This window comes from Kutzneria buriramensis (assembly GCF_003387475.1).
GTDB classification, from domain to species: Bacteria; Actinomycetota; Actinomycetes; order Mycobacteriales; family Pseudonocardiaceae; genus Kutzneria; species Kutzneria buriramensis.
This window is the reverse complement of sequence record NZ_QUNO01000003.1, coordinates 110,628-166,250: the sequence shown is the minus strand read 5'-3', so window position 1 is coordinate 166,250 and position 55,623 is coordinate 110,628. Positions and strand designations below refer to the sequence as shown.

The window sequence follows — 55,623 nt, the reverse complement described above, 5'->3', positions numbered from 1 at the left end:
CCTCGAACTGGTTCACCCGCTCGCGGAACTGCGCCACCCGGGCCTCGGCCTCGGGGTCGGTGCGGCGCCACTGCGCGTCCACCGCGCCGCGGACCCGCTCCTCGACGGCCCGCAGCCGGCCCTCCAGCTCACGCACCCGCTCGCGCGGCACCTTGCCGACCTGGTCCCAGCGCTCCTGGAGCTTGTAGAGCGCGGACCGGGCCGCCTCCAGGCCCGCGGTCGGGTCGATGTGCTCGGCCTCGGCCAGCAGCTCCTCCTTGAGCTTGGCGTTGTGGCCGAACTCGGCGTCCCGCTCGTCGAACGCCGCCGAGCGGCGCGCGAAGAACTTGTCCTGCGCGGCCCGGAACGCCTGCCACAGCGCGTCGTCGGACTCCTTGGGCGCGCGGCCGGCGGCCTTCCACTCGACCATGAGCTCCTTGTACCGGCCGGCGGTGACGCCCCAGTCGTCCGAGGCGGCCAGCTGCTCGGCCTCCTCGACCAGCTCCTGCTTGCGCGTCTTGGCCGTGGCCCGCTGCCGGTCCAGGTCGGCGAAGTGCGCGCCGCGCCGCCGGTTGAAGGCGTCGCGGGCCTTGGAGAACCGGCGCCACAGCTGCTCGTCGGTCTTGCGGTCGACGCCGCGGATCGTCTTCCACTCGTCGAGGATCGCCCGCAGCCGGTCGCCCGCCGACTTCCACTGGGTCGACTCGTTGGCCAGCTGCTCGGCCTCCTCGACCAGCGCCTGCTTGCGGTGCGCCGACTCGGCGCGGGCCGCGTCGCGGGCCACCTTCGCCTTGTCCACGGCCTTCTCGGCGCTGGCGATCACGAAGTCGACCCGCAGCCGGAGCGCCTCCAGGTCGCCGACCACCGCGGCGTCGGCCAGGCCGTCGCGCACGTGCTTGGCGCTGGTGAGCGCCTGCTTCGGATCGCCGGCGCCGGACTTGAGCCGGGCCTCCAGCAGTTCGACCTCGGTGCGCATGTCGTCGAAGCGGCGGGCGAAGTGGGCCAGGCCCTCGGCCGGCTCACCGGCCTGCCAGGAACCGACCTCGCGCTCACCGCTCTCGGCCTTGACGTACACCTTGCCGGCCTCGTCCACCCGGCCCCACCGGGTCGGATCATCCGAGGCGACGGGCACCGTGGGCGGCGTGGTCCCCGCCGCGTCCGACTTCCCTGCCTCGGCCTGCGGCGTCGCCACCACGTCGGTGGCCGCCTCGTCCGCAGTCGCCTGCTCGACCCCGTCCACCGGGGCCGTCTCCTGGTCCGTCATCGCCGGCTTCCTCCTCGCCTGCCACCATGAGCCCGCGCGCGGGGCGCGAGCGCCCCGCACACAGGCGAGGCCCAAACGACCGGGTACTCCGAACGCGTGGTCCGAATACCTTCGCCGGGCATTCAAACAGGTCAGGCGTCGGCTGTGTACTCCGAGTCGGCAGGTAGCGTGCCGTATCGTGATCGTAGGCGTTGCCGTGGTGCCTCATCCGCCCCTGCTGGTGCCCGAGCTGGTGGCCGGCGCGGTGACCGAGACGGAGGCCGTCAGACGCGCCTGCGTGGCCGCCGGCAAGCGGTTGGCGGCGCTGTCCCGGGAGTGGCTGGCGATCGCCAGCGACGCCCATTTCCACGGCCTGACCAGCGCGGATGTCGCCGGCACCTTTCGTGGCTACGGCGTGGACAAGATCGTTTCACTGGCCGAGGACGGCGGCCGCGGGGACGTCGATCCGGCGCTGCCGCTGCCCGCGCTGGTCGCCGGTTGGCTGCGTGCGGAGGCGGGCGCGGCTCAGGTTGTCGTCCAGACGATCGATCCTGGCGGTTCGGTGAACGACTGCAAACGAGTGGGTGAACGGCTCGCCCGGCAGGACCGTCCGGTCGGTCTGCTCGTGCTCGGCGACGGGTCGAGCCGGCATCCCGGGCCCTCCGGTCACCCCGACGAGCGGTCGGTGGGGTTCGACGCCGGCGTCCGCGACGCCCTGGCGACCGCCGACCTGGACGCCCTGCTCGGCCTCGACGTCGACCTGGCCCGTGAACTCGACGTGTCCGGGCGGGCCGCCTGGCAGGCGCTCGCCGGGGCGGCTTCGGGCCGCCAGTGGCGGCCCGAGCTGCTGTACTCCGAGGCGCCCTTCGGCGTGGGCTACCACGTGGCGTGCTGGGAGCCGGCGTGAGCGAGCTCGCGAGCGAACCAAATCGACACAGCAGCGTGCGGGCCATCGCGGTGGTCGGGCCGACCGCCGCCGGCAAGTCCGATCTCGGCGTGGAGCTGGCCCGGCGGTGCGGCGGCGAGGTGATCAACGCCGACGCCATGCAGCTTTACAAGGGCATGGACATCGGCACCGCCAAGCTCTCGCTCGCCGAGCGTCGCGGCGTGCCGCACCACATGTTGGACGTGCTCGACGTGACGGAGACGGCGTCGGTGGCGGCGTACCAGCGGCAGACGCGAGAGCTGATGGAGCGGCTCATCGCCGACGGCGTCACGCCCGTGCTCGTCGGCGGTTCCGGGCTCTACGTGCAGGCCGTGCTCGACGAGCTGGAGTTCCCCGGCACCGATCCGGCGGTGCGGACCCGGTTGGAGGCCGAGCTGGCGGAGGTGGGTTCCGAAGCGCTGCACGCGCGGCTAGCAGTGCTGGATCCGCCAGCGGCGACAGCGATCCTGTCGTCGAACGGGCGGCGCGTGGTGCGGGCCCTGGAGGTCATCGAGGTGACCGGCCGGCCGTTCTCCGCGACCATGCCCAAGCGCGGCGAGGCCCGGTACGGGACCGTGCAGATCGGCGTCGACCGTGACGTCGCCGAGCTGGACGCCCGGGTGGACCTGCGCGTGCGGCTGATGTTCGAGGCCGGTCTGGTCGACGAGGTCCGCGCGCTGGAGGCCGTCGGCCTGCGGGACGGCAAGACCGCCGCGCGGGCACTCGGCTACCAGCAGGTGCTCTCCTACCTCGACGGCTCCTACGATCTCGACGCCGCCGCCGAGGAGACCGCCCGCGCCACCCGCCGGTTCGTGCGGCGGCAGCGGTCCTGGTTCCGGCGCGACCAGCGCATCACCTGGTTCGACGGCGCCCGGCCCGACCTGGCCGAGGCCGCCGGCGCGCTACTCTGACCGGGTGGGTATCGAGTTCGTCAAGGGGCATGGCACCGAGAACGACTTCGTGGTGCTGCCCGATCCCGATGGCACCCTGGAGCTGACCGACAGCCGCGTGCGGGCGCTGTGCGACCGCAGCCGCGGGCTCGGGGCCGACGGGGTGCTGCGGGTCGTGCCCAACAAGGTCTTCGCCGGGTCCGGCGACGGCTGGTTCATGGACTACCGCAACGCCGACGGCTCCATCGCCGAGATGTGCGGCAACGGCGTGCGGGTCTTCGCCGCCTACCTCGTCGACGCCGGCCTGGCGTCGCCCGGCGAGTTCGTCGTCGGCACCCGCGCCGGGGACCGTCCCGTCGTCGTGCATGAGGACGGCTCCGTCACTGTGCAGATGGGCCCCGCCCGCGTCACCGGCGCCTCCGCCGCCACCCTCGGCGGCGTCTCGTTCCCCGGCGTCGCCGTCGACGTCGGCAATCCGCACCTCGTCTGCGTCACCGACGTCCCCATCGCCTCCCTCGACCTCGCCGTCGCCCCCGGCCGGGATCAGTCGATGTTCCCCAACGGCGTCAACGTCGAGTTCGTCAACGTGGTCGGCCCCGGTGCGCTGGCGATGCGTGTCCACGAGCGTGGCGTCGGCGAGACCCGCTCCTGCGGCACCGGCACCGTCGCCGTGGTCGCCGCCCGTCTGCACCAGACCGGCGCTGTCACCGGTCAGTCCACTGTGGACATCCCCGGCGGTCGCGTCGCCGTCACCATCGGCGAGGGGGAGAGCACCCTCACCGGGCCGGCCGTCCTGGTGGCCCGCGGCGAGCTCAGCGACGCCTGGTGGTCCTCTCTTGGTGAGTGACCGCCTCTTGCGGCGGATCCAGCGGGACTTCCCGGCACCCGCCGAGGCGCTGCGTCTGATCGACGAACTCCCTGCCGACCACGGCCAGGACGTCGAACGCGTCCAGGCCGCAGTTGTCCTTTACGCCCGCGGTGACATCTCTCGCCTGCGCGACCGGCTCGACCTGGCCCGCATCGACTGGCGCGATGTCCTCGTCTCCGGGGACCTCGCCGACGGCGACTGGCCCCAGCGCCTCGACCGCGAACTCGGGCCGGCCTGATCAGCTCGCCGTGAGGTGATGCCAGGCGTGCGAACAGCCGTCCGTGCAGAACCGGGCTCGCCGCCGTTCGTCCGCCACGCCGAGCAGCGCCACCAGCAAGCGGAACGCCTTCGGCCACTCGTCCACGGGCAAGCCGGTGATCTTCGACATCTTGCCCTTGGCGAGCAGGACCGCCGGTGTGTGCGTCGGCTTGATTCCCGCGCGTCGAGCGCTTTCGGGGGCGTCGTCGGCGGTCGCGCGCGCCTGCACACAGAAGTCCGTGAGCAGGCGGAGGGTCTCGGCCTGCTCATCGGCGGTCAGCCTGTGGAACCACGTGACGCCCTCGTCAAGCGGGCGGATCCCTTGTGCCAGCTCGTTGAGCAGGACGTCCTGCTCACGCACGGGATCGCCGCCGGCGTTGCTCGACGATCAGGTTGACGACCACGATCACCGCGAACACGACAGCCGGCACCAGGTGTCCGAGGGCCGCCAGCGCGACGGCGGCGGCGCCGAAGACCAGGACCTTGACGGCGAGAACTGCCGGGCGGGGCAACGAGAAGCGGGCCTTGGGCGCGGCGAACAGGCCCCAGATGACGGCGGCGACGAGCGGTGCGCCGATGCCCAGAGCGATGGCCGTGACGCCGGTGCCGGTGGCGAAGCCCCACCAGCACAGGATCGCCAGGGCGGCGAGTTCCAACACGAGCGCCAGCACTTCGTTCAGGCCGATGTCCACGGCGATCAGTATCGGCCAACGGGCCACGCGCGGGCGGCGCCGGGTGCTAGTCCAGCGCCGCCCGCACGGGCGTTCCGCACAGGTCAGACGACCTGCGAGGTCGGGAGGTCGCGCATGGTGCGCAACGGGGACGCCAGCACCCACAGCACGGCGAGGACCTCGCCGACGGAGCCGACCCACAGCGCCCCGCGAGGGGTGAGCCACGCGGCCAGCGCGCCGCCGATGAGGCCGCCGATGGGCATGGTGCCCCAGACGAGGAACCGCACGGAGGCGTTCATCCGCCCGAGCAACTGGTCGGGGCAGATGGCCTGCCGATAGCTGACCTGCGCGACGTTGTAGACGACGGCGCCGAGGCCGAAGGCGAAGATGGCCACGGCGAACAGGATGAGCCGCCAGCCGCGCTCGGTCAGCGGCATGAGCAGCGAGAGCGGGCTGGTGACGAGCGGGGCGAGCCAGATGGTGCGGGCCTGCCCGAACGCCCGGGACCACCGGGTGGCGGTGAGCCCGCCGAGCAGGCCGCCGACGCCGCCGGCGGTCATGAGCAGACCGGCGATGCCGGTGTCGACGTGCAGCTGCCGGATGAGGAACAGCAGCATGGCGGCGCCGGCGATGCTGTTGAACAGGTTCGACGTGCCGGTGCAGAAGGTGATGGCCCGCAGCGTCGGCTGATGGAGCACGAACCGCAGGCCCTCGGCGATCTCGGCGCGCATGCCCCGCCGCTCGGTGCGTTCCGGCTGCGGCTCGGACGTCCGAATACGCAACAGGAACAGCGCGGAGGACAGGAAGCCGAGGGCGGTCGCCAGCACCGACGTGGCGGCGCCGATGAGCTGGACGAGCAGGCCGCCGAGGGCGGGCCCGGAGACCTGCGCGGCGGACTGGCTGATCTGGAGCTTGGCGTTGCCCTCGACGATGTGCTCCCGGCCGACGAGCGACGGCAGGTAGGACTGGTACGCCACGTCGAAGAACACCGTGAGCAGACCGACCAGCAGCGCCACCACGATCAGCTGCCACACCGTCAGCACGTGCAGCCACCAGGCGACGGGAATGGTCATCAGCAGCGCGAACCGGCATAAGTCGGCGCGCAGCATCAGCGGCCGTCGCCGCAGCCGGTCGACCCAGACGCCGGCGGGCAGGCCGACGAGCAGGAACGCGGCGGTCTCGGCGGCGGACAGGGCGCCGACCTCGAACGGGGTGGCGGCCAGCTGGGTGACGGCCAGGGCCGGAATGGCGAACTGGCCGATCGACGCGCCGAACTGGCTGAGGGTGTCGCCGACCCACAACTGGCGGAAGTCTCGGTGCTGCCGCAGGGACATGGCCGCCAAGCCTGGCCCAAGTGATTGGAAACTGTCAATCAGTTATTCTGGACGCGTGCCGCTCGCCGCGAAGAAACGCCCCGCGACCAGGGCCGAGGCCGCCGCCCTGGCCTCGGACACGCGCCTGCGCATCATCCGGCTCACCCAGGGCCGGGCGATGACCAACAAGGAGCTCGCCGCCGCCCTGGGCAAGGACCCGGCCACGACGCTGCACCACGTGCGCAAACTCGTCGACACGGGCTTCCTGGTCGAGCAGCCGCCCCGCCGCGGCACCCGCGGCTCGCGGGAGAAGCCCTATCTCGGCACGCAGCTGTCCATCAGCCTCAGCTTCGACGAGGTCGAGGAGCAGGCCGCGGTCAGCGAGGCGGCGCTGGGCGCGTTCCTGGGCGAGATCGCCGACCTCGGCGTCGGCGCGGCCGACCTCACCCGGGTGGTCTTCCAGCTGCCCAAGGCGCAGACCGAGGAGCTGCTGTCCCGGCTGGAAGAGGTGCTCAGCGACTACGTCGACCTGCCCTACGATCCGGCGGCGGAACGGGTGGCGATCTTCCTCGCCAGCTACCGCAGCGCCTGATCGGGTAACGGAGTGGACAGCACGTGGGACACTGGTTGTCAAGATGACGGAAACCTACGCATTCGATCCTGACGACGCGGCCGACGACGAGCTGCTGTCGACAGGCGACCTGGAACTCGCCGACCGCGCGGCGCTGCGCCGCATCGTGGGGCTGTCCACCGAACTCGAGGACATCACCGAGGTCGAGTACCGACAGCTCCGGCTGGAGCGGGTGGTGCTCGTCGGTGTCTGGACCGAGGGCAGCGCCGCCGACTCCGAGGCCTCGCTGGCCGAACTCGCCCGACTCGCCGAGACGGCGGGCTCCCAGGTGCTGGAGGGCCTGATCCAGCGGCGCGACCGCCCCGACCCGGCCACCTACGTCGGCTCGGGCAAGGTGCGCGAGGTCCGGGACGTGGTCGTCGCCACCGGCGCCGACACCGTGATCTGCGACGGCGAGCTGTCCTCGGGCCAGCTGCGCAACCTGGAGGAGAAGCTCAAGGTCAAGGTGGTCGACCGGACCGCCCTGATCCTGGACATCTTCGCCCAGCACGCGCAGTCCAAGGAGGGCAAGGCCCAGGTCGAGCTGGCCCAGCTCCAGTACCTGCTGCCGCGGCTGCGCGGCTGGGGCTCGGCCATGTCCCGCCAAGCGGGAGGCCGGGCCGGCGGCGCGACCGGCGGTGTGGGCCTGCGCGGTCCCGGTGAGACCAAGCTGGAGACCGACCGCCGGCGCATCCACAAGCGGATCTCCAAGCTGCGCCGGGAGATCGGCGCGATGAGCGTGGTGCGGGAGACCAAGCGCGGCCGCCGGGTGGCCAACGACGTGCCCAACGTGGCGATCGTCGGCTACACCAACGCCGGCAAGTCCAGCCTGCTCAACGCCATCACGCAGGCCGGCGTGCTGGTGGAGGACGCGCTGTTCGCCACCCTGGACCCGACCACCCGCCGGTCGACCACGCCGGAGGGCCTGCCCTACACCCTGACCGACACCGTCGGCTTCGTCCGGCACCTGCCGCACCAGATCGTCGAGGCGTTCCGCTCGACCCTGGAGGAGGCCGCCGACGCCGACCTGCTCGTGCACGTGGTCGACGGCTCCGACCCGCGGCCGGAGTGGCAGGTCAGCGCCGTGCGCGAGGTGCTCGGTGAGATCGGCGGCAAGCTCGACCGGCAGATGCCGGCCGAACTCGTCGTCGTGAACAAGACCGACGCCGCCGACGAGGTGGCGCTGGCCCGGCTGCGCAACCTGCTGCCCGGGGCGGTGTTCGTCTCGGCGCGCACCGGCGACGGGGTGGCCGGGCTGCGGGAGCAGATCGCCGGCCGGCTGCCCGCGCCGAACATGGTGGTCGAGGTGCTCGTGCCGTACACGCGCGGTGACCTGGTGGCCCGGGTGCACGGCGAGGGCGAGGTGCTCGCCGAGGACCACACCCCGGAGGGCACGGCGCTCAAGGCCCGGGTCCGCGGCGACCTCGCGGGCGCGCTGGAGGCGTACGCCGTGAATGGCTCCCCCGCCTGAGTTCCAACGCTGTGCCGGGCCGGTTACTGTAGAAGGCACGAGGTTCATGCGGTGAGGAGGAAAGGCTATGGGCGAGTTCAGCCCCTGGCACCTGGCGATCGTGGCGCTGGTGTTCGTCGTGTTGTTCGGCGCACGGAAGCTGCCTGACGCGGCTCGCGGCATCGGACAGTCGCTGCGCATCTTCAAGGCCGAGATGAAGGCGGGCGTGGACGGCGAGCCGAAGCCGGCCGACACCCCCGCGCCGCAGGCGCCGACGGCATCGGCGGAGCTGCCCCAGGCGGCCCCGGCGGTGGCGCCGACCACCACGACCCCCGTGCAGCAGCCGACAACGACGAGCTGACACCGGGTTCAGAACCGCCGAGGCCGTCCCGACGATTCGTCGGGACGGCCTCGTCATGCGTTCCGGGCTTTCAGAGGCGGCGGAGAACTGCCACGACTTTGCCCAGGATCTCCGCCTCGTCGCCGAGGATGGGCTGGTACGCCTCGTTGTGCGGCATCAGCCAGACGTGGTCGTCGCGCCGCTTGAAGGTCTTCACGGTGGCCTCGCCGTCGATCATCGCGGCCACCACGTCGCCGTTCTCGGCGGTCGGCTGCTGGCGCACGGCCACCCAGTCGCCGTCGGTGATGGCGGCGTCCACCATCGAGTCGCCGACGACCTTGAGCAGGAACAGCGAGCCCTCGCCGACGATCTCCTTCGGCAGCGGGAACACGTCCTCCACGGACTGCTCGGCCAGGATCGGCCCGCCGGCGGCGATCCGGCCGACCAGCGGCACGTAGACGGGCTGGGCCGCGGGCTCGGCGGTGGCCACGGCCTCGCCGCCCAGCATGCCGACGGCGCGCGGCCGGTTGGCGTCGCGGTGCAGGTAGCCCTTGCGCTGGAGCATCTTCAGCTGGTGGGACACCGACGACGTCGAGGTCAGGCCGACCGCGTCGCCGATCTCGCGGATGCTCGGCGGGTAGCCGCGCCGCTCCACCGACTCCTGGATCACGCGCAGCACCTTGCGCTGACGCGGGGTCAGCCGCGGGTCCTGGGACGGCGAGTCCTCCGCCTCGTCGATCACCTCGACCTCGGCCACAAGGTCCCCTACGTCGCCCTCGGCGCTCTTGCGTGCCATCACGCTGCCCTCCTCCTCGACGCCGACCTCCCTGGCGGCGCCCCATGCCCAGTGATCTTCAGTTGCCAACGGTAGCCCGCCGGACCGATTCGATCAAACACCTGTTCGAAGGACACGCCGCCGAAGTCTCGACCCGGCGGTCTCCGTGTGGTACATCTTCGCACGGACGTTCGATAGAACGCCTGTTCGATCATGGGAGGCGTCATGGCGACCCAGGAGCTGCTGATCAGGCCCGGCACCCGCCGCACCCGGGTGCTGCGCACCGGCGCGGGCGACTTCCGCCGGCCTCCGGGGCGCCCCCGCCCCGTCAGCGCGCCCGGCGTCGCCGGCTCGGTCGCCTGCGCGCCCAGGCGGATGTCCGGCGGCCTCCAGTTGGCCCTCGTGGGCGTGCTGACCTTCGTCGCGTGCCTCGGGCTCGCCGGTGTGAACTGGCTGTCCTCGTCGCAGCCGGTGCCCTCGGGCGTGGCCACCGTGCAGGCCCAGGACGGCGAGACGCTGCCCGAACTGGCCCACCGCGTGGCCCCGAACAGCCCCGTCGACGATGTCGTGGACCGCATCGTCGCCCTCAACCACCTCACGGACCGCGCGCTGCACGCCGGTCAGCCGCTCGAGGTTCCCGCGTAGCACATCACACGATCGGTGTTTCACCCGAGTGCCCGAGTGACATTCGGAGCACGATAACTCCCACAACAGGTCAGACGGCGTGTCGCGGTTTGCGTCGCGGGCTCGCGAGGCATACCTTCTACCCCTACATCTAGTGGTTCGCAGCGTTGAAGCTGTCCACAGATTGTGGGTAACCGCCCCCAGCCTGTGGATGACTTCAGCCACTGCTGGTCGGGGAGGGGTTGGGCGCCGTGCGTTGTCCGTTCTGTCGGCACCCGGACTCCCGGGTGGTGGATTCCCGGGAGGTCGAGGAGGGCCAGGCGATCCGCCGCCGCCGTTCCTGCTCCCAGTGCAGCCGCCGGTTCACCACCGTCGAGGAGGCGGTGCTGGCCGTGGTCAAGCGGTCGGGGGTCACCGAGCCGTTCAGCCGGGACAAGGTCGTCACCGGCGTCCGCCGGGCCTGTCAGGGCCGCCCCGTCGACGAGGACGCATTGCAGCAGCTGGCGCAGCGGGTCGAGGAGTCGATCCGCTCCACGGGCTGCGCCGAGATCCCCAGCCACGAGGTCGGCCTGGCCATCCTGGGCCCGCTGCGTGATCTGGACGGGGTCGCCTACCTGCGCTTCGCCAGCGTCTACCGCTCGTTCTCCTCGGTCGAGGACTTCGAGAAGGAGATCGCCGAGCTGAAGCGCGCCGAAGAGGTTTCCCCAAATGACTTGGGCGCAGCTCAGGAGTCAGCCGCCGAACGATGACTAGACGCAGGTTTCGCCGTCCCGAGCGCGGGACGGCCATGTTGACGCGCACGAAAACGGAACGAGAGGGCACGGTCATGACGAAGGCCGTCGGCAGGACAGGGTTGAACGTGCAGCGGGTCTACACGACCGAGGGCGTGCATCCCTACGACGAGGTGACCTGGGAGCACCGCGACGTCGTCATGACGAACTGGCGCGACGGCTCGGTCAACTTCGAGCAGCGCGGCGTCGAGTTCCCCGACTTCTGGTCGGTCAACGCGACGAACATCGTCACCAGCAAGTACTTCCGCGGCGCGGTCGGCACCGACGTGCGCGAGCGCAGCCTGCGCCAGCTCATCGACCGGGTCGTGCTCAAGTACGTGAAGGCCGGCGTCGAGCACGGCTACTTCGCCGACGACAAGGCCGCCGAGGTCTTCGAGCACGAGCTCACCTGGATGCTGCTGCACCAGGTGTTCAGCTTCAACTCGCCGGTGTGGTTCAACGTCGGCACCGCCTCGCCGCAGCAGGTCAGCGCCTGCTTCATCCTGGCCGTCGACGACACCATGGAGTCGATCCTCAACTGGTACCGGGAGGAGGGGCTGATCTTCAAGGGCGGCTCGGGCGCCGGCCTGAACCTGTCCCGGATCCGGTCCTCCAAGGAGCTGCTGTCCTCCGGCGGCACCGCGTCCGGCCCGGTGTCGTTCATGCGCGGCGCCGACGCCTCCGCCGGCACCATCAAGTCCGGCGGCGCCACCCGCCGCGCGGCCAAGATGGTCGTCCTCGACGTGGACCACCCCGACGTCGAGGAGTTCATCGAGACCAAGATGCGCGAGGAGGACAAGGTCCGCGCGCTGCGCGACGCCGGGTTCGACATGGACCTGGGCGGCAAGGACATCGTGTCCGTGCAGTACCAGAACGCCAACAACTCGGTGCGCGTCTCCGACGAGTTCATGCACGCCGTCGAGGCCGGCGGCCAGTTCGGGCTGCGCGCCCGGCAGACCGGCGAGGTCATCGAGCACGTCGACGCCAAGTCGCTGTTCGGCAAGCTGTCGCAGGCCGCGTGGGCGTGCGCCGACCCGGGCATCCAGTACGACGGCACGATCAACGACTGGCACACCTGCCCCGAGTCGGGCCGGATCACCGCCTCCAACCCGTGCAGCGAGTACATGCACCTGGACAACTCCAGCTGCAACCTGGCGTCGCTGAACCTGATGAAGTTCCTGCGCGAGGACGGCACCTTCGACGCGCCGCTGTTCGCCAAGGCCGTCGAGCTGGTCATCACCGCGATGGACATCTCCATCTGCTTCGCGGACTTCCCGACCGACCCGATCGCCGACACCACGCGCAAGTTCCGCCAGCTGGGCATCGGCTACGCCAACCTCGGCGCGCTGCTGATGGCCACCGGCCACGCGTACGACTCCGACGGCGGCCGCGCGCTGGCCGCCGCGATCACCTCGCTGATGTCCGGCACCGCCTACCGGCGCTCCGCCGAGCTGGCCGGCGTCGTCGGCGCGTACGACGGGTACAAGCAGAACGCCGAGGCGCACCAGCGGGTCATGCGCAAGCACGCCGCCGCCAACGACCTCGCCCGCACGTACCACTCCAACGACGCCGCCGTGCAGAAGCTGGCGACCACCGAGTGGCAGAAGGGCCTCCAGGTCGGCGCCCGCAACGGCTGGCGCAACGCGCAGGCCAGCGTGCTCGCCCCGACCGGCACCATCGGCCTGATGATGGACTGCGACACCACCGGCATCGAGCCCGACCTGGCCCTGGTCAAGTTCAAGAAGCTCGTCGGCGGCGGCTCCATGCAGATCGTCAACCAGACGGTGCCGCGCGCGCTGAAGGCCCTGGGCTACCAGCAGGAGCAGATCGAGGCCATCGTCGAGTTCATCTCCGAGCACGGCCACGTCATCGACGCGCCCGGGCTGCGCCCCGAGCACTACGAGGTGTTCGACTGCGCCATGGGCGAGCGGTCCATCGCGCCGATGGGGCACGTCCGGATGATGGCCGCCGTGCAGCCGTTCATCTCGGGCGCGATCTCCAAGACCGTCAACATGCCGGAGTCGGCGTCGGTCGAGGACGTGCAGGAGATCTACTTCCAGGGCTGGAAGCTGGGTCTGAAGGCGCTGGCCATCTACCGCGACAACTGCAAGGTCGGCCAGCCGCTGTCCGCCGGCAAGGGCGGCTCCGCGACCACCGAGGCCAAGACCGAGACCGTCGTCGAGTACCGGCCCGTGCGCAAGCGCCTGCCGAAGAAGCGCCCCTCGCAGACGGTGTCGTTCACCGTCGGCGGCGCCGAGGGCTACCTGCACGCCGGCTCGTACCCCGACGACGGCCTGGGCGAGATCTTCATCAAGCTGGGCAAGCAGGGTTCCACCCTGGCCGGCGTGATGGACGCCTTCTCCATGTCCATCTCGGTGGGTCTGCAGTACGGCATTCCGCTGGAGTTCTACGTCTCCAAGTTCCAGAACCAGCGCTTCGAGCCGAACGGCATGACCGACGACCCGGACGTGCGGATCGCCACCAGCGTCGTCGACTACCTGTTCCGGCGGCTGGCCCTGGACTACCTGCCGTACGAGAAGCGGGCCGAGCTGGGCATCTTCACCGCCGACGAGCGGACCGCGCAGGTCAGCGCCGACTACGGCCAGGTCGACCTGGAGGCCCTTCAGGTCGGCGTCGAGGCCCCGGCGGCGGTCGAGGCCGCGCCGAAGCCCGTCGGTGAGGCGCACAGCTCCACCGAGTTGGTCGAGCTGACCCTGGGCAAGGCCGCCGACGCGCCGCTGTGCATGACCTGCGGCACCAAGATGCGGCCGGCCGGCTCGTGCTACGTGTGCGAGGGCTGCGGCAGCACCTCCGGTTGCAGCTGAGTCAGGTGTTCGGGTGGGGTGTCGGCGGATCGCGCCGGCACCCCACCCGCGTCTTTGGGTAACTGTCCACCCAAACGAGTGGATGTGCGGTGGACCAGCCGCGCAAGGCGCGAAGTTGATAAGTTCAATTCGCTGGCAGGTACCTGTATCAACTTCGGCGCTGACGGGTCGGGGCCGCCTACCAACACCTCCGCGTACGCGGGCTGGATCAGACGGACGATCGGGTGGTGAGCCGCAGTTCGTCGCGGACGAGTTCGAGCAGGCGGCCCATCCAGTTCCGGCCGTGGCCGCTGTTGTCGCCCCAGAACTCCGAGCCGATGTCGTCGTAGAGCAGGGTCGCCTCGCCGGTCGCCAGCAGGGCCTCGGCCAGGTCGGGGTGCTGGTCGAACTTCGCGCGTAGCAGCCCGGCCATCGCCGCGGTGTTGAGCGCCGGAAGTGCTTGGCAGGCCTCGGATACGGACGGATAGATGGTCCCGTCGACCATGATCGGCGCGGGGAAGTCGTTGCGCAGCGGCTCCGGCGGGTGCCCCTGCGGCAGCTTGATCGCCGGCGCGTGCTCGGAGGTGTCCGGCTCCTGCCCGGGGAAGATCCACCCGTCGAAGTAGGCGACGGCGCGGTCGTACTCCTCTTGCGTGACAACACCTTCCGGGTTGAATGCGGTGCCGCCGGGGCCGACGGCCAACGCCTGGAGCGGTTCGTCGCCGCGGTCCATGTCGCCGAGTGCCTGGCGTCGCACCGTTTCCGGGATCGCCAGATACGTCTCGCGGACGGCGGCGCGGTTCTCCTCCGTCCGGTCGTCGAGGAAAGCGCTCACCGCGGCCAGGCAGCGCCCGACCGAGTCCGGCCGGCCGTTCAGCTCGTCGATCGTGTCCGCGACCTCCGCCAGCAGCGTGTCGGGAGTGGACCACGTCTGCGGCTTCTTGAACCGCCACGACGCCAGGCCGTACGCCGAAGCCCTTGCGCCGTCGGGGATGCTCGTCGCCACCCACCCACCGCGCACCTTCCGCTCGAACTGCTCGACCGTGACCAGGCCCCAGCAGTCGATCAGCCCGTCCGCGTACACGATCAGGTCGGTGAGGAAGTACGTGCCGCCGTTGTTGATGAACGCGTGCCGCCAGGCTCCTGGCACGCGCACGCCGTCCGCGATTCGGTGGGTGATCCGGGTCATTCGATCATTCTCGGGCACGCGGCCGCCTCGGCTGAAGCGAAATCCAGGGCCGCGCCGGCCGTGCGCCACGGGCCTCGCGCCAGAGCGGGCTGTCGAGGAAGTGGTTGTCGTAACGGTCCTGTGTGGCAAGGAGTTCGCGCGGATCGGCCTGGCCCCTGAGCACACGGTCGCCGAGGCGGAAGTAGTCGAGGCGGTCGAGCATGCCGGGGGCGAACAGGATCAGGACGTCGGCGGGTTCGGCGACGGAGCCGAAGGCGTGCGGCATGAGCTTGGGCACGGCGAGGAAGTCGCCGCGGCCGAGGGTGACCACGCGGTCGCCGGCGAGGGCCTCCAGTGCGCCGTCGAGCACGAAGAAGATCTCGGTGGAGCCGCGGTGGAAGTGCGGCGGCGGCCCGTCGACGCCGGGGGCGAGGGTGGTGCGGTTGGCGCTGATCGCGCCGTCGGTGTCGCGGCCGTCGGCCAGCAGCCGGATCATCGCGTTCTCGGTGCCCAGCACCTCGGCCCGATCGGCCCGCACGAGTGTCATGCGGCCAGGGTAGTTCGCCGGAAGATAGTTCGCCAGAGAATTATCGTCCGGGGAACTAGGATGACGGGGTGGGCGACGCGATCGACGTGATCCTCGAGCAGTGGCGGCGGGAGCGGCCGGACCTGGACCTGTCGGCGCTCGGCGTGTTCGGCCGGATCATGCGGCTGTCGGCGGTGCTGACGGCGTTCATGGACGACTGGTGCGCGGCCCACGGCCTGCGCGCGGGCGAGTTCGACGTGCTGACGGCGCTGCGCCGCGCGGGCCCGGCGATCCCGTCGGACCTGGCGGACGCGCTGATGATGTCCCGTTCGGGCATGACCAAGCGTCTGGACGGCCTGGAGGCGGCGGGCCTGGTCGCGCGTACGCTCGACCCCGGGGATCGCCGGAGCTTTGTCGTGGCGCTGACCGACGAGGGCCGCCGGCTGATCGACTCGGCGCTCACCGAGCACGCCGCCAACATGCAGCGGCTGGCCGAGGGGCTGTCGCCGAGGGAGCGGGCGGCGCTGGAGAAGTCGCTGCGGACGCTGCTCACCGATAACCGGTTGTCGCCGATGTGAGAATCACCAGGTGAAAGCGACCGGGAGCCTGTTCGGACTGGCGTACGGCGACGCCCTGGGCGCGCCGACGGAGTTCCTGTCGGTGGACGAGATCGTGCTCCGGTACGGACCGGAGGGCCCGCGCGAGCCGGCGGGGGAGCCGGCGCTGATCACGGACGACACGCAGATGACCCTGGCCGTGGCGAGGGCGATGCCGGCGCACGGGCCGCTGGACCCGGCTGCCATGGAGAAGGCGCTGCGTGAGCAGTTCGTGGAGTGGCTGGACAGCCCCGAGAACAACCGCGCGCCGGGCATGACCTGCCTGCGCGCGTGTGAGCTGCTGTCGTACGGCATCGCCTGGCGCAGGGCGACGCAGGAGACGTCGAAGGGCTGCGGCGCGAACATGCGGGTGGCGCCGATGGGTCTGATGCCGGGGCTGGGCGAGGTGGAGCGGGCTGCGTCGGCGCAGTTCCAGGCGGCGCTGACGCACGGCCACCCGACCGCGCTGGTGGCGAGTGACCTTACGGCGTTCGCGATTCACTGGCTGCGCAACGGAATGCGGCCGGCGGACCTGCCGGACGCGCTGATCGACCGCTGCCGGGAGCAGCGGACGGTCTATCACGAGGAGTGGCTGGCCGATCTGTGGATGCGGCCCGGCGTCGACAGCCCGACCGAGTTCATCGCTCGTGGGTGGGATGAGTGCCTCGTCGCGTTGGATGCACTCAAGGCCGCCCTCGCGGCGCCGGACCGGGATGCGGATCCGTGCCTGCGCACGGGCGAGGGCTGGATCGCCGAGGAGGCGCTGGCCACGGCTGTGCACTGCTTCCTGCTGTTCCCGGACGAGCCCGTGGCGACGCTGTCCCGGGCGGCGACGACCGCCGGCGACTCGGACTCCATCGCCTGCCTCGCCGGGGCGTTCGCCGGCGCCGCGCACGGCGTCGAGTGCTGGCCGGCGGAGTGGTCGCGGCGCATCGAGCACGCCGACGAGCTGGCCCGTTTCGGACGGGCATGGGACTGATGCCCATATTCAGGGGTCGCCGCTGGTCGGGTGGGCTGATGGCGGTGCCGGTCGGGGCGGGCGTTCGCCGGGTCCTAGGCTGATCGGCATGGGTCGCACAGTGACGCTGGCGTTGGTGGATCCGAACGGGGCGCCGCTGGGCACCACCCGTCCGTTCGACGTGGAATCCCAGTGGTGGCAGGAAGTCGCGCCGGTGGTGACCAGGGCCCGTGACGAGTTCGGCATCGACGTGGTGGTCCTTCGCCTGGTGGCGGCGGAAAACCCGAGGCCGCACGGTGGCAACGTCACCTACCTCGCCGAGTACGACGGGCCGCCGCTGGACCTCGGCCCGTTCGACGAGACCTGGCTGGCGCCGCATCCGCTGCGGATGGCCTGGGCGGAGCCCGGCGGCCCCCAGGCCTCACTGCGCTGGGCGGGCGTGGAAAGCGGTGTGCAGCAACGGACCTGGAACCTGTCCTCGGTGTGGCGGCTGGGGAACCGCTGGCTGAAGGAGGTCCCGCCGTTCCTCCGGCAGGAGCCGATCGTGTTGGCCTGGCTGGGAAAGCACGCCCCCGACCTGGTGCCGCGGCTGATCCGCGCGCAGGACGGCCGGATGCTGATGGTGGACGTGCCCGGCACCGACCGCTACGACGCCGAGCCAGCGGAGATCGCGGACATGGTGCATGACCTGTTCCGGATCCAGGAGACGGCCGCCGAACACGTCAACGAGCTGCTGGCGCTGGGCGTGCCCGACTGGCGCGGAGATCCTTTCACGGCAACCGTTTCCGCCACGGTCGACGCCTACGCCGACCGCCTGACGTCCGATGAGCGGTCCGCGCTGGCGAAGCTGGTGGCAGGGCTGCCGGAGCGGTTCGCGGCGCTGGCCGACTGCGGCATCCCGGACAGCTTGGTGCACGGCGACTTCCATCCCGGCAACGTCCGATCCGACGGCGTGAGAAGGGTGATCCTGGACTGGACGGACAGCGTGATCGGGCACCCCGCGCTGGATGTCCGCGGCGACACCGAGCGTTGGATATCCCTGTGGCGCAACAAGATCCCCGGCTGCGAGCCGGAGCGGGCGCTGGAGCTCAAGCGCCCGCTCGGCGCGCTGCGCGGGGCGGCGGTCTACGACGGGTTCCTCAACGGCATCGAGCCGTCGGAACACCCGTACCACGCCGACGACCCGCTCGACTGCCTCAGAACGGCGCTCAACTGACCCAGTTGGCGGCGGGCACCGTCTCTGCCGCCAAGGTCGGTCCGGGCGGGGTGCCCTCGCCGAACGGACGGCCACCGAGCGACTCCCGGCCGTGCGGCGTGAGCCAGTTGCGCAGGTCCGGCCCCAGCGGCACGATGCCGGTGGGGTTGATCATCCGGTGCACCTCGTAGTAGTGCTGCTTGATCTGCGCGAAGTCGATCGTGTCGCCGAAACCGGGCGTCTGGAACAGGTCCCGGGTGTATGCCCACAGCACCGGAATCTCGGCCAGCTTGGTGCGGTTGCACTTGAAGTGCCCGTGGTACACGGCGTCGAACCGGGCCAGCGTGGTGAACAGCCGCACATCGGCCTCGGTGATGGTGTCGCCGACGAGGTAGCGCTGCCCGGCGAGCCGGTCGCTGAGCCAGTCGAGCCGGTCGAACAGCCGTCGGTAAGCCTTCTGGTACGAGTCCTGGTCGCTGGCGAACCCGGCCCGGTACACGCCGTTGTTCACGTCCCGGTAGACGAGCTCGCTGACCTCGTCGATCTCGGCCCGCAGGTGCTCGGGGTACAGCTCGGGCGCGCCGGCGCGGTGGTACCGCGTCCACTCCAGCGACAGGTCGATGGTCATCTGCGCGTAGTCGTTGGTGACGACCTCGCCGGTGGCCTCCTCCACGATCGCCGGCACGGTGATGCCGCGCTCGTAGCCGGGGAACCGCTTGAAGTAGGCCTCCTGGAGCCGCTCGATGCCCAGCACCGGGTCCCGGCCGCCGGGGTCGAGGTCGAACGTCCAGCTGCGCTCGTCGTGCACGGGCCCGCAGATGCCCATGGACAGCACGTCCTCCAGGCCGAGCAGCCGCCGCACGATGATCATCCGGTTGGCCCAGGGACAGGCCCGCGCGACGACGAGCCGGTAGCGGCCGGGCTCGACCGGATAGCCGTCCCGGCCGTCGGCGGTGATCCGGGTGGTGATGTACCGCGAGTCGCGGCTGTACTCCGACATGCCCCCAGTATCGGGCCGCCCGGAACTCCGTGCCGGAGTTCCGGGCGTGCACTATGTCAGAAGCCGGAGGCGGGCCGCGCCGTGTAGTGCTCCTCCAGCCGCGCCACCTCGTCCGCGCTCAGCTTGAGGTCGACGGCGGCGACCGCGTCGGTCAGGTGGTGCGGCTTGGTGGTGCCGACGATCGGCGCGGTGACGGTCGGCTTGCCCATCATCCACGCCAGCGCCACCTGGGCGCGGGGGACGCCGCGCTCCTCGGCGATGGCCCCGACGGCGTCGACGATGGCCCGGTCGGCCTCGGCGGTCTTGTCGTAGAGGATCTTGCTGAACCCGTCGGTGTCGCTGCGCGCGGTGCTCTCGGCGTCGGCGGGCCTGGTCAGCCGGCCGCGGGCCAGCGGGCTCCACGGGATGACGCCGACGCCCTGGTCCAGGCAGTACGGCAGCATCTCCCGCTCCTCCTCGCGCTGGAGCAGGTTGTACTGGTTCTGCATGGACACGAACCGGGTCCAGCCGTTCAGGTCGGCGGTGTGCTGCATCTGCGCGAACTGCCAGGTCCACATCGAGGAGGCGCCGATGTAGCGGGCCTTGCCGGCCTTCACCACGTCGTGCAGCGCCTCCATGGTCTCCTCGATCGGCACGTCCGCGTCGAACCGGTGGATCTGGTACAGGTCGATGTAGTCGGTGCCCAGCCGGCGCAGGCTCTCGTCGACCTGGGTGAGGATCGCCGCCCGCGACAGGCCTACGCCCTTGGGGCCGGGGCCCATCATGCCGCGCACCTTGGTGGCGATGACCACCTCGTCCCGCTTGGCGAACTCGCGCAGCAGCTGGCCGGTGATCTCCTCGCTGGCCCCCATCGAGTACACGTTTGCGGTGTCGAAGGTGGTGATGCCCGCCTCGATCGCCTGCTTGAAGTACGGCCGGGACTCGTCGATGCCGAACGACCACTGGTGCGTGCCGCGCGTGGGGTCGCCGAAGCTCATGCAGCCCAGGATGACCTTGGAGACCGACAGCCCGCTCTTGCCCAACCGGAGGTATTCCATGCGGGCGACGCTACTCCCCTGGAGTGGCACCAGCCTGGCGTTCCGGGGGATGCTGGGCCGTGCTGTTGCGTCAGTTGGAGTACCTCGTCGCCCTCGCCCGGGAGCGGCATTTCGCGCGGGCCGCGGCGGCGTGCCACGTGTCGCAGCCGTCGCTGTCGGCGGCGATCCGGAAGTTGGAGCACGAACTGGACGTGCCGATCGTGCAGCGCGGCCAGCGCTACGAGGGCCTGACGCCCGAGGGGGAGCGGGTCCTGCTGTGGGCGAACAGGATCCTGGCCGAGTGCGACGCGCTGCGCCAGGACCTGTCGACCATGCGCGGCAGCCTGTCCGGGGTGCTGCGGATCGGCGCGATCCCGACCGCCCTGACGGTGGCGCCGCTGCTGACGACCCCGTTCTGCCAGCGCCACCCGCACGCCCGGATCACGCTGGAGTCGTTGCCGTCACGGGAGATCGCCCGCCGGCTGGCGGAGTTCGAACTGGACATCGCAATGACCTATGTGGACGACCCTTCGGCGATTTCCCTGTACCAGGAGCGGTATCTGCTGCTGACGCCGAGCGACGGCCAGTTCGCCGATCGGACCAGCCTGCGCTGGGCGGAGGCGGCGACGGTTCCGCTGTGCCTGTTGTCGCGGCAGATGCAGAACCGCCGGATCCTGGACGAGACCTTCGCCGCGTTCGGCGCGAGCGTGGTGCCGGCGATCGAGACCGACACCGTGTCGGCGCTGTACGCGCACGTCGCCTCGCGCCAGTGGTCCAGCGTGATCTCGCACGCCTGGCTGCACATGTTCGGTGTGCCGCAGGGGATGCGGGTGGTGCGGCTGGACGATCCGCCGCGGGCGCCGATGATCGGACTGCTGGTGGCCGGGCACGAGCCGGAGTCGATGCTGGCCCGCGGCCTGGTGGAGATCGCCCGTGAGGTGGACGTGCGCGGCGTGCTGGACCGGGTGCTGGCCGGCTATCTGCGATAGAAGCCTTCTATCCCGGGATAGGGAAGAACGTTTTGACGGCCCCACCCGGCCGCGAGGATGGTCCTGAAGCACCTACTCGCGACGCAGAATGTGGGGCCAGCCATGGCAAAGGTGCTGTGTGTGCTGTACGACGACCCGACCGTCGGATACCCGACCGCCTACGCCCGGGACGATCTGCCGCAGGTGCCCGGATATCCGGGCGGGCAGACCCTGCCGACGCCGCGCGGCCTCGGCTTCACGCCCGGCCAGCTGCTGGGCAGCGTGACCGGGGCGCTGGGGCTGCGTGAGTACCTGGAGAGCCAGGGCCACACGCTGGTCGTCACCTCGGACAAGGACGGCGCCGACTCCGTGTTCGACCGCGAGCTGGTGGACGCGGACATCGTTGTCTCCCAACCGTTCTGGCCGGCCTACCTGACCGCCGAGCGGATCGCCCGCGCGCCGCGGCTGAAGCTGGCGATCACGGCCGGCATCGGTTCCGACCACGTCGACCTGGACGCCGCCATCGAGCACGGCATCACCGTCGCCGAGGTCACCCACAGCAACAGCATCAGCGTCGCCGAGCACGTGGTGATGATGATCCTGTCGTTGGTGCGCAACTACTTGCCGTCGCACCAGGTGGTGCTGGACGGCGGCTGGAACATCGCCGACTGCGTCGCCCGCGCCTACGACCTCGAGGGCATGCACGTCGGCACCGTGGCCGCCGGCCGGATCGGCGCCGCGGTGCTGCGCCGGCTCGCGCCGTTCGACGTGCACCTGCACTACACCGACCGGCACCGGCTGCCGCGTGCCGTCGAGGACGGGCTGGGGCTGGTGTTCCACGAGAGCGCCGCCGACATGGTGCCGTTCTGCGACGTCGTGACGATCAACGCGCCGCTGCACCCCGAGACCGAGGGTCTGTTCGACGACGAGCTCATCGGCGCCATGAAGCGCGGCGCCTACCTGATCAACACCGCCCGGGCCAGGATCGCCGACCGGGACGCCGTCGTCCGGGCCCTGGAGAGCGGGCAGCTCGCCGGCTACGCGGGCGACGTCTGGTTCCCGCAGCCCGCGCCGGCCGACCACCCGTGGCGCACCATGCCGCACCACGGCATGACCCCACACATCTCCGGCTCGACCCTGTCCGCGCAGGCCCGGTACGCCGCGGGCACCCGGGAGATCCTGGAGAACTGGTTCGCGGGGGAGCCGATCCGGGACGAGTACCTGATCGTCGACGGCGGCAAGCTCGCCGGCGCCGGGGCGCACTCGTACTCGACGAACCGGTAGGGCATCTATCGTTGCCGTCGTGAGCAAAGCCTTGTCGAATGGAGCTTCCGGCGCGCTGCGGCGGTTCGCCGGGCGGGTCGCCCGCGGGTCGGTCGGCGGCCCGCTGCTCGACGGGATCGAGTACTGGGACGACCTGCGCGACTCCCCGAGCCAGATGGAGATCCTGTTCGCGATCTTCGCCAACGTCCTCGAGTTCGGTGACGCGGGCGAGCCGGTGAACGAGAAGCACGCCGAGCGGCGGGCCGCGCTGTGGCTCCACCAGTACTGCACCGGCCGCCTGCCCGAGGGGGAGCCGCCGCTGGAGGACTGGGAAGTCGCGCTCCACTGACCCGATCCGCGTCGGTCAACCGGCCAGCAGGAGCACGGCCGCGACGGCGACGATCACCGCCGCCGTGGCGGCGTGCATGCCCAACGCCAGCACCTTCGAGCCGCCGTGCCGCAGCACGATGACGGCGTCGCCGATCGGCACGATGGCGGAGACGAGCAGGTACCAGCCCATGACGTGCGGGCCGGCGGTGGCGAGCAGGACCAGGAGCGCGACGCCCATGCCGACGTCGCGGATGCCCTTGATGTTGAGCCACGCGGCGAGGACGCCCTCGGGCCAGGCGGGCAGGCCGAAGCCCTTGGCGTTGGCGACCGGTGCGACCAGGTAGGCCACCCCCATGGCGACCACCGCAACGCCGAGGATCGCCGCTACCACCACTACCACCGTGTACATCTGCTGTCTCCGCTCGTGAATCTAGCGCTGCTAGGTATGCGAGCAAAGCTAGCAGGAGCTGCGCTCGGAAAGCTAGCGGTGCTAGAATTTCGAGCGTGACCGTGCAGCAGCGGCGTGAGCGGGACCGGGCGCAGCGCCATGAACTGATCATCAGCACCGCCCGCGAGCTGGCCGAGGCCGAGGGCTGGGACGCGGTGACCACGCGCCGGCTGTCCGAGCGGATCGAGTACAGCCAGCCGGTCCTCTACAGCCACTTCGCCAACAAGGACGCGATCGTCGCGGCGGTCGCCGAGCAGGGCTTCGTCGAGCTGGCGGCGGCGATGGGGGCGGCGCGCCGCAAGCAGGTCGAGCGGCCGGCCCTGGTCCGGGCCGTCGTGGACGCCTACCTCGACTTCGCCGCGGCCAACCCCGCGCTCTACGACGCGATGTTCACCCTCGACATCGGCCTGCGCTTCGCCCAGCCGGACTCGCCGCCGGCGCTGCTGGACGGGTTCCGGCAGCTGTCGGTGACCTTCGAGGCAGTGGTCGAGGACCCGGCCGAGATCGGCACCTTCACCGAGGTCGGCTGGGCCGCCCTGCACGGCCTGGCCACGCTCACCCGCGCGGGCCGCCTCTCCGACGGCCAGCACGAAGCCCGCGTCGACCTCCTCGTCACGCGGCTGCTGTCGTGAGGCGCAAGATCGTCGTCACCGGCGGCACCGGGCGGCTCGGACAGGTGGTCGTCGAACGACTGCACGGCCGCGGCGTCGAGGTGCAGTCGATCAGCCGGCGCAACACCACCGTCTCCGTCGACCTGCGCAAGGGCCTCAACATCGACCAGGCCGTCGAGGGCGCGTCGGCGATCGTGCACTGCGCGACCACCAACGGCCGCGGCGACATCGTCGCCACCCGCAACCTGATGGAGGCCGCCCGCCGCGCGGGCGGCCCGCACCTCGTCTACATCTCCATCGTCGGCATCGAGCAGGTGCCGATGCCGTACTACCGGGCGAAGCTCGCGGTGGAGCGGGAGATCGTCGAATCCGGACTGCCGTGGACGATTCTGCGCACCACCCAGTTCCACGACCTGGTGGCGCAGATCCTGGGGCTGGCCGCGCGGCTGCCGGTCATGCCGCTGCCCGCCGGCTTCCGGTTCCAGCCGATCGACACCGCCGACGTCGCCGAGCGGCTGGCCGGGCTGGCCCTGCACGCGCCGGCCGGCCGCGTCGAGGACATGGGCGGGCCGCAGGTGCTGGACGTGCGGCAGCTGGCCGGCACCTACCTGATGCTCACCGGCAAGCGCCGCCCGCTGCTGTCGGTGCCGGTGCCGGGCGGCATCGCCCGCGCCTACCGGGAGGGCCGTCACCTGGCCCCCGACCACGCCGTAGGCGGCCGCACCTTCGAGGAGTTCCTGGCCGGCTGAAAATGCAGGTGCCGGGAGCGGTTGCGGCTGGTACCGTCGTCCGCATGATCCTCTGAGCGCGCCTTCGTGCGACTTCACCCCCTGGTACGTGACGAACCCTCAGGAGGACACCCATGCCCCAGCAGAACGCCGACCAGAACCCCGCCGAGGCGGGCGACTCGACGCCGGCGGCCGACGAGACCGTCGTCCGCCCGAACCGCGCCGAGCGCCGGCACAAGGGCAAGGCCCAGCCGAAGACCAACGGCGTGGCCTACAACCCCCACGTCAAGACGGCGAGCACCGGCCACCAGCGCCAGTACTCCAACCGTCGCAGCGGGGGATGACGCGGCTCGACCTCGCCCGCGACGCCCTGGCCGGACTGTCGGTCGGGGACGCGTTGGGCGCGCAGTACTTCGTTCCCGGCAACGCCCTGCCGCGCATCCCGGCGGGGCGCTGGGAATGGACGGACGACACCGAGATGGCCTGCTCGGTGTTCACCGAACTGCGGGATCGCGGCGAGATCGACCAGGACGAGCTGGCGGGCCTGTTCGCGGACCGGTGCGAGCCGTACCGGGGCTACGGCCCGGGCGCGGTGGTGATCCTGCACCGGATCCGTGACGGTGTGCCGTGGCAGACCGCGGCTGGCGCCGCCTTCGGCGGCACCGGCTCCTGCGGCAACGGCGGCGCCATGCGGATAGCGCCGCTAGGTGCGTTCTACGCCGACGATCCCGACCAGGTCGTCGAGCAGGCCACCAGGGCGTGCCAGGTGACGCACCTGCACCCCGAGGGCGTCGCGGGCGGCGTCGCCGTCGCGCTGGCCGCCGCCTACACCGGCGGCTGCCGACTGGCCGGGGCGTCGCCGACGGCCGACGGGCTGTTCGCGTTCGTGCTGGACCGGCTGCCCGACAGCGAGGTCCGCCGCCGGGTGGAACGGGCCCGGGAGCTGCTCGGCCGGTCCGCCGCCGAGGTCGCCTTCGAGCTGGGTAACGGCTCGCGGGTGCTGGCCCAGGACACCGTGCCGTTCACGACCTGGGCCGCCGCCACCCATCTCGACGACTACCGCCAGGCCGTGCTGACGTGTGTCGAGGTCGGCGGCGACATCGACACCACCGGCGCGATCGTCGGCGGCATCGTCTCGCTGGTCGCCGCCGTGCCCGGCGACTGGCTCGCCGCGCGCGAGCCGCTGCCGTCCTGGGCGTCCTGAAATCTGGTGGCGCTACGCGCGCTAGCGCTGCTAGCTTCGCGGGCATGCGCTTCGGACACCTGCCGCTGTACCAGTAAGAGCCGAGTGGACGTCTCGTACCCACTCGTCTTCTCAGCAGGAGTTCCGCCATGCACATCTCGTTCATGGCCGTGCCCGAGCACGGCCACGTCCTGCCCGGCCTGCCGCTGGTGACCGAACTGGTCGCGCGCGGGCATCGGGTCAGCTACGCCACCACCGACGCGTTCGCCGACACCGTCACCGAGGTCGGCGCGACCGCGTTGCTTCACACGACGACATTCCCGGCGCGCATGCCCGAGGACGGCGATGCCGGCACACGCATGTTCGTCGACGAGTTCACCGCCGTCACCCCGCAGATCGAGGCGCTGTACGCCGGCGACCGGCCGGATGTGATCGTCTGCGACATCGGGGCCTTCCAGGGGCCGGTGCTGGCCGACCGCTGGGGCATCCCGGTGGTGCAGGTGTCGGCCAGCTACATCTCGCTGCCCGGCTCCAAGGCCGAGGACTTCCCGGCTTACGTTGCCGCATATGGCATTCCCGAGGAGTTGCTGACGCCGCGGCCGTGCCTGGTGGTGATGCCGCGATCGTTCCAGTTCGACGGTGCGACCGTGGACGGCAACTTCACCTTCGTCGGTCCGATGGGGTCGCCCGCGCCGTGGTCGCCGCCGGACGACCGGCCGGTGCTGGTGATCTCGCTGGGGTCGTCCTACACGGACCGGCCGGACTTCTTCCGGACCTGTGTGGACGCGTTCGCCGACAACGGCTGGCGCGTGGAGATGTCCGTCGGACGGTTCGTCGACCCGGCGGACCTCGGGCCGCTGCCGGACAACGTCGTTGTCCGGCAGTGGATTCCGCAAGCGTCGATGCTGACGGCCGCCAGCGCGTTCATCACCCATGCCGGCATGGGCGGCGTCATGGAGGCGCTCGCGCAGGGGGTGCCGCTGATCGCGGTGCCGCAGGCCGTCGACCAGCTGCTCACGGGGCCCCGGATCGAGGAACTCGGGCTGGGCGTGCACATTCCCCGCGACGAAGTGACGGTCGAGCGGCTCCGTGAGGCGCTGAACCGGGTGAGCACGGATGCCGGGATCGCGGCCAACCTGCGGGCCGTTCGCGAGGAAATCCTTGCCAGCGGCGGGGTTCGGCGCGCGGCGGACATCGTCGAGTCCCAAGTGGAGTGTTGATGGACGAGGTGCGGGTGGCCGAGGCCGGCGAGCTGGCCGGTCTCGCGGCGGTCGAGGACGCCGGCGACAGGATGTTCGAGCCGTACGGGATCGTGTTCCCGCCGAGCCCGAACATCGAGCACGCCGCCGATCCGGCGGACGTGTTCGTGGTCGGGCGGCCGGCGGTGGGCTTCGCGTTCGTCGGGGACGTCGACGACGGCCTGCACCTGCACCAACTCGCCGTGCACCCGGACCACGGGCGCCGTGGCCTGGGCACCGCCCTGCTGGCGGCGGTCTTCGGACGCGCCGCCGGCCGGGCGGTCACGCTGACCACGTTCCGGCGCATCCCGTGGAACGAACCCTGGTACCGGCAGCGGGGCTTCGTCGAGGTGACGGACCCGGGGCCGGAGCTGGCACGCCTCGTCGAGGGCGAGCGGTGGCTGGCGGAGCTGGGGGAGCGCGTGACCCTTACGTGCAAGGTAATGGTCCGCCCGACGGCGCGTGGGTAGCGTCGGCGGCATGACCACGGTGGAGATCAGGCAGCGACCGGTCGGCGAACTGCTGCGGCAGTGGCGCGAGCACCGCCGGCTCAGCCAGCTGGAGCTCTCCAACCAGGCTGAGGTGTCGACCCGGCACCTCAGCTTCCTGGAGACGGGCCGCGCCACGCCGAGCCGGGACATGGTGCTGCACCTGGCCGACCGGCTGGAGGTGCCGCTGCGCGAGCGGAACAGCCTGCTCGTCGCCGCCGGCTACGCCCCGGTCTACACCCGCACGGCGCTGGACTCGCCGGAGCTGGCCCCGGTCCGCGAGGCGGTCCGGCAGATCCTGACGGGGCACGACCCGTATCCGGCCGTGGTGGTGGACCGCTACTGGAACCTGCTCGACGCCAACGCCAGCGCGTCCTTCCTCACCGCCGGCGCCGCCGAACACCTGGTCGGGCCGGCCACGAACGTGCTGCGGCTCGCGTTGCACCCCGAGGGGATGGCCCCGCAGATCATCAACCTCGGCGAGTGGCGGGCGCACCTGCTCGGCCAGCTGCGCCGGCAGCTCGCGGTGGTCGCGGATCCGGAGCTGACCGAGTTGTACCGGGAGGTGGCCGCGTATCCGTGCGACGACGAGGAGCCGGACATCGAGCTGACGCCGTCGGCCGGCAACCTGATCGTGCCGCTGCGGATCCGGCGCTGCGATGTGGAGTTGTCGTTCTTCAGCACCATCGCCACGTTCGGCACGCCGCTGGACGTGACCGTCGCCGAGCTGGTGATCGAGTCCTTCTTCCCGGCCGACGACACCACCCGGGCGTTCATGACCAGCTTGTGAGCACCTGGTCGATCCGCGGCCAGATCTGGTCGCGGGCCGCCTGCCGGGGCACGCCCCGCATCAGCATGGCGTCGTAGTCGGTGTCCTCGTGCCGTACGGAGGCGACGACGGCGTGGCGGACCGCCCGCTCGTCCAACGCGCGGCCGGCCGCCGACCGGCCGACCCGCCCGCTGCCGCGCAGCGCCGTGTGCCGGGCGATCGCCTCCGCCCGGTCGGCCGGGCACTTCGGGAACTGCGACCGGATCTCGGCCGCGAACTGTGCCTGGAACTTCACGTCCAGCACCTCGCGGCGTTCCGCGTCCTTGACCCGGCGGCGGGCGCGCAGCTCCTCGTCGTCGAAGCACTGCCGCTCGGCCCGTTCGAGGGCGTCCGGCTCGACGAGGATGCCCAGCCGCTGGGTTCGGTTGCGGCGGCGCGGATCCGGCCGCAGCACGATCGCCGCGAGGCCGCTCTCCTTGCGGGCGCGGCGGCTCAGCGTCGCGTCGCCGGCCTTCAGGAACACCAGGTGGTCCAGGTCCGCGCAGCCCAGGCAGATCGCCTCGCCGGCGTCGATCATCAGGAAGTCGTCCGGGCCACGGCATTCCGCGCACTCGAAGGTGGACTTGGCCTCCAGCACGACCAGGTCCGGCAGCTTCTGGTCCTTCACCGCGCGGGGCTTGTCCGTGCTGTAGCGCAGATGTACGGCATCGGTGTCGCGCGCGGTGAAGCGCAGCGCCCGGCGGTCGCGGGTCGCCGAGACGTGCGGTTCGTGGTTGGCGTTGAACCGGTCGCGGCCCCAGTCCGCGAACAGCTGCGCCGCCTCCAGCAGCTTCGCGTCGCCCGTCGACGTCACCGTGCTCAGCGGGTCGAGCCGACCCTGCTGCCAGCGCTGCACGTTCTTCTCGTGCACCCACCCGAGCGCGACCAGCACGTCGAGGAACGTCACCGTGCCCCGCTTGCCCACGATGGTCTCCGCCACAGTTCCGACTTTCGTCCTCAGCTGCACGGCAAGGACCATACGATCGCCAGAGTGATCCCCTACAGCGGGCTTCGGCTCGACCGCGCCAGTGACCGCCGCTCGAACCCGGACTGGATCGCCGCCCTGCGGGCCCGGCCGGGCGCGCGGGTGCTGCCGTTCTGGCGCGACCGGTACGCGCCGGACAGCGAGCCCGTCGGCGACGAGGTGTTCCTCGGCGTCGGCGACGACGAGGGCGTGTTCGCCGTGGAGCTCGCCGAGGAACCGGCGTCCACCGTGGACATCCGCACGCTGTTCGGCGACGTCAGCGCCCAGGAGTCCGCGGCCCTGGTGTACGCCAAGGCGTTGCTGCACTGGAACCGGAACCAGCGGTTCTGCGGGGCCTGCGGCGGCGGCACCTCCGTGCGGCACGGCGGCAACGTCCGGGACTGCTTCGGCTGCGGGCGGGAGCTGTTCCCACGTATCGAGCCGGCCGTCATCGTGCTCGTCGAGCACGGCGATCGGGCGCTGTTCGGCCGGCACGTCCGTTCGTCCTGGTTCTCCACGCTCGCCGGATTCGTCGACCTCGGCGAGAGCCTGGAGGACGCGGTGCGACGGGAGGTCGCCGAGGAAGCCGGCGTGGCCGTCGGCGAGGTGTCGTACTTCGGGTCGCAGCCGTGGCCGTTCCCGGCCGGGCTCATGATCGGCTTCCGGGCCGTGGCACTGTCCGACGAGATTCACGTGGACGGCGCCGAGCTGGCCGAGGCCCGCTGGCTCACCCGTGAGCAGGTGCTTCGCGACCACATGCCCCGGTTCCGGGACTCGATCGGCTACCACTTGATCGAAACATGGCTGTCAGCCCCGCGCGCTTTGTGACCTGGCCCACTAACCTGGGCATTTCAGGCAGCCCCTGCGCCGATCGGAGGCGAGCACGATGCGGATCGCGGACGTCCTGCGGAGCAAAGGGTCGAGCGTGGCCACCGTGCCACCATGGACCACGGTCGCCGAGCTCCTCGGTGAACTGGCCAAACACAACATCGGCGCGGTCGTCGTGCTCACCCCGGAGGGGGTCGCCGGCATCGTGTCCGAGCGCGACGTGGTGCGCCGGCTGGCCGAGCGCGGCGCCCCGCTGCTGGAGCGGCCGGTGTCGGAGATCATGACCACCTCGGTGTTCACCTGCACGTCCAACGACACCGTGGAGAGCCTGTCGGTGATGATGACCGAGCGCCGCATCCGGCACGTGCCGGTGGTGGACAACGGCCGGCTGGCCGGCATCGTCAGCATCGGCGACGTCGTCAAGCGCCAGATCAGCCAGCTCCAGGAGGAGCAGGCCCAGTTGGAGCAGTACATCACGCAGGGCTGACGGGCTCCCGCAGTCCACCCACGAGGGTCGAGGTGACCAGCGCCGCCAGGGTGTCCGGCTCGCTGCCGGTGGCGGCGCGGCGCTCGACCGCCTCGTGCAGCAGCGCGAAGTACGCGCGCACGGCCCACTCCAGGTCGGTGTCGGCGGCGATCACGCCGGCATCGGCCAGCCGCTGGAACATGGCCCGGTTCTTGGCCTTGATCCGTTCGACGACGTCCTGGTGCACGTCGGCCTCGGTGACCGCGCCGACCCGCCAGCGGCTCTTCAGCCGGATGTAGCCGGCGCTCATCTCGTGCAGCGCGACCAGCGGCGGCGCGGTCTCCGGCCGGCTGTCGTCGATGACCGACTCCATCTGCTCCAGCATGTCCTGGACCAGCGCCTCCATCAGCGCCTCGCGGTTGGCGAAGCGGCGGTGCACGGTGGTGCGGGCGACGCCGGCCTCGTCGGCGATCTGCTGGAGCGAAGCGCCCGGATCCGCGGCCAGCACCCGGTTGGCGGCGTCGAGGATGGCGCGCACGGTTCGCTCGGAGTCGGCGCGCAGCGGTCGGGTCACGTCAAACATCCTAGGTGGCGGCACGGGGGTTGCACATCGTGCCAAAGTCGCTACATTGGTGTTGCAACTTCGATCCCAAGGGGGACGTTAGCGATGCAGATGCGTGTACTGGGCGGCACCGGGATCAAGGTCAGCCCGTACTGCTTCGGCGCCATGAACTTCGGCACGTGGGCCAACACCGACGGCGAGGAGGCGGGGCGGATCATCAACGCCGCCCTGGACGGCGGCATCAACTTCATCGACACCGCCGACATCTACTCGAGTGGCGAGTCGGAGCGGATCGTCGGCCGGGCGATCAAGGGCCGGCGCGAGGACGTCGTGCTGGCCACCAAGTTCCACAACCAGATGGGCGACGACGTCAACCGGCGGGGCAATTCGCGCCGCTGGATCGTGCGTGCGGTGGAGGACAGCCTGCGCCGGCTGGACACCGACCACATCGACATCTACCAGGCCCACCGTCCGGACCCGGACACCGACATCGAGGAGACCCTGTCGGCGCTGACCGACCTGGTGCGCGCCGGCAAGATCCGTGCCTTCGGCTCGTCGACGTTCCCGGCCGAGCTGATCGTCGAGGCGCAGTGGACGTCGGAGCGGCGCGGCCTGGAGCGGCTGCGCACCGAGCAGCCGCCGTACTCGATCCTCAACCGGACCATCGAGGCGGCGGTGCTGCCGACGACCCAGCGCTACGGCGTGGGTGTGCTGGTCTGGAGTCCGCTGGCCATGGGCTGGCTGTCCGGCAAGTACCGCAACGGCGTCGACATGAGCACCGGTCGCGCGAAGATGGCGGCCCAGGTGTTCGACCCGGCCCTGCCCGAGAACGCGCGGAAGATGGCGGCGGTCGAGGAGCTGGCCAAGATCGCGGCCGACGCCGGCGTCTCGCTGACCCATCTGTCGATGGCCTTCTCGATCGCGCACCCGGGCGTCACCTCGGCGATCATCGGCCCGCGCACCCGGGAGCAGCTGGACGACCTGCTCGCCGGCGCGGACCTGGTGCTGGACGAGGAGACGCTGGACCGGATCGACGAGGTGGTCGCGCCGGGCACCGCGATCAGCGCCGGCGACACCTTCTACACGCCGCGTGAGATCAGCGAGAAGTCCTTGCGACGCCGACCGGTCGCTACCCGTTCGGCCGCTTGAGACCCGCCTGGGACTGGCGCGGCGTCCGCGGGTGATTACGATCGCGACATGCACCTGGCCGGGGGACGCCTGCGCGAGTTCGCGCGAGGCTGCGACGTGCTCGGCGGCGGGGGCGGCGGGCAGGCGCGCTACGCGCTGCCGCTGGCCGCGCACGCCGTCGAACTGACCGGCCCGGTGCCAGTGGTCCAGGCCAGCGAGCTGCCCTCGGACGGCCTGGTGATGCCGTGCTCCTTCCTCGGCGCGCCGGCGATCGGGGCGGAGCGGATCGGCACCTGCCGCGAGGCCGCCACCATCCGCGGTCACGTCGAGCGGCACTTCGGCCGGCCGGTGGTGGCCATGCTGTGCAACGAGATCGGCGGCTTCCACGGCACGGCGTCGGTCGCCCTGGCGGCCCACGCCGGGCTGCCGATGCTGGACGCCGACGGCATGGGGCGGGCGTTCCCCGGCATGTCCCGGGTGTCGATGCACCTGGCCGGCGTGTCGCCGGAGCCGGTGGTGCTGGCCGACGAGCACGACCGCGTGGTCGCGGTGCACGCCGACGGCGACGGCTGGCTGGAGCGGATGGCACGGTCGGTGGTCGTCGGCTTCGGCGACCGGGGCGTGAGCAGCGAGTACGTGATGACCGTCGAACAGGCCGCCGGCGCGGTCATCGACGGCTCCATCGCCAAGGCGCTGCGCATCGGCGAGCTCATCGGCGAGGCGAAGTCCGTGGCGGACGCGGCGCGGGCCATCGCGGCGGAGTTCGACGGCGTGGTGATCGCCGAGGGCAAGGTCGCCGCGGCGCTGCCGGAGCCGGGCCGGCCCACGCCGGCGACGATCGAGGGCACCGGTCCTGATCACGGCCGCACGCTGCGGCTGGAGGTCGGCCACGAGTACCTCGCCGTCGTCGAGGACGGGCAGGTGCTGGCCACGGTGCCGGACATCATCACCGTCTTCGACACGTACACGGGCGAGGCGCTCGGGGCCGGCGAGCTCCGCTACGGCCACCGGGTGGTGGCGGTGGCGCTGCCGTGCCCGGACGTCTGGCGCACGCCGGCCGGGTTGGACCTGGTCGGGCCGGCGGCGTTCGGCCTGGACCTGCCGTATCGACCGGTGGTCGCGCCGTGAGCGCCGGGACGCTGGACCGTAGCTGCCGGCTCGGCATCACCGTGCAACGCGACCGGTACGCGGCGGCGCTCGTCGAGAGCGACGGGACAGTGCTGGCCTCGATCGAGCGTCCGACGGTGATCCCGTCCATCACCGAGGTGCTGCCCTCGGCCGTCGACGAGCTGATGGCGCAAGCCGGCCCGCGCGGCATCGAGCTCGAAAACATCCAGCAGGTGATGCTCGCCGTCAGCGAGGTCGACGGTCTCGCCGGCCTGCCGGGCTCCGACCGGAGCTGGAAGCGGTGGCCGGGCCAGCTGGGGCCGGTCGCGGTGGTGCGGCTCGGCGCGGCGACCACCTCGCTGCCGCCGCTGGCCGGCTGGCCGGCCGAGCTGCGCGCGACGGTGTCGATCGCGGAGACCAGCGTCGCCGGCGGCGCGCGCCTGGACGGCGGCGACTTCGAGCCGCTGGACACGGCCGCGCTGGTGGCGTTCGCGCGGTCGATCGCCGGCAAGGTCAACGCGGTCGCGGTGAGCAGCGTGTTCGCCACCGTCGCGCCCGGGCACGAGCTGGCCGCCGCCGGCCTGCTCCGCGCCGAGCTCGGCGACTCGGTGCCGATCCTGCTCTCCCACGAGATCGGCGGCGCCGGTCTCCTCGAACGTGAGAACGCCACGGTGTTGCAGGCGACCCTGATCCGGCGGGCCTGGGGCGCGGCGCACCGGCTGCGCCGCTCGCTGGTGGACTGCGGCCTGTCGCACGCCGAGCCGTTCATGGCCCGCAACGACGGCTCGATCATGACCGTCGACTACGCGCTGACCCGGCCGCTGCTGATGCACGGCGCCGCGGCGGCGGTCGGCGCGCGGGGCGCCGCGCTGCTCGCCGGCGAGTCGGAGGCGCTCGTCGCCTTCACCGACGTCGCCGGGCAGCCGACGGCGGTGTGCTCGGTGACCGGCGGGTCGGCGCAGCTCGCGGCCGGTTCCACGATCATCGCCGGCGTGCAGACGGGCCTGCGCACGGTGGCGCTCGTCGCCACGGATCCCCCCATCGGGGGAACAGGGTCCGGGCTGACGCAGCTCGCCGAGGCCGTCGACCGCGCCAAGGGCTCACCGCGCGACCTGCCGCTGCTGGTGATCGGGCCGGGCGCGGAGAAGCTCGTGGACACGCTGCCGGGGCCGCTGCCCGGGACGACGCTGGTGTGCTGCCCGCCCCGCGCGGACGCGGCGTCGGCCGTCGGTGTGGCGGCCGCACCGGTGGGCGGCGAGGCGGTGCGCATGTTCGGCGCGGCCAGCCCGCATGGCGACGACATCCGCACCCGTGTGCACGAGCAGGCGCGGGCCGCGGCCGTGCACGCCGGGGCGGACCCGGTGACGGTCGCGGTGACCGACGTCGAGGAGTCGACGGTCCCGCACGTCAGCGAGCCGACCGTGCTGCTGCGCGTGCGCGCCGAGGGGCCGCCGCGCGTCGGCTGGCGTCGCACGTACGAGCGCAGCTGACCCGGCGCGACCGGATTTCCGGATACCCTGCCGTGTGCCTCGACGACTGCTGCGCCTGTTGGTTGCCCTTTTCGTGCTCATCTGCACGGTAGCGGCGCCCACAGCGGCCGCCGATCCGGCGGGCTGCGACTTCCGGACTGCCCCGCCGCCGCCGGTCGACTCGTCCGAGAATCCGGCTCCCGGTCAGACCGCGCCGGCTCCGCTGCCGGTGCCGAGCCAGCCCGTCGGCGGCTCCCGGATGGCCGAGTGCGGCCCGGTGTTGCCGCCCAAGGCCACGGCCCCGCCGGACAACCAGTTCGAGTCGTGGGTGCTCGCCGACCTCGACACCGGTCAGGTGCTCGCGGCCCGCGACCCGCACTCCCGGCAGCGGCCGGCGTCATTGATCAAGGTGCTCCTCTCGCTCGTGGTCATGCGGGACCTGAAGATGGACACGGTGGTCACCGGCACCTGGGACGACGCCAACCAGGACGGCACCCGCGTCGGCATCGGCCCCGGCGGCCAGTACAGCAACGACCAGCTGTTCCACGCGCTGCTGATGCACTCCGGCAACGACTGCGCCTTCGCGTTCGCCACGCAGCTCGGCGGCGTCGCGCAGACCGTCGCCAAGATGAACGCCCTCGCGCACAGCGTCGGCGCGCTGGACACCCGCACCGCGACGCCGGCCGGCCTGGACGGGCCCGGCATGGTCTCGTCCGCGTACGACCTGGCCGTGCTGTTCCGGCTGGCCATGCAGGACAAGCGGTTCGCCGCCGCGGTGTCCACCGAGCAGATCCAGTTCCCCGGCTGGGGCGGCAAGCCCGGCTTCCAGGTCAACAACGACAACCCGCTGCTCTACAACTACGACGGCGACCTCGGCGGCAAGACCGGCTACACCGACGACGCGCTGCACACGTACATCAATGCCGCGCAGCGGGGCAGCACCCGCCTCGTGTTCGTCGGCACACGCGGCACGATGAGCCCGGTGACGCAGATGTACAAGCAGTCCGCGCCGATGATGGACTACGGCTTCAACCTCAAGGCCAGCGGCGCGCAGCCGGTCGGTCAGCTCGTCGACGCCGACCCGACCGCGTCGCCCAGCGCCACCACGACCGCGGTGCCGCCGGCCGCGCAGCACGTGCTGGCGTCCGGGCAGTCGTCCGACTCGGGCTTCAGCCTGCCCACCGCGCTCGCGGTGGTGGCGCTGATCCTGGTCGTCGGCGGTGTCGTCTACGTCGGCATGCGCCGTCGTCGCGCGAGCTAGCAGCGGAACCCGGACATCACCACCCTCTCGTCGTCCACCAGCGGCTCGGCCAGCTTGCCGTCGAGGGTCCGGAATCCCTCGAGGAAGAATCCGAAGAACTCGTACAGCGCCCGTTCACCCAGTTCGAGCGGGTGGAACGGCAGCGGGTAGTCGTCCACCGCGTGTTCGCCCTCCCAGTAAGGCCGTTCGAACGGCAGCCGGTCGCCGATGTCCTCGATGACGCCGTCGTCCGGCGACACGCTCAGCGAGCGGGCCAGCCGGCCGTCCTCCCAGACCGCGAACGCCAGCCAGTCCACCATGCTGTGCATGGCGTGCAGGTAGGTCCGCCTTCCCCTGCCCAGAGCCAGCAGCCGTTCCGGTAACTCCGACGGCCGATCCAGCATGACCGTCCGGTCGCAGAGCATGTCCAGTCCCGGGGCCGAAAGTGCGTACACCTCACCTTCGGCGGGATAGGTGGCGTCGAACAGTGCCGCCGGTGGCGTCGCCGTGACGGTCGACCCCGGTCTGAGCCTGGACAGCAGTTCGGCGGCGCGGTCCAGGTCGACCTCCGAGATCCCTTGGAGCGCCTCGGCAACCGGCCTGTCGGCCGACACGAGCATCGCGGTCTTCGCACCCATGTCGACGACGCTAGCGAGGGGGTCTGACAGTTTCATGCCGCGTGTTCCGCGCGGGGTGAGGTCGCTGAAGATCCGGTCTCTTCCCTGGCCGGAATTCGATCGCCCGCGTTGGTTCGGGTCGTGGCCGAGTCGGGTGGCGGGCGATCGGAATCCGGCTGCGGTCCAGAGACCGGCGCGACCTCACGCCAGACGGCCTGCCAACTCAGACAGCCTGCAACGCCAGCAGGGCGACGTCGTCGTGGTCGCGGCCGGCGAGCCACTCGTCGAGCCGGCTCTCCACGTGCCGGGTGAGATCGTGCGCGGCGAGGCCGGCGCCGGAGCCGATAGCCTCGCTGAGGCGGTGCGCGCCGAACTGCTCGCGGCCGTCGCTGCCGCCGCGTGCCTCCGTGACGCCGTCGCTGTAGAGCATGCACACGTCGCCGGCCGAAAGAGTGACGGTGGCCTCGCTGAAATGGGGATCGGGCAGCACGCCGACGAGTGTGCCGGGCACGGTGACCTCCTCGACGGCGCCGGAGGCGCGCAGCACGACGGGCGACGGGTGGCCGCCGGAGGCGAGCCGGACCTGCACGGCGCCGGACTCCAGCCGCTCCATGGCGCCGACTACGAGCGTGGCGAACCGGTTGTCGCTGCTGGTGAGAATGGCCTTGTTCAACAGGTGCAACAGCTTCGTCGGCTCGGTCTCCACCAGCCGCAGCGCCTCGACGGTGTGCCGGATCCGGCCGGCGAGCGTCGCGGCCTCGACGCCGTTGCCGCAGACGTCGCCGAGCAGGAACAGGGCCCGGCCGTCGGATTCCGGGAACACGTCGTAGAAATCGCCGCCGACCCGGATCGTGCTGTGCGCCGGCCGGTAGCACGCGGCCCACTCGACGCCCGGCACCTCGGGCAGCGGCGCGGGCAGCAGGCTGGCCTCCAGCACCTCGGTCGCCCGGGCCTGGTCGCTGTAGGAGTGCGCGGAGCTCAGCGCGGCCGCCGCTCGACCGGCGTAATCCCGTACTACTTCCGTGTTGTCCAGAGAACCGTTGCCCACCAACACCAACGCGCCGGTCGGCAGACCTTCGTGCCTTAGGGGCACAACCGTCACGCTGTCGGGTGAGTCGGCGTCGCCGGCCAGCAACCAGTCCAGCCGCGCGCCGCCCACCGGATGCCCGGCCATCGGCTTGGTCGCGGAACCCGAGTAAGCCTCGGCCAGTGCGGTGACGGACCGCAACGCGTGCTGGCCGACGCGGCCGTGCTCGGTGTCGCCGCCGCGGGTGTACCGCCACCACTCGACCCGGCCGCGCCGGGCCGGCAGCATCACCGCGCAGCAGTCGGCCAGCGTCGGCACGGCCAGCTGCACGATGCTGCGCAAAGTCTGTTCACGACGCAGGGAACTGCCCAGCAGCCGGCTGGTGTTGGCCAGAAACCGCGCCTGGGCGCACTTCTCGCACCACGGCTCGTCGGGCTCGGTCGGATCACCATGCCACGACACGTGATCGGCGTCCAGCCGCCGCGGCAGCCAGCGCCAGGCCACGCCCTGGCACGTGGTCTCGACCTCGACCTGCTCCGATCCGGTGAAACCGGCCACACCGGCCAATTCGACGCCGGGCCGCAGATCCGGGAACAGCTCGGCGGCGCGGCGGCTCACCACGCGCACCACGCCGCGGCCGTCCTGCACCAGCACGGCCTTGTCGGCACCGTCGAGCAGCGCCTGCCACACGGCGGCGCCCACGGTTTCCTGCCTGCTCAGCGGTACCGCGCCCAACTCCGTTCCGGTCGGTCCCGATCTAGTCGGCACGGGAATCCCGGGTGCGGAGTGTCGGTCGACCACCGCGCCACCTCCAGACTCCTGGCCGGTCTGGTTCAGACTAGCCCGGCGGACTCGACTGCTCACCATCACCGTTCGCGTGGCAGGCTAGCTGTCACCGACACGCTATTCGATGGCAGCCGATTCGAGGGAGGCCGACGTGGACACCACCTCGCTGCCGGTCGGGACGAGGCAGCCCGCCGGCGAGGACGCGTTTCTCGACCGCCTGCTCAGCGCGATGCGCGATGTGCGGGACGGAAATTTCCGCCGCCGCCTGACTCCGGTCGGCGACGGCACCGCCGCGCGCGTGGCCGAGGTCTTCAACGAGATCGTGGAGCGCAACCAGGATCTGGTCGGCGAGCTCTCCACGCTGCGCGGCGGCGTGGGGGAACGGCTGTCCACGGAGCCGTTCACCGGCGGCTGGGCGGTGGCCCGGCAGTCGGTGAACCTGGTGCTGGAGGACCTGCTGCACCCCACGACGGAGCTGAGTCGGGTGCTCGCCGCCGTCGCCGAGGGCGACCTGTCGCAGCGAATGGCCTCGCACCGCAACGGACAACCCCTGCGTGGCGAGGCCGAACAGCTCTGCTCGACGGTCAACGGACTTCTCGAGCAACTTTCGGTGTTTGCCGAGCAGGTGACGCGGGTAGCCCGCGAAGTGGGCACCGAGGGCAAGCTCGGTGGCCAGGCCGTTGTGCCCGGAGTAGCAGGGATCTGGCGTGACCTGACCGACAACGTGAACCTGATGGCGGGCAACCTGACCGCGCAGGTTCGAGACATCGCCCAGGTGACCACGGCGGTGGCCGACGGCGACCTCAGCCGGAAGATCACCGTCGAGGTGTCCGGCGAGATGCTGGGCCTGAAGAACACCGTGAACACCATGGTGGACCAGCTTTCCGCGCTGGCCGACGAGGTGACGCGTGTCGCCCGCGAGGTCGGCACGGAGGGCATCCTCGGCGGTCAGGCGACGGTGCCGGGCGTCGCCGGCATCTGGCGCGACCTCACCGCGAACGTGAACTTCATGGCGGCCAACCTGACCTCGCAGGTGCGGTCCATCGCGCAGGTGACGACGGCGGTGGCGAAGGGCGACCTGTCGCAGAAGATCACCGTCGACGTGAAGGGCGAGATCCTCGAGCTGAAGAACACCGTCAACACCATGGTGGACCAGCTTTCCTCCTTCGCGGCGGAGGTGACCCGGGTCGCCCGTGAGGTCGGCGGCGAGGGCCGGCTGGGCGGTCAGGCCACGGTGCCGGGCGTCGCGGGAACCTGGCGCGATCTCACCGATTCGGTGAACTTCATGGCCGGCAACCTGACTTCGCAGGTGCGGTCCATCGCGTCGGTCACCACGGCCGTCGCCCGCGGCGATCTTTCGCAGAAGATCACAGTGGACGCTCGCGGCGAGATCCTGGAGCTGAAGAACACCATCAACACGATGGTGGACCAGCTCTCCGCCTTCGCCGACGAGGTCACGCGTGTGGCGCGCGAGGTCGGCACCGAGGGCAAGCTCGGCGGTCAGGCGACCGTGCGCGGCGTCGCCGGCACGTGGAAGGACCTCACCGACAACGTCAACGTCATGGCGCACAACCTGACCGGCCAGGTGCGGTCCATCGCCCGGGTCGCCACGGCGGTCGCCGACGGCGACCTGTCCAAGAAGATCGTGGTCGAGGCGGCCGGCGAGGTCGCGGCGCTGGCCGCGACCATCAACGGCATGGTGGACACGCTCCGCGCGTTCGCCGACGAGGTCACGCGTGTGGCGCGCGAGGTCGGCACCGAGGGCATGCTCGGCGGTCAGGCGCGGGTGCCGGGCGTGGCCGGCACGTGGAAGGACCTGACGGACAACGTCAACTTCATGGCGGACAACCTGACGTCCCAGGTCCGCAACATCGCCCAGGTCACCACCGCCGTCGCGCGCGGCGACCTGTCGAAGAAGATCGACGTCGACGCCCGCGGCGAGATCCTGGAGCTGAAGAACACCGTCAACACGATGGTGGACCAGCTCTCCGGCTTCGCCGACGAGGTGACGCGTGTGGCGCGCGAGGTCGGCACCGAGGGCAAGCTGGGCGGCCAGGCCGAGGTCGTCGGCGTCACCGGCGCGTGGAAGCGGCTCACCGAGAGCGTCAACGAGCTGGCCGACAACCTGACCACGCAGGTGCGGGCGATCGCGGCGGTGGCCACCGCGGTGACCGCCGGCGACCTGACCCGGCAGATCACCGTGCAGGCCCGCGGCGAGATGGCCGATCTGAAGGACAACATCAACCGGATGATCGGCAACCTGATGGAGACCACCACCGCCAACCGGGAACAGGACTGGCTCAAGACAAACCTGGCGCGGCTGTCCGGTCTCATGCAGGGCCAGCGGGACGTGGCCGAGCTGGCGTCGCTGATCATGAGCGAGCTGGCCCCGCTGGTGTCGGCCCAGCAGGGCCTGTTCTTCCTGGTCGACGGCGAGGAACTGGCCCGCGCCGCCGGCTACGGCGTGCCCGGCGACGGCCGTGACCCGCGCTTCGCCTTCGGCGAGTCGCTCGTCGGGCAGGCCGCCGTGGAGAAGAAGACGATCAGGATGGCGGCCGCGCCGCCCAGCTACATCAAGATCACCTCCGGCCTGGGCTCGGCGCCACCGTCGGACGTGATCGTGCTGCCGGTGCAGTTCGAGGGCAAGGTGCTCGGGGTGATCGAGCTGGCCTCGGTCGGCCGCTTCACCGAGGTGCACCGCGACCTGCTGGAGCAGCTCAAGGAGACCATCGGCGTCACCGTCAACACCATCCAGGCCAGCTCCCGCACCGACGCGCTGCTGGCCGAGTCGCAGCGGCTGGCCCAGGAGCTGCGGGCCCGCTCCGAGCAGCTGCAGGCCCAGCAGGTGGAGATGCAGCGGTCCAACGCCGAGCTGGCCGAGAAGGCGGCGCTGCTGGCCCGGCAGAACAGCGACATCGAGTCCAAGAACTCCGAGATCGAGCAGGGCCGCCAGGAGCTGGAGGAACGCGCCCAGCAGCTGGCGCTGGCCTCGCGCTACAAGTCCGAGTTCATGGCCAACATGTCGCACGAGCTGCGCACGCCGCTGAACAGCCTGCTCATTCTGGCCAAGCTGATGGCCGACAACCTGGAGGGCAACCTCTCCGACAAGCAGGTCGAGTTCGCCCGCACCATCCACGCTGCCGGCAGCGACCTGCTCCAGCTGATCAACGACATCCTCGACCTGGCCAAGGTCGAGGCCGGTCACCTCCAGCTGGAGGAGACCTCGGTGTCCGTGGTCGACCTCGTGGACTACGTGGAGAAGCTGTGCCGGCCGCTGACCGGCCAGAAGGGCCTGGACTTCTCGGTCGTCGTGGACGCCGACGTGCCCGACGAGCTGCACACCGACGTGCAGCGGCTCCAGCAGATCCTGCGCAACCTGCTGTCCAACGCCGTGAAGTTCACCCTGGAGGGGCGCATCCGGCTGACCATCAGCCTGGCCCCGCCCAACCAGGTGCGGCGGTCCACACTGCGCGCCGCCCCGACCCGCATCGCGTTCGCCGTCGAGGACACCGGCATCGGCATCCCCGCCGACAAGCTCGGCGTCATCTTCGAGGCGTTCCAGCAGGCCGACGGCACCACCAGCCGCAAGTACGGCGGCACCGGGCTGGGCCTGTCCATCAGCCGGGAGCTCACCCACCTGCTCGGCGGCGAGCTCCAGGTGCGCAGCACGCCCGGCCAGGGCAGCGCGTTCGTGCTGTGCCTGCCGGTGACGCCGCCGCCGGCGCTGCTGGCCGCCGCGGCCGAGCTGCCCGAGGTGGACGAGCTGGAGGAGGCCGTGCTGGTCGAGCAGCCGGAGCCGACGCCGGCGGCGCTCAGCCCGACCGCGCCGCGCTTCCACGGCGAGAAGGTGCTCATCGTCGACGACGACCTGCGCAACGTGTTCGCCTTGAGCACCGTGCTGGAGCTGCACGGGCTGCACGTGGTGTTCGCCGACAACGGCGTGGCCGGGATCCGGGCGCTGGAGCAGTACGACGACATCGCCCTGGTGCTGATGGACATCATGATGCCGGAGCTGGACGGCAACGCCACCATGGCCGCGATCCGGGACATGTCCGCGCACGCCGACCTGCCGGTGATCGCCGTCACAGCCAAGGCGATGAAGGGCGATCGGGAGAAGAGCCTGGCCTCGGGCGCCAACGACTACGTGACCAAACCGGTCGACACCGACCTGTTGCTCAACCTGATCGGGGCGTACCTGGACTACGACACGGAAGTCCCGGCCGAGCGGGAGGCGTGACCCTAGGCATCGGGTGAGCCGATGCCTAGGGTCGGGGTGTGGGCGCCAGTCGGCCGGTGTTGCTGCTGGACGTGGACGGGCCGCTGAACCCGTACATGGCCAAGCCGCACCGGCGACCCGATGGTTACAGCACGTATCGGACCAAACCCAGATCGTGGATAGCGGCCAACCCGCACCGGCCCGAGGCGTTCGTGCGGCCGCTGCGGGTGTGGCTCAACGTCGAGCACGGGGCCCGGCTGCGTGCGCTGCCGTACGACCTCGTGTGGGCGACGACGTGGCGGGACGAGGCCAACGAGTGGATCGGGCCGCCGCTGCACCTGCCGGAGCTGCCCTGGCTGGACTGGCCCGACGACCACGCCAAGGACCCCGCGGGCATCCACTGGAAGACCCGGCACATCGTGGCCTGGGCCGCCGGGCGGGCGTTCGCGTGGGTGGACGACGAGATCGGGCCGGCGGACCGGGAGTGGGTCGCGGCGCATCACGACGGGCCGGCGCTGCTGCACTGGGTGGATCCGCGCCTGGGCCTGCGCGACGAGGACTTCGAGGCGCTGGCGCGGTGGGGCCGCGGCCGCTAGTCCGAGATGGACCCTTGCGAGGTCGAGGTGCGAGGCCGCGCCGATGCCTGGACCGCGGGCTCGTTCACGGGCCGCGGCCGAGCCGACACCCGCCCGAGTCTCGCGGCACGTGAACGAGACAAGGGAAGGCATCGGCTTCGCCAGCGGCCTCGCCCCGCGCGGAACGCGCGGCAAAAAATCAGTTGACGCCGAGCAGGTCCACCACGAAGATCAGGGTCTCGTTGGGCTTGATGACGCCGCCGGCGCCGCGGGCGCCGTAGCCCAGGTGCGGCGGGATGACCAGCTTGCGCCGGCCGCCGACCTTCATGCCGGCGACGCCGCGGTCCCAGCCCTGGATGACCTGGCCGCCGCCGAGCGCGAACTGGAAGGCCGAGCCGCGGTTCCAGGAGGCGTCGAACTCCTCGCCGGTGGAGTGCGAGACGCCCACGTAGTGCACGTTCACGCGCTGGCCGGGGGTGGCCTCCGGGCCGTCGCCGACGGTGATGTCCTCGATGACCAGGTCGGCCGGGGCTGCGCCGTCGTACGGCTCGACTACGGGCTTTTCCAACGCCATGGTGAAGCTCTCCTCACATGTTTCCGATGCCGGTCCACCCTATCCGTCAGGGCCGGAACCACGGCACGTCGCGCAGCCACGGCAGCGTGATGGCGAGGACGACCGTCAGCAGCGCGACGGCGCCGACCACGCTGAGTTGCCGGCGCAGGAGCAGTTGGCCGGTGCGGTGGGTGATCCGCTCGGGCGGCTCGTCGCCGCGGAACTCGACGGCCCGCTCGGGTTTGAGGCCGGTGCTCAGCCAGAAGACGAGGCCGATGATGGTCGCCAGGCCGGTAACCATGTCGCCGACGGCTTCGCCGCCGAACGCCACGAAGGCCAGGGCGACGACCGGCACGGCGAGATAGGCGACGGCCAGTGGCTGTCGGTGCGGCGGGAGCACGAGCCAGACCCGGACGGTTGCCCCACCCCAGAGGACAACCGTGGCCACGGTGAGCACGAAGACCAGTGTCGGCATGTCGCCACCCCCGACAGCACTGTACGGCTCGGCGCGGCAGCCCGCGGGCGAGTGCAGTGGTGAAGGCTCAGCGGAGCAGGCCGCGGGCGAACGCGGTGGCCACGGCGGCGGCGCGATCGGAGACGCCGAGTTTGGCGTAGAGGTGCAGCAGGTGGGTCTTGACGGTGGCCTCGCTGATGAACAGCTGGGCGGCGGCCTCGCGGTTCGTCGCTCCCTTGGCTATCAGCGCCAGAACTTCTAGCTCCCGCTTGCTCAGGTCGTCCTTGGCCGGGGCCCGGACCTGCCCGAGCAGCTTGGTGGCCACGGTGGGCGACAGCACGGCCTCGCCCCGGACGGCGGCGCGGACGGCCCGCAACAGCTCGGCGCGCGGGGTGTCCTTCAGCAGATAACCGGTGGCGCCGGCCTCGATCGCCGGCAGCACGTCGCTGTCGGTGTCGTAAGTCGTGAGCACGAGTACTTTTGCTCGGATTTCTAGCGCCGCTAGCTTTCGTATCGCCGCTACGCCGTCCATGCCGGGCATGCGCAGGTCCATCAGCACCACGTCCGGGTCCAGCGCCCGGGCGTAGGCGACGGCCTCGGCGCCGTCGGCGGCCTCGCCGACCACCTCGAACTCGGCGTCGCCGGCGAACATGCCGAGCAGCCCGTTCCGCACCACCGGGTGGTCGTCGACGACGAGCAGCCGGATCGGGTCACTCACCGGGCACGCTCGCCGAGATCGCGGTGCCGGCGCCCGGCTCCGACTCCACCGCCAGCGTCCCGCCGACGCCGTCCATGCGCTGCCGCATCACCGTCAGCCCGAAGCCGCCGTCCCGGTCGCCGGCCAGCCCACTGCCGTCGTCCCGCACGTCCAGCACCACCTGATCATCCAAATAGGACAGGGTCACGCCGACCCGGGAGGCGCGGGCGTGCTTGGCCACGTTGGCCAGCGCCTCCTGCGCCACCCGGAACAGCGCCACCTCCCGGTCCGGCGTCACCGGCCGCGGCTGCCCCTCCGACGACACCGTCACCGGCACCCCCGACTCCCGCGACCAGCCCTGCGCCAGCTCCGCCACCGCGTCGACCAATCTGTTGTCCTCCAACGGTTCCGGCCGCAGCGCCTGCACGGACCGGCGTGCCTCGGTCAGGCTCTCCCGGGCCAGCCGGGCCGCCTTGTCCACGTGCGCGCGGTCGCCGGTCTGCTCGGCCGCCTGCAACTGCGTGATGATCCCGGCCAGCCCCTGCGCCAGCGTGTCGTGGATCTCGCGGGCCAGCCGCTGCCGCTCGTCCAGCACGCCGGCCTCCCGGGCCTGCACCAGGAGCTGCTCGTGCAGCCCGGTGTTCTCGGCCAGCGCCGCCGTCAGCTCCTCGCTGGTGCGGCGGTACTTCTCGGACTGTCGGCCGATCATGAAGCCGGCGTACACCATCGGCACGACCACGCCCGGCAGCACCGTCCACGGCTGCCCGTCCTGGCTCTGCACCAGCACCGTCAGCGTGGTCTGGGCGCCGACGCCGACCGCGATCCAGCGCGGCGGCAGCAGGCCGAACGCCAGGCCGATGCCCATCGCGGCGAAGATCGAGTACCAGGAGTTGGCCCACTGCAACGCGACGACCAGCGCCAGCATCACGACGTAGTACGGGACCGGCCAGCGCGGCAGGCCCCGCACCGTCCACAACAGCCACAGCGCCGTCGCCCCGACCAGCGCCAGCGTGACGCCGGCGGGCTGGTCGTGGTCGCTGATGGGGACGGCCAGCGCCAGCACGGTGGACAGCGCCAGCAGGGCGTAGCCGCTCACCCAGAGGACGAGCCGGTCCTTCTCGGTCATCGCGAGCTACTCCCAGCGGAACAGCCGGGCCGAGGCCAGCCCGAACACCACCGTGATGGTAGCCAGCACGACCAGGTGCAGCAGCTGCGGGAAATGCCCGGCCCACGAGTCGCGCACCGCCTGCATCGTCGCGCCCAGCGGCATGAAGTCGCCGATCCGGTTGAGGAAGCCGGGCAGCGCCTCGCGCGGCGTGAACACGCCGCCGGTGAACATGTTCACGAAGAACAGCAGCATGCCGACCGCTGTCGCCATCCGGGCCGTCGGCGCGATCGCCGCCACCAGCAGCCCGACCGAGAACAGCGCGAGCGAGCCGAGCACGAACGCCAGCACGAAACCCATCGGCTGGCCGGGCAGCGGGAAGCCGATGAGCCGCCCGGAGACCACCACGACCAGGGCCATCGCGACGGCCACCGCCGAGGCCACCAGCAACTGTCCGATGAGGACCTTCGACGGGTGCACCGGTGTGGTGTACAGGCGGCGCAGGATGCCCTTCTCCCGGTAGCCGGCCAGGATCGTCGGCAGCAGGTTCAGGGACAGGATGGCCAGCGAGAAGGAGATCGCCAGGCCCGGGAAGTAGGTGAAGATCGGGTCGCCGTCGGGCGTGATGATCAGGCCGAAGGACACCATGATCAGCAGGGGCAGGCCGAGGGTGGCCGCGACGGCGGCCGGCTCGCGCAGGAACAGCCGCAGCTCGGAGGCGGCGACACGGGTCTGGGCGCTCATGCGGCGGCCTCCTTGCGCAGGTGCCTGGGTGCTCATCGGACGTCCTCCAGGTTCTTGCCGGTCAGCGCGACGAAGGCGTCGTCCAGGCTGGCCTGCTCCACCCGCAGCTCGGCGGCGACGATCCGGTGCCGGGCCAGCACCGACGTGACCGCCTGCAACAGGTCGCCGGTGCCCGTGACGTGCAGCTGCGGGCCGACCCGGCGCACCGACGTGACCTCGGGCAGGTCGGTGAGCAGGCCGTCGGGCACGGGCGCGCTCGGCCGGAACCGGATGCGCTGCTCGGCGGCGACCGTGGAGACCAGGCCCGCCGGCGTGTCGAGCGCGACGACCCGGCCGCGGTCGATCACCGCGATCCGGTCGCAGAGCCGCTCGGCCTCCTCCATGAAGTGCGTGACGAGCACCACCGTGACTCCCCTGGCCCGGATGTCCTCGACCAGGCCCCAGGTGTCCCGGCGGGCCTGCGGGTCCAGGCCGGTGGTCAGCTCGTCGAGCACCGCGATGTCCGGATTGCCGATGAGCGCCAGCGCGATGAACAGCCGCTGCTTCTGGCCGCCGGAGAGCTTGCCGAACGGGGTGTTCGCCTTGTCCGCGAGACCCCAGTCGTCCAGCAGCCGCCGCCAGTCCACGGGGTCGGCGTAGAAGGAGCTGTAGAGCCGCAGCGCCTCCCGCACGCGCATCTTCTCGGGCAGCTGGCTCTCCTGGAGCTGCACGCCGACGCGGCTGGGCAGGGCGTCGTGCTCTCGGCGCGGGTCCAGGCCCAGCACCCGGACCGTGCCGCCGTCGGGCACCCGCAGCCCGGCCACGCATTCGACGGCGGTGGTCTTGCCTGCCCCGTTCGGGCCGAGCACGCCGAAGATCTCGCCGGGCCGGACGGTGAACGACACGTCCCGCACGGCGACGTGATCCCGATAACGTTTGTGGAGCCTGTCCACCTCGATGACGTCCATGGGAAAAGCGTCGTTTCCGCGGCCTTTCCACGGGATCGACCGGGCGATCACACCCGGGTCAACCGATCGGTGGATGGCGGGGTCGAGGCAGACGCCCGCGCGGCCTGTGCGAGGATCCCGCGTGAGATCCACTGATGTCCCGAAAGGCGGAGCTGATGGTCGACCACTCGCGCGTGCCGCGACTGATCTTCGCGGTGGTGGGCGTGCTCGTCGCGGTCATCGGTGTCGCCGGGCTGGTGCTCGGGCACGGTGGCTCGCTGGGCGACACCACCCCGGACGCGACCTTCATCGGTCTACAGCTGAGCCCGCTGCACAGCCTGCTGCTGGTGATCTTCGGGGTGATCGGCGCGCTGTCCTCGTTCGTGCGCCGGCTGACCGCGCCCTGGGCCATGCTCCAGTTCGCGGTGTTCTCCGGCTTCTTCGCCTACGGCGTGGCGGTGCCGGAGTCGCTCGGCCTCAACCTCGCCGACCACGTGCTGCACCTGGTCGTGCTGACCGTCAGCGCCACCTGCGCGCTGCTCGTCGCCGCCCCGTTCATGGGCTCCGACCGGCACTGACCCAGAAGACACGAAACGCCACGTGCGGCGGCCCCTGCTCCGTGCACGTGGCGTTTCGCGTGCCTGGCGTCACATCGTGGCCGGAGGCGTCTGCGTCGCCAGCGTGAACGTGGGATTGCCCTGGTCGTCCACATTGGCGTCCAGGACCTTGTCGTCCAGGTAGGCCGCGGCCGAGTCGTCCAGGAACAGCCGGGCGCCCTCGCCGGCGATCACCCGGTCGGCCTCGTCCGGCTGCGGCGCCAGTGCGAGCGCGAGTCGGCCGTCCTGGTTGGCGATGCGCAGCCCGGTTCCCTCGGGCACGCCGTCGTCGCTGGTCAGGCTGCGCACGACCTCCACGGCGTTCGGCGTGAGCGTGAGCATGTGTTCTCCGTTCGACGTCGGATCCGGTGAAGTGGCCACGCTAGCGCCGTCTGCCCGTCGTCGCAGCTCCGCGTGCGACTGAGTCCTTTGTGGACCTCTGAACCCCGGTGGTCAAAGCACTTGACCCCGTTCGGAAATTTCTTGGTGGTTTGACCACCCGTCATGACGGGTAGTCGCTTTTCGCCACGGGAGAACGGGTGGTGGGCGCACGCGTCGGGGGCGTGCGCCCATTGCCATGCGCGGACGGTGTTTCGATCTCGCCACCGGGGGTATTCGTTCCACGAGGACGGAGGCGAGAAACGATGACCAGCACAGTGAAATTGGCTGCCGGCGCGGCGATCGCCGCTGGGTGTGCCGTCTGCGCGTTGGCGACGCCGGCCCTGGCCGCGCCGTCGGCGCCGTGTTCCGCGGCCGCGCGGGCGTGCGTCGACCTGTCGACCCACCAGGCGTGGCTGATGCGTGGCGGAGCCGTGACCTACGGACCGGTGCCGGCGATGCCCGGCATGGCGAGCGCGCCGACGGATCCGGGCACCTTCCGCGTCACGTTCAAGGATCTGCACCACCGCAGCACCATCTTCAACAACGCGCCGATGCCGTACTCGGTGTTCTTCAACGGCGGCGACGCGTTCCACGAGGGCAGCCTGAGCGTGCCGTCGCACGGCTGCGTGCACCTCGCGCACACCGCGGCCGCGGAGTTCTACGCGGACCTGCAGCCGGGTGACGTCGTTCAGGTCGTGCCGTAAGAGCGCGGGTGGCGCCTCACCGAGGCGCCACCCGCTTTCTCCTTACAGGGCACCGAGTCCGTTCGGAGTGCCGAGGCCGGTCGGGCCGTCGTACCCCTTGCCGGCGGTGCACAGGTAGTCACCGCCGCAGTCCCAGTGCTTGTTGCTGCCGGTCGTCACGTCGTTCAGCGAGCCGGCGTGCTGGTAGATGTACTTGGCGTTGGGCAGCTTCGCGGAGTTGCCGGCCAGCGCGATCATCGCCGCGATGACCGGCGAGGAGGCGCTGGTGCCGCCGACGACGGCCCAGTCGCCGGCGGAGTACACGGCCGGGCCCGTCAGCGGGTCGGCCACCGCGGAGATGTCCGCGATCGTCCGGTTCGGACAGTCCTTGTCCTGCTGCCACGAAGGCTTTGCCACGTAACCGGAACAGCCGGATCCGGCGCCCTTCCACGCGGATTCCGTCCAGCCGCGGGCGTTGCTCGCCTTGCTGAGGCTGGTGCCGCCGACGGCGATCACCGTGCTCAGCGAGGCCGGCCAGCTGGCCTGCTTGAAGCCGGCGTCGCCGGTGGAGGCGGTGATCGCCACGCCGGCCTTGGCGAAGCCGCCGGCCAGCGCCGTCGTCTCGGTGTTCTCGTCGCCGCCGAAGCTGTTGGAGACGGCGACCGCGCCCGAGCCGGTGGCGACCGTCTCGGCCTTGGCCAGGTCGGCGGTGTCGGAGCTGTTCGCCTCCACGAGCACGATGTGGCAGGCCGGGCAGACCGCGCTGACCATGTCCAGGTCCAGCGAGATCTCGTCGGTCCAGTCGTCGTCCGGGTTCACCGGCGGCAGCGGCGAGGTCTTGCCGTTCTGGTTGAGGATCTTCAGGCAGCCGTTGGCCGTGGTGCAGGCCGGCAGCCCGTACGTCTTGCGGTACACGGCGAGGTCGGACTCGGCAGTCGCGTCGCCGTTGGCGTCCACGATCGCGACGGTGTCGCTCTTGGCCGTGGCCGGCAGGTTGTACGCGGCGTGCAGGTCGGCCGGGGCGAGACCGTCCGGCAGCTTGTTCGCGGACGGCTGCCACTTCGCCGCGGTGGTCAGCGCGAGGCAGCGGGCGTGGCCGCGCGCGGCGGTCGCGCAGACGGCGTGCGTGTCGGCGGCGGGCGTGGTGTCGCCCGACGACGGCGGAGTGGCGATTCCGTTGGGAGCGTTGACAAGCGCCGCGTTGTGCACGGTCTCGTCCAGGGTGCTGCCGGCCTTGTCGACGCCGTGGAACCGGACCGCGAGGTAGCCGGGCTTGGTGCCGGCCGGCACGGTGAACGCGCCGCTCGCGTGGTGGCCGTCGGTCAGCGTGACGGTGACCGGCTGCCAGGTCTTGCCGTCGTCGTAGGAGACATCGGCGGTGGCGGCGGTGACGTCCGGGTCGGCCGCGCCGGCCTGGTGCTGGAACGCGATCGACACGGTTGCCTTGCCGGGCGCGATGTTGTCGTGCTTGTCCTCGCTGAAGCCCGCGCCGGCGAACAGGATCGGCACCGGGCCGGTCGATGTGCTGGAGTCGAAGCCCCAGGTGATCTGGGTGTGCGTGGACAGCGCGGTGACGGCGCTGTCGTGCGTGGCGTCGATGGAGTAGACGTAGCGGTGCTTGCCGGCGGCCAGCTTCTGGTCGAACGCGTAGCCCATGGTGCCGCCGCTGTAGATCTGCTTGCCGTCCTGGGCGATCGTGGTCGGGCCGTCGCTCCACTGGCCGATGCCGCCGGAGAAGTCGGTGTCCATCACGCCCACGCCGTGCAGCGTGTCGCCGTCACGGCAGAGGAAGCAGGGGCCGTCGACCGTCGCCGGGGCCGGCGCGATCACGCCGCCCCGCCAGGCCAGCGAGACGTGCTGGCCGGCCTTCAGGGCCAGGGTGCGCTGGAGGTTGTCGACGTAGCTGCCGTTCGGGTCGAAAGTCCCCTCGTAGACGAAGGAGGCGTCCGTCGACACGTACCGGCGGTCGGAACCCGGGGCGTGCACGGGAACGTAGGGCACGGTGGGCAGCGCCGGGTCGGTGGGGCCTTCGTCGCGCAGCACGAAGTCGTCCCAGGTGAAGGCGTCCTGACCGGGCTGGTCGGTGACGAAGGTGTTGTCGATCGTGGCCAGGCTGGACGCGGTGACCGCGTACGTCTGGTTCGCGCCGATGGAGTCGGTCTTCGGCACCACCAGCGCGTAGCTGTACGGCGCGACGGCGGCGGCGGGGGAGACGCGGCGGCCGGCGACGGAGTACTGCAACGTGCCGTACTGCGCCTTCGCGGCCTGACCGACGTAGAAGCGGGTCCCGGCCATCGCACCGATGTCCAGGGTGGCGAGTTTCGCGCCCACGCCACGGCTCCAGCCGACGACGGTGGCGCTGTCGACGCTGGGCAGCGGCGTGGTGAACGCGACCGGCGACGCCTTGCGGCCGTCGACCGCGACGGTGGTGCCGGTGGTCGGCACGGTGACGTCCGTGACGGTCAGCAGCTCGGTCTCGGTGGGGTTGTCCTTGGCGTCGGTCTCGAACGCGGCGACGGCGACGCTGTAGTGCCCGGCCGGCAGGGCGATGCGGGAGTCGCCGGAGAGCATGATGCCGTCCCACTGCGCCCGGGCCGGGTCGTCGGTGTTGATCACGACGACCTCGGCCGCCTGCACCGGCTTGCCCTCGTGGTCCAGGGCCGTGATGTGCAGCGGCGCCATCACGTAGTCCGGGTGTGCGGCGGCGGGTTTCGCGCCGCCGATCTCGAAGCCGTCCAGCGAGCTCAGGTGGCCGATCGCGCTGACCGGCACCACCGTCGGGCGGCCGTCCAGCCAGGTGGTGACGGCGGCGGCGCTGTGGCCCGGGGCCGGCAGGAAGTCCGCCCTGGCACCGTCTACGCGCACGTGATCGCCCGTGGGCAGCGTGTAGAGGCCCGGGGCGACGGCCGGGCCGGCGGGCGCGGCCTGGGCGGCCGGCGTGATCGCGGCGGCGGCCGCGAACACCAGCGAGGAGATGGCGAAGCCGGCTGTCAGCCGGCGTCCGGTGAGGCGCACGCGTGAACTCCGTCCTGTGGCGGTGTTTCTACCGCTCGGGCGGGGCGGAGCCGCTGACGAGCCGATCTCACTTCTACGAGAGGCGGCGTCGATGCGTCAAGAGAGCGCTCGGAGTGTTACGGCAAGATGTGGCCGTCAGTCACCCCTAAAAGCCGCATAACGGTCATAGTCCTCCGATGTCCAGACCAATCCACCGGCGTGATCAGCGACGACGGGCGATGATCGGTCCGGCCGAAGCGGCCGCCGGCCGCTCACCGACGACCGCCCGCCGGTCGTCGCGCAGCGTCACGATCGGGCCGGAAAGCAAGATCGCGATTGGCATCATGGACGCATGGCAGCACCACGCGACGCCGAGTTGCCGGCGCGCAAGACGATCCACCTGCACCGCCTGTTCGAGCGCAAACCCGATGGGAGACAACAGGAAAACCGGCGTCCCGCGGACGCCGACGCGGTCACCGACCGTGCGGAGCCACCAGCTGGGCGGGGCTGAGCAGCGCCGAGAACGGCTCCGTGACCTCGACGATGTCGTCGCCGACGGCGCTCACGATCTGGGTGTACACGCCGTCGCGCAGGGCCAGGCAGCGCAGCTCCGGCAGCGTCGGATCGACCAGCCAGTAGTTGGGGCAGCCGGCCTCCTGGTACTTGGCCCGCTTGAGTTTCAGGTCCACCAGCCGGGTGCTCGGCGACAGCACCTCCACCACCAGCTCCGGCACGCCGGCCAGGTGCGTGGGGGTGAAGTCCTCGCGCCGGCCGACCACCAGGTCCGGGATGAACACGGTGTCGTCGGCCAGCACGACATCGACGGGGGCCGGCAGCACCTCCAGGTGCGCCGGGCAGTTCATCGTCAGCGCGATCAGCAGCCGCGCGACGATGCGCTGGTGCAGTGGACGGGGCGACGGGCTCATGACCAGAGTCCCGTCCACGAGTTCGTAGCGGTGCCCATCATCTGGCATCGCCTCCAGGTCCGCCCGCGTCAGCGGCCTACCGTGGGGAAATGCAGGAACACTTCCCATGGTGAGCCTCCTCGTGCCGACGATCCACCCGCCCGGCAGCGTACCGGGCGCGGGAAGAGGCGACTTCCACGCGAAATCCTCTTGAACCGACGGCGATCTCCGACCCGACCGGCACAGCGCCGCTCCGGTTGCCGCGATGATCGCCGCCGCGCGCTGCGCACCGTAGCCGATTCGGCGGCAACCATTGGTCCGGCCGGGGGCTCGGCGGCTGACCGGGTGATTTTCCCGGCAATGCCCCGAACGGCCCACGGCCGGCCATCTGCGCTGGCTGATGCCGTTGTGCGGCACCACTCTCGACTCACGGACGGCTACCCGGCGCACAGGAACCCCCGACGCCAGGGTGAAAACTACGTGAGGGTCTTGCCCTTCGTCTCCGGCAGCGTGACGACCACCAGGAACGCGATCACCGCGACCGCCGTGAGGTACCAGAAGAACAGCGTGGACTGCCCGGCCGCGGCCAGCGCGTTGATCACCAGCGGTGCCGTGCCGCCGAGCAGCGCGACCGTGAGGTTGTACCAGGCGCCGATGCCCAGCGCGCGGACCTCGGTCGGGAACAGCTCGCTCATCAGCGCCGGCGCGATCGACGTCTGCGCCGTGTACAGGCCCAGTCCGACGCAGAACACCACCGTGAGGCCGGCCAGTCCGGGGCCGATCAGCGTCGACAGCGGCACGCTCAGCAGCGCGGTCGCCGCCGTGAAGACGAGCATCTGCGGCCTTCGGCCGAACCGATCAGCCAGTGCGCCCAACGGGTACTGGAGTGCGACGAACAGCGCCGTGCCGATCGACAGCGCAAGGAAGACGTCCTGCGCCGCCGCGTGCCGGCTCGTCACCGCGAACGGCGTGAGCGCACTGAAGTACGTGTAGTAGACCAGCGTCGACACCGCCGTCGTGCCGACCAGCCAGCCCACCGCCTTCGGGTGCTCGCGCAGCGTCGTGCGCAGCGGCTGGGAGACGCGGGTTTTGTTCTGTGTGAACGGCTCCGTCTCGTGCAGCGTGCTGCGCAGCACCAGTCCGACCAGCCCCAGCACGCCGCCCACGACGAACGGGATCCGCCAGCCGTAGGACGTCAGGGCGGCCGTGGTCATGGTGTGCGCCAGCGTGAAGCCGAGGATCGACGCCAACAGCACCGAGGAACCCGTTGAGATGTAGAAGAACGCCGAGTAGCGGCCGCGGCGGTCCGGCGGCGCGATCTCGCCGAGGTACGCCGAGGCGTTGGACACCTCGCCGCCCAGCGACAGGCCCTGCGCGATGCGGGCCAGCAGCAACAGCGCCGGCGCCAGCCAGCCCGCCTGCTGGAAGCCCGGCAGCACCGCGATCAGCAGCGAGCCGCCGGCCATCAGCAGGATCGTGCCGATCATCGCCGGCTTGCGGCCCCGGACGTCCGCCCACCGGCCGAGCAGGTAGCCGCCCAGCGGCCGGAAGAAGAACGCCAGCGCGTACGTCGCGGCGGTGTTGATCTGCGCCAGCACGTCGTTGCCGGCCGGGAAGAACACCTTCGCGAAGTAGATGCTGAACGTCGCGTAGATCGTCCAGTCGTACCACTCGATGGCGTTGCCCACGCTGGCGGCCAGCAGCACGCGGACCGGGAGCCGGTGGCGGGTGAGCTGCTCGGTCATCGTCCGCTCCCTCCGACGGGGGTGTCCGCATACAGTGTGCCGTCACAGCGTCGCCGACGGTGAGTATTGGTCACGGCGCGGCCGGGTGTATGCCCGATGAATCAATTCGTATTCGCGCTTGGCGTCTGCCGAATCGGCCCTTGCAGGAAGCTGCACCGCCCGGGACCTTTCGGGCCCGTTCGTTGACCACGCCCGGATTCGCGCTGAATTCTGAGCTCACGTTTGCGATCACTCTACGGGGGCACCTCTTGAGCGACTTCATCATCGACCGCCGCACGCTGCTGAGATCCGCCGCTCTCACCGGGCTCGCGCTGGGCGGCGTGGCGCTCGGCGCGGGTAGCGCGGCCGCCGCGGTCACCGTGCCGGCCATCGCCAGCTGCGCGACCTGGGGCGCGCGCCAGCCGAGCGACCCGCTGACCGTGCTGCCGCACAAGCCCGTGCGGATCCTGATCCACCACACGGACACGCCCAACAGCACCGACTACTCGCAGGCGCACGCGTACGCGTTGGCGCGGTCGATCCAGAACGACCACATGGACGTCAACCACTGGAGCGACACCGGCCAGCACTTCACCAACACGCGCGGCGGCTACGTGCTGGAGGGCCGGCACAACAGCCTGTCCACGCTCAAGGGCGGCACCGAGATCGTGCGGGCCGCGCACTGCCCGGGGCAGAACGACATCGCCATCGGCATCGAGAACGAGGGCAACTACATGACCGTGGAGCCGCCGGCGAAGCTGTACAGCTCGCTGGTGACGCTGTGCGCGTACGTCTGCCACCAGTACGGGATCTCGCCCAACGACATCCAGGG

The 55,623-nt window shown here is 71.1% G+C and carries 59 protein-coding genes (2 of these 59 running past the window's edge); 34 read left to right on the top strand and 25 right to left on the bottom strand.

Translation table 11 applies throughout. The features are described from left to right. Window positions 1–1,243 carry the 5' portion of a DUF349 domain-containing protein gene (locus BCF44_RS09230; RefSeq protein ID WP_116173775.1) on the bottom strand. 119 nt of this gene lie to the left of the window's left edge, so the window shows 1,243 of its 1,362 coding nt (coding positions 1–1,243); its start codon is at window positions 1,241–1,243; its stop codon lies off the left edge, out of view. Between the two features lie 178 nt (window positions 1,244–1,421). Between BCF44_RS09230 and BCF44_RS09225 the strand changes: the two genes are divergently transcribed. From BCF44_RS09225 to BCF44_RS09210, 4 genes are read left to right on the top strand one after another with little or no spacing between them, the layout of a single operon-like run. After that, a complete protein-coding gene (locus BCF44_RS09225) occupies window positions 1,422–2,129 on the top strand; it encodes a class III extradiol ring-cleavage dioxygenase family protein (RefSeq protein WP_116173774.1) in 708 nt (235 codons plus the stop codon). Window positions 2,130–2,164: 35 nt separating this feature from the next. Then, window positions 2,165–3,058, top strand: coding sequence for a tRNA (adenosine(37)-N6)-dimethylallyltransferase MiaA (gene miaA, locus BCF44_RS09220; protein ID WP_116173773.1), 894 nt, complete (start codon window positions 2,165–2,167; stop codon window positions 3,056–3,058). A 4-nt stretch (window positions 3,059–3,062) separates the two neighbouring features. Next, a complete protein-coding gene (dapF, locus tag BCF44_RS09215) occupies window positions 3,063–3,884 on the top strand; it encodes a diaminopimelate epimerase (protein WP_116173772.1) in 822 nt (273 codons plus the stop codon). Then, complete coding sequence (locus BCF44_RS09210) at window positions 3,877–4,143, top strand: hypothetical protein (RefSeq protein ID WP_211352962.1); 267 nt, start codon at window positions 3,877–3,879, stop codon at window positions 4,141–4,143. Before dapF ends, BCF44_RS09210 begins: the two co-directional genes overlap by 8 nt. Here BCF44_RS09210 and BCF44_RS09205 read toward each other — a convergent pair whose 3' ends face one another. From BCF44_RS09205 to BCF44_RS09195, 3 genes are all read right to left on the bottom strand, one after another. Next, window positions 4,144–4,524: a DUF5958 family protein gene (locus BCF44_RS09205; protein WP_116173770.1), complete on the bottom strand. Its 381-nt coding sequence runs from the start codon at window positions 4,522–4,524 to the stop codon at window positions 4,144–4,146. Continuing rightward, on the bottom strand, window positions 4,517–4,855 hold the full coding sequence (locus BCF44_RS09200; protein ID WP_211352961.1) for a YrdB family protein: 339 nt from the start codon (window positions 4,853–4,855) through the stop codon (window positions 4,517–4,519). The genes BCF44_RS09205 and BCF44_RS09200 overlap by 8 nt, the downstream gene beginning before the upstream one ends. An 83-nt stretch (window positions 4,856–4,938) precedes the next feature. Next, window positions 4,939–6,168: an MFS transporter gene (locus BCF44_RS09195; RefSeq protein WP_116173769.1), complete on the bottom strand. Its 1,230-nt coding sequence runs from the start codon at window positions 6,166–6,168 to the stop codon at window positions 4,939–4,941. Window positions 6,169–6,223: 55 nt separating this feature from the next. Between BCF44_RS09195 and BCF44_RS09190 the strand changes: the two genes are divergently transcribed. The 3 genes from BCF44_RS09190 to tatA all read left to right on the top strand — a co-directional run bounded on the left by BCF44_RS09190 (window position 6,224) and on the right by tatA (window position 8,568). Continuing rightward, window positions 6,224–6,739, top strand: coding sequence for an ArsR/SmtB family transcription factor (locus tag BCF44_RS09190; protein WP_246014909.1), 516 nt, complete (start codon window positions 6,224–6,226; stop codon window positions 6,737–6,739). Between the two features lie 43 nt (window positions 6,740–6,782). After that, a complete protein-coding gene (gene hflX, locus BCF44_RS09185) occupies window positions 6,783–8,228 on the top strand; it encodes a GTPase HflX (RefSeq protein WP_116173767.1) in 1,446 nt (481 codons plus the stop codon). A 67-nt stretch (window positions 8,229–8,295) separates the two neighbouring features. Then, window positions 8,296–8,568, top strand: coding sequence for a Sec-independent protein translocase subunit TatA (gene tatA / locus BCF44_RS09180; RefSeq protein ID WP_116173766.1), 273 nt, complete (start codon window positions 8,296–8,298; stop codon window positions 8,566–8,568). Between the two features lie 70 nt (window positions 8,569–8,638). Here tatA and lexA read toward each other — a convergent pair whose 3' ends face one another. Next, window positions 8,639–9,343: a transcriptional repressor LexA gene (gene lexA / locus BCF44_RS09175; protein WP_116173765.1), complete on the bottom strand. Its 705-nt coding sequence runs from the start codon at window positions 9,341–9,343 to the stop codon at window positions 8,639–8,641. Window positions 9,344–9,547: 204 nt separating this feature from the next. Here lexA and BCF44_RS09170 point away from each other — a divergent pair, with 204 nt between their 5' ends. The 3 genes from BCF44_RS09170 (at window position 9,548) to BCF44_RS09160 (ending at window position 13,541) form a co-directional block, all read left to right on the top strand. Then, window positions 9,548–9,967: a hypothetical protein gene (locus BCF44_RS09170; protein ID WP_116173764.1), complete on the top strand. Its 420-nt coding sequence runs from the start codon at window positions 9,548–9,550 to the stop codon at window positions 9,965–9,967. 230 nt (window positions 9,968–10,197) lie between these two features. Then, entirely contained in the window at window positions 10,198–10,695 is a 498-nt protein-coding gene (nrdR, locus tag BCF44_RS09165) for a transcriptional regulator NrdR (RefSeq protein ID WP_116174246.1), read from the top strand. Between the two features lie 38 nt (window positions 10,696–10,733). Continuing rightward, complete coding sequence (locus tag BCF44_RS09160) at window positions 10,734–13,541, top strand: vitamin B12-dependent ribonucleotide reductase (protein WP_116173763.1); 2,808 nt, start codon at window positions 10,734–10,736, stop codon at window positions 13,539–13,541. A gap of 208 nt (window positions 13,542–13,749) precedes the next feature. Here the strand turns inward: BCF44_RS09160 and BCF44_RS09155 are convergent, their stop codons facing one another. After that, a complete protein-coding gene (locus BCF44_RS09155) occupies window positions 13,750–14,709 on the bottom strand; it encodes an NADAR family protein (protein WP_116173762.1) in 960 nt (319 codons plus the stop codon). 4 nt (window positions 14,710–14,713) lie between these two features. Further along, on the bottom strand, window positions 14,714–15,235 hold the full coding sequence (locus BCF44_RS09150) for a cupin domain-containing protein (protein ID WP_116173761.1): 522 nt from the start codon (window positions 15,233–15,235) through the stop codon (window positions 14,714–14,716). A gap of 68 nt (window positions 15,236–15,303) precedes the next feature. Between BCF44_RS09150 and BCF44_RS09145 the strand changes: the two genes are divergently transcribed. The 3 genes from BCF44_RS09145 to BCF44_RS09135 all read left to right on the top strand — a co-directional run bounded on the left by BCF44_RS09145 (window position 15,304) and on the right by BCF44_RS09135 (window position 17,984). Then, entirely contained in the window at window positions 15,304–15,792 is a 489-nt protein-coding gene (locus BCF44_RS09145; protein WP_246014907.1) for a MarR family winged helix-turn-helix transcriptional regulator, read from the top strand. 10 nt (window positions 15,793–15,802) lie between these two features. Next, window positions 15,803–16,789 carry an ADP-ribosylglycohydrolase family protein gene (locus tag BCF44_RS09140; protein ID WP_211352960.1) on the top strand — a complete coding sequence of 329 codons (987 nt, stop codon included), beginning with the start codon at window positions 15,803–15,805 and terminating at the stop codon, window positions 16,787–16,789. Between the two features lie 88 nt (window positions 16,790–16,877). Next, window positions 16,878–17,984, top strand: a complete 1,107-nt coding sequence (locus BCF44_RS09135) for an aminoglycoside phosphotransferase family protein (protein ID WP_116173760.1) — start codon at window positions 16,878–16,880, stop codon at window positions 17,982–17,984. Here the strand turns inward: BCF44_RS09135 and BCF44_RS09130 are convergent. Together BCF44_RS09130 and BCF44_RS09125 are read right to left on the bottom strand one after the other, a co-directional pair. Continuing rightward, entirely contained in the window at window positions 17,977–18,963 is a 987-nt protein-coding gene (locus BCF44_RS09130; RefSeq protein ID WP_116173759.1) for a glutathione S-transferase family protein, read from the bottom strand. The genes BCF44_RS09135 and BCF44_RS09130 overlap by 8 nt on opposite strands. 56 nt (window positions 18,964–19,019) lie before the next feature. Further along, window positions 19,020–20,000 carry an aldo/keto reductase gene (locus BCF44_RS09125; RefSeq protein WP_116173758.1) on the bottom strand — a complete coding sequence of 327 codons (981 nt, stop codon included), beginning with the start codon at window positions 19,998–20,000 and terminating at the stop codon, window positions 19,020–19,022. Window positions 20,001–20,059: 59 nt separating this feature from the next. On the opposite strand from BCF44_RS09125, the gene BCF44_RS09120 reads away from it, so the two are divergent. The 3 genes from BCF44_RS09120 (at window position 20,060) to BCF44_RS09110 (ending at window position 22,559) form a co-directional block, all read left to right on the top strand. After that, complete coding sequence (locus BCF44_RS09120; protein ID WP_116173757.1) at window positions 20,060–20,968, top strand: LysR family transcriptional regulator; 909 nt, start codon at window positions 20,060–20,062, stop codon at window positions 20,966–20,968. Between the two features lie 102 nt (window positions 20,969–21,070). Next, entirely contained in the window at window positions 21,071–22,231 is a 1,161-nt protein-coding gene (locus BCF44_RS09115) for an NAD-dependent formate dehydrogenase (protein WP_116173756.1), read from the top strand. Between the two features lie 19 nt (window positions 22,232–22,250). Then, window positions 22,251–22,559, top strand: a complete 309-nt coding sequence (locus BCF44_RS09110; RefSeq protein WP_211352959.1) for a DUF7677 family protein — start codon at window positions 22,251–22,253, stop codon at window positions 22,557–22,559. A gap of 15 nt (window positions 22,560–22,574) precedes the next feature. Here the strand turns inward: BCF44_RS09110 and BCF44_RS09105 are convergent, their stop codons facing one another. Further along, the gene (locus BCF44_RS09105) at window positions 22,575–22,949 is read right to left on the bottom strand and encodes a DUF4267 domain-containing protein (protein WP_116173755.1); all 375 of its coding nucleotides are present in this window, start codon (window positions 22,947–22,949) and stop codon (window positions 22,575–22,577) included. Window positions 22,950–23,044: 95 nt separating this feature from the next. Between BCF44_RS09105 and BCF44_RS09100 the strand changes: the two genes are divergently transcribed. The 7 genes from BCF44_RS09100 to BCF44_RS09070 all read left to right on the top strand — a co-directional run bounded on the left by BCF44_RS09100 (window position 23,045) and on the right by BCF44_RS09070 (window position 28,026). Then, complete coding sequence (locus BCF44_RS09100) at window positions 23,045–23,620, top strand: TetR/AcrR family transcriptional regulator (RefSeq protein ID WP_116173754.1); 576 nt, start codon at window positions 23,045–23,047, stop codon at window positions 23,618–23,620. Beyond that, window positions 23,617–24,348, top strand: coding sequence for an SDR family oxidoreductase (locus BCF44_RS09095; RefSeq protein WP_116173753.1), 732 nt, complete (start codon window positions 23,617–23,619; stop codon window positions 24,346–24,348). The genes BCF44_RS09100 and BCF44_RS09095 overlap by 4 nt, the downstream gene beginning before the upstream one ends. Window positions 24,349–24,461: 113 nt before the next feature. Then, a complete protein-coding gene (locus tag BCF44_RS09090; RefSeq protein ID WP_116173752.1) occupies window positions 24,462–24,671 on the top strand; it encodes a hypothetical protein in 210 nt (69 codons plus the stop codon). Then, a complete protein-coding gene (locus BCF44_RS09085; RefSeq protein ID WP_116173751.1) occupies window positions 24,668–25,531 on the top strand; it encodes an ADP-ribosylglycohydrolase family protein in 864 nt (287 codons plus the stop codon). The genes BCF44_RS09090 and BCF44_RS09085 overlap by 4 nt, the downstream gene beginning before the upstream one ends. A 128-nt stretch (window positions 25,532–25,659) precedes the next feature. After that, complete coding sequence (locus BCF44_RS09080) at window positions 25,660–26,730, top strand: nucleotide disphospho-sugar-binding domain-containing protein (protein ID WP_116173750.1); 1,071 nt, start codon at window positions 25,660–25,662, stop codon at window positions 26,728–26,730. After that, window positions 26,730–27,218, top strand: coding sequence for a GNAT family N-acetyltransferase (locus tag BCF44_RS09075; protein WP_116173749.1), 489 nt, complete (start codon window positions 26,730–26,732; stop codon window positions 27,216–27,218). The genes BCF44_RS09080 and BCF44_RS09075 overlap by 1 nt, the downstream gene beginning before the upstream one ends. Before the next feature lie 10 nt (window positions 27,219–27,228). Continuing rightward, on the top strand, window positions 27,229–28,026 hold the full coding sequence (locus BCF44_RS09070) for a helix-turn-helix domain-containing protein (RefSeq protein WP_116174242.1): 798 nt from the start codon (window positions 27,229–27,231) through the stop codon (window positions 28,024–28,026). Here BCF44_RS09070 and BCF44_RS09065 read toward each other — a convergent pair. Beyond that, entirely contained in the window at window positions 28,010–28,984 is a 975-nt protein-coding gene (locus BCF44_RS09065; RefSeq protein ID WP_246014906.1) for a DUF2293 domain-containing protein, read from the bottom strand. The two genes, BCF44_RS09070 and BCF44_RS09065, sit on opposite strands and share 17 nt — an antisense overlap. Window positions 28,985–29,035: 51 nt before the next feature. Between BCF44_RS09065 and nudC the strand changes: the two genes are divergently transcribed. Beyond that, entirely contained in the window at window positions 29,036–29,836 is an 801-nt protein-coding gene (gene nudC, locus BCF44_RS09060; RefSeq protein WP_211352958.1) for an NAD(+) diphosphatase, read from the top strand. A 58-nt stretch (window positions 29,837–29,894) separates the two neighbouring features. Next, window positions 29,895–30,323, top strand: coding sequence for a CBS domain-containing protein (locus tag BCF44_RS09055; RefSeq protein ID WP_116173747.1), 429 nt, complete (start codon window positions 29,895–29,897; stop codon window positions 30,321–30,323). On the opposite strand, the gene BCF44_RS09050 is transcribed toward BCF44_RS09055, so the two are convergent. Beyond that, window positions 30,310–30,876 carry a TetR/AcrR family transcriptional regulator gene (locus BCF44_RS09050; RefSeq protein WP_246014905.1) on the bottom strand — a complete coding sequence of 189 codons (567 nt, stop codon included), beginning with the start codon at window positions 30,874–30,876 and terminating at the stop codon, window positions 30,310–30,312. The genes BCF44_RS09055 and BCF44_RS09050 overlap by 14 nt on opposite strands. 93 nt (window positions 30,877–30,969) lie before the next feature. On the opposite strand from BCF44_RS09050, the gene BCF44_RS09045 reads away from it, so the two are divergent. The 4 genes from BCF44_RS09045 to BCF44_RS09030 are packed head-to-tail and all read left to right on the top strand — an operon-like array spanning window position 30,970 to window position 35,829. Then, window positions 30,970–32,013 carry an aldo/keto reductase gene (locus BCF44_RS09045; protein ID WP_116173745.1) on the top strand — a complete coding sequence of 348 codons (1,044 nt, stop codon included), beginning with the start codon at window positions 30,970–30,972 and terminating at the stop codon, window positions 32,011–32,013. Window positions 32,014–32,061: 48 nt separating this feature from the next. After that, the gene (locus BCF44_RS09040; RefSeq protein ID WP_116173744.1) at window positions 32,062–33,120 is read left to right on the top strand and encodes an S-methyl thiohydantoin desulfurase family protein; all 1,059 of its coding nucleotides are present in this window, start codon (window positions 32,062–32,064) and stop codon (window positions 33,118–33,120) included. Continuing rightward, the gene (locus BCF44_RS09035) at window positions 33,117–34,589 is read left to right on the top strand and encodes a hydantoinase/oxoprolinase family protein (protein ID WP_116173743.1); all 1,473 of its coding nucleotides are present in this window, start codon (window positions 33,117–33,119) and stop codon (window positions 34,587–34,589) included. Before BCF44_RS09040 ends, BCF44_RS09035 begins: the two co-directional genes overlap by 4 nt. Window positions 34,590–34,623: 34 nt before the next feature. Then, window positions 34,624–35,829: a D-alanyl-D-alanine carboxypeptidase family protein gene (locus BCF44_RS09030; protein WP_116173742.1), complete on the top strand. Its 1,206-nt coding sequence runs from the start codon at window positions 34,624–34,626 to the stop codon at window positions 35,827–35,829. On the opposite strand, the gene BCF44_RS09025 is transcribed toward BCF44_RS09030, so the two are convergent. Both BCF44_RS09025 and BCF44_RS09020 read right to left on the bottom strand, forming a co-directional pair. Then, window positions 35,826–36,446 (bottom strand): DUF6928 family protein, encoded by a 621-nt coding sequence (locus BCF44_RS09025; protein WP_116173741.1) that lies wholly within the window; start codon window positions 36,444–36,446, stop codon window positions 35,826–35,828. The genes BCF44_RS09030 and BCF44_RS09025 overlap by 4 nt on opposite strands. 202 nt (window positions 36,447–36,648) lie before the next feature. Then, on the bottom strand, window positions 36,649–38,154 hold the full coding sequence (locus BCF44_RS09020; RefSeq protein WP_116173740.1) for a PP2C family protein-serine/threonine phosphatase: 1,506 nt from the start codon (window positions 38,152–38,154) through the stop codon (window positions 36,649–36,651). A gap of 208 nt (window positions 38,155–38,362) precedes the next feature. Between BCF44_RS09020 and BCF44_RS09015 the strand changes: the two genes are divergently transcribed. Next, entirely contained in the window at window positions 38,363–42,475 is a 4,113-nt protein-coding gene (locus tag BCF44_RS09015; protein ID WP_116173739.1) for a HAMP domain-containing protein, read from the top strand. A 38-nt stretch (window positions 42,476–42,513) separates the two neighbouring features. After that, window positions 42,514–43,050, top strand: coding sequence for an HAD domain-containing protein (locus BCF44_RS09010; RefSeq protein WP_116173738.1), 537 nt, complete (start codon window positions 42,514–42,516; stop codon window positions 43,048–43,050). 178 nt (window positions 43,051–43,228) lie between these two features. On the opposite strand, the gene BCF44_RS09005 is transcribed toward BCF44_RS09010, so the two are convergent. The 6 genes from BCF44_RS09005 to BCF44_RS08980 form a co-directional block, all read right to left on the bottom strand. Continuing rightward, window positions 43,229–43,603, bottom strand: coding sequence for an FKBP-type peptidyl-prolyl cis-trans isomerase (locus tag BCF44_RS09005; protein ID WP_116173737.1), 375 nt, complete (start codon window positions 43,601–43,603; stop codon window positions 43,229–43,231). 46 nt (window positions 43,604–43,649) lie between these two features. Then, the gene (locus BCF44_RS09000) at window positions 43,650–44,057 is read right to left on the bottom strand and encodes a hypothetical protein (RefSeq protein WP_116173736.1); all 408 of its coding nucleotides are present in this window, start codon (window positions 44,055–44,057) and stop codon (window positions 43,650–43,652) included. A gap of 67 nt (window positions 44,058–44,124) precedes the next feature. Further along, window positions 44,125–44,754: a response regulator gene (locus BCF44_RS08995; RefSeq protein ID WP_116173735.1), complete on the bottom strand. Its 630-nt coding sequence runs from the start codon at window positions 44,752–44,754 to the stop codon at window positions 44,125–44,127. Further along, a complete protein-coding gene (locus BCF44_RS08990) occupies window positions 44,747–45,859 on the bottom strand; it encodes a sensor histidine kinase (RefSeq protein ID WP_116173734.1) in 1,113 nt (370 codons plus the stop codon). Before BCF44_RS08990 ends, BCF44_RS08995 begins: the two co-directional genes overlap by 8 nt. A gap of 6 nt (window positions 45,860–45,865) precedes the next feature. After that, on the bottom strand, window positions 45,866–46,582 hold the full coding sequence (locus BCF44_RS08985) for an ABC transporter permease (protein ID WP_170217427.1): 717 nt from the start codon (window positions 46,580–46,582) through the stop codon (window positions 45,866–45,868). A gap of 32 nt (window positions 46,583–46,614) precedes the next feature. Continuing rightward, complete coding sequence (locus BCF44_RS08980; protein ID WP_116173732.1) at window positions 46,615–47,529, bottom strand: ABC transporter ATP-binding protein; 915 nt, start codon at window positions 47,527–47,529, stop codon at window positions 46,615–46,617. Between the two features lie 134 nt (window positions 47,530–47,663). Between BCF44_RS08980 and BCF44_RS08975 the strand changes: the two genes are divergently transcribed. After that, window positions 47,664–48,086, top strand: a complete 423-nt coding sequence (locus tag BCF44_RS08975) for a DUF4383 domain-containing protein (protein ID WP_116173731.1) — start codon at window positions 47,664–47,666, stop codon at window positions 48,084–48,086. Between the two features lie 69 nt (window positions 48,087–48,155). Here BCF44_RS08975 and BCF44_RS08970 read toward each other — a convergent pair whose 3' ends face one another. After that, window positions 48,156–48,446: a hypothetical protein gene (locus tag BCF44_RS08970; protein ID WP_116173730.1), complete on the bottom strand. Its 291-nt coding sequence runs from the start codon at window positions 48,444–48,446 to the stop codon at window positions 48,156–48,158. 302 nt (window positions 48,447–48,748) lie between these two features. Between BCF44_RS08970 and BCF44_RS08965 the strand changes: the two genes are divergently transcribed. Beyond that, window positions 48,749–49,189: a L,D-transpeptidase gene (locus tag BCF44_RS08965; protein WP_116173729.1), complete on the top strand. Its 441-nt coding sequence runs from the start codon at window positions 48,749–48,751 to the stop codon at window positions 49,187–49,189. Between the two features lie 42 nt (window positions 49,190–49,231). Here the strand turns inward: BCF44_RS08965 and BCF44_RS57460 are convergent, their stop codons facing one another. The 4 genes from BCF44_RS57460 to BCF44_RS08950 form a co-directional block, all read right to left on the bottom strand. Continuing rightward, window positions 49,232–52,183, bottom strand: a complete 2,952-nt coding sequence (locus tag BCF44_RS57460; protein WP_116173728.1) for a S53 family peptidase — start codon at window positions 52,181–52,183, stop codon at window positions 49,232–49,234. A gap of 202 nt (window positions 52,184–52,385) precedes the next feature. After that, on the bottom strand, window positions 52,386–52,601 hold the full coding sequence (locus BCF44_RS54695; protein ID WP_147328443.1) for a hypothetical protein: 216 nt from the start codon (window positions 52,599–52,601) through the stop codon (window positions 52,386–52,388). A gap of 34 nt (window positions 52,602–52,635) precedes the next feature. Next, window positions 52,636–53,196 carry a Uma2 family endonuclease gene (locus tag BCF44_RS08955; RefSeq protein WP_116173727.1) on the bottom strand — a complete coding sequence of 187 codons (561 nt, stop codon included), beginning with the start codon at window positions 53,194–53,196 and terminating at the stop codon, window positions 52,636–52,638. Between the two features lie 347 nt (window positions 53,197–53,543). After that, window positions 53,544–54,812 carry an MFS transporter gene (locus BCF44_RS08950; RefSeq protein ID WP_116173726.1) on the bottom strand — a complete coding sequence of 423 codons (1,269 nt, stop codon included), beginning with the start codon at window positions 54,810–54,812 and terminating at the stop codon, window positions 53,544–53,546. A gap of 248 nt (window positions 54,813–55,060) precedes the next feature. Between BCF44_RS08950 and BCF44_RS08945 the strand changes: the two genes are divergently transcribed. Further along, window positions 55,061–55,623 carry the 5' portion of a peptidoglycan recognition protein family protein gene (locus tag BCF44_RS08945; RefSeq protein ID WP_246014904.1) on the top strand. The gene runs 97 nt beyond the window's last position, so the window shows 563 of its 660 coding nt (coding positions 1–563); the start codon lies at window positions 55,061–55,063; the stop codon falls past the right edge of the window.

Coding starts and splice junctions, on each gene's coding strand:
- BCF44_RS09195 (WP_116173769.1), bottom strand. CDS start 6,168: ATGTCCCTGCGGCAGCACCGAGACTTCCGCCAGTTGTGGGTCGGCGAC.
- hflX (WP_116173767.1), top strand. CDS start 6,783: ATGACGGAAACCTACGCATTCGATCCTGACGACGCGGCCGACGACGAG.
- tatA (WP_116173766.1), top strand. CDS start 8,296: ATGGGCGAGTTCAGCCCCTGGCACCTGGCGATCGTGGCGCTGGTGTTC.
- lexA (WP_116173765.1), bottom strand. CDS start 9,343: ATGGCACGCAAGAGCGCCGAGGGCGACGTAGGGGACCTTGTGGCCGAG.
- BCF44_RS09170 (WP_116173764.1), top strand. CDS start 9,548: ATGGCGACCCAGGAGCTGCTGATCAGGCCCGGCACCCGCCGCACCCGG.
- BCF44_RS09160 (WP_116173763.1), top strand. CDS start 10,734: ATGTTGACGCGCACGAAAACGGAACGAGAGGGCACGGTCATGACGAAG.
- BCF44_RS09155 (WP_116173762.1), bottom strand. CDS start 14,709: ATGACCCGGATCACCCACCGAATCGCGGACGGCGTGCGCGTGCCAGGA.
- BCF44_RS09150 (WP_116173761.1), bottom strand. CDS start 15,235: ATGACACTCGTGCGGGCCGATCGGGCCGAGGTGCTGGGCACCGAGAAC.
- BCF44_RS09135 (WP_116173760.1), top strand. CDS start 16,878: ATGGGTCGCACAGTGACGCTGGCGTTGGTGGATCCGAACGGGGCGCCG.
- BCF44_RS09130 (WP_116173759.1), bottom strand. CDS start 18,963: ATGTCGGAGTACAGCCGCGACTCGCGGTACATCACCACCCGGATCACC.
- BCF44_RS09125 (WP_116173758.1), bottom strand. CDS start 20,000: ATGGAATACCTCCGGTTGGGCAAGAGCGGGCTGTCGGTCTCCAAGGTC.
- BCF44_RS09115 (WP_116173756.1), top strand. CDS start 21,071: ATGGCAAAGGTGCTGTGTGTGCTGTACGACGACCCGACCGTCGGATAC.
- BCF44_RS09105 (WP_116173755.1), bottom strand. CDS start 22,949: ATGTACACGGTGGTAGTGGTGGTAGCGGCGATCCTCGGCGTTGCGGTG.
- BCF44_RS09090 (WP_116173752.1), top strand. CDS start 24,462: ATGCCCCAGCAGAACGCCGACCAGAACCCCGCCGAGGCGGGCGACTCG.
- BCF44_RS09085 (WP_116173751.1), top strand. CDS start 24,668: ATGACGCGGCTCGACCTCGCCCGCGACGCCCTGGCCGGACTGTCGGTC.
- BCF44_RS09080 (WP_116173750.1), top strand. CDS start 25,660: ATGCACATCTCGTTCATGGCCGTGCCCGAGCACGGCCACGTCCTGCCC.
- BCF44_RS09075 (WP_116173749.1), top strand. CDS start 26,730: ATGGACGAGGTGCGGGTGGCCGAGGCCGGCGAGCTGGCCGGTCTCGCG.
- BCF44_RS09070 (WP_116174242.1), top strand. CDS start 27,229: ATGACCACGGTGGAGATCAGGCAGCGACCGGTCGGCGAACTGCTGCGG.
- BCF44_RS09055 (WP_116173747.1), top strand. CDS start 29,895: ATGCGGATCGCGGACGTCCTGCGGAGCAAAGGGTCGAGCGTGGCCACC.
- BCF44_RS09045 (WP_116173745.1), top strand. CDS start 30,970: ATGCAGATGCGTGTACTGGGCGGCACCGGGATCAAGGTCAGCCCGTAC.
- BCF44_RS09040 (WP_116173744.1), top strand. CDS start 32,062: ATGCACCTGGCCGGGGGACGCCTGCGCGAGTTCGCGCGAGGCTGCGAC.
- BCF44_RS09025 (WP_116173741.1), bottom strand. CDS start 36,446: ATGGGTGCGAAGACCGCGATGCTCGTGTCGGCCGACAGGCCGGTTGCC.
- BCF44_RS09015 (WP_116173739.1), top strand. CDS start 38,363: ATGGCAGCCGATTCGAGGGAGGCCGACGTGGACACCACCTCGCTGCCG.
- BCF44_RS09005 (WP_116173737.1), bottom strand. CDS start 43,603: ATGGCGTTGGAAAAGCCCGTAGTCGAGCCGTACGACGGCGCAGCCCCG.
- BCF44_RS09000 (WP_116173736.1), bottom strand. CDS start 44,057: ATGCCGACACTGGTCTTCGTGCTCACCGTGGCCACGGTTGTCCTCTGG.
- BCF44_RS08990 (WP_116173734.1), bottom strand. CDS start 45,859: ATGACCGAGAAGGACCGGCTCGTCCTCTGGGTGAGCGGCTACGCCCTG.
- BCF44_RS08985 (WP_170217427.1), bottom strand. CDS start 46,582: ATGAGCGCCCAGACCCGTGTCGCCGCCTCCGAGCTGCGGCTGTTCCTG.
- BCF44_RS08980 (WP_116173732.1), bottom strand. CDS start 47,529: ATGGACGTCATCGAGGTGGACAGGCTCCACAAACGTTATCGGGATCAC.
- BCF44_RS08975 (WP_116173731.1), top strand. CDS start 47,664: ATGTCCCGAAAGGCGGAGCTGATGGTCGACCACTCGCGCGTGCCGCGA.
- BCF44_RS08970 (WP_116173730.1), bottom strand. CDS start 48,446: ATGCTCACGCTCACGCCGAACGCCGTGGAGGTCGTGCGCAGCCTGACC.
- BCF44_RS08965 (WP_116173729.1), top strand. CDS start 48,749: ATGACCAGCACAGTGAAATTGGCTGCCGGCGCGGCGATCGCCGCTGGG.
- BCF44_RS08955 (WP_116173727.1), bottom strand. CDS start 53,196: ATGGGAAGTGTTCCTGCATTTCCCCACGGTAGGCCGCTGACGCGGGCG.
- BCF44_RS08950 (WP_116173726.1), bottom strand. CDS start 54,812: ATGACCGAGCAGCTCACCCGCCACCGGCTCCCGGTCCGCGTGCTGCTG.